The following is a 55,953-nucleotide window of genomic DNA, read 5'->3' as shown; positions in this document are numbered from 1 at the left end:
CTCGAGCAGGTCACCAAGCAGCTCAACAAGCTGGTCGAGGTCATCAAGATCGTCGAGCTCGACCCGGGCGCCTCGGTGACCCGCGAGCTCGTGCTGGTCAAGGTCGGCGCCACCGCGGACAACCGCGGCGAGGTGCTCGACGTCGTCCAGCTGTTCAAGGCGAAGGTCATCGACGTCGCCTCCGACGCCGTCACGATGCAGATCGTCGGCAATGACGGCAAGATCCAGGACTTCCTGCGCGTGCTCGAGCCCTTCGGCATCCGCGAGCTCGTCCAGTCCGGCATGGTGGCCATCGGCCGCGGGTCCCGCTCGATCTCCGAGCGGGGCAAGCCCGTCGCCGTCCCGGTGCCGCCGGCCGCCAACGCCTGAATTCCCATCACCCCAACCCAGCAAGGAGAAGCCACCAGTGGCTGAGATCTACTACGACGACGACGCCGACCTGTCCCTGATCCAGGGCAAGCACGTCGCGGTCATCGGTTACGGCAGCCAGGGCCACGCCCACGCGCTCAACCTCCGCGACTCGGGCGTCGACGTCCGCGTCGGCCTGCAGGAGGGCTCGAAGAGCCGGGCGAAGGCGGAGGAGGAGGGCCTGCGCGTCCTCACGCCGCGCGAGGCCGCGGAGGAGGCCGACGTCGTCGTCATCCTCGCTCCCGACCAGGTGCAGCGTCACCTCTACGCCGACGAGATCGCCCCGGCGCTCACCGAGGGCGACACCCTCGTCTTCGGCCACGGCTTCAACATCCGCTTCGGCTACATCCAGCCCCCGGCCGGCGTCGACGTCATCCTCGTCGCCCCGAAGGCCCCGGGCCACACCGTGCGTCGCGAGTACGTCGCCGGCCGCGGCATCCCGGACATCATCGCCGTCGAGCAGGACGCCTCGGGCCAGGCCTGGGACCTCGCGAAGTCCTACGCCAAGGGCATCGGCGGCACCCGCGCCGGCGTCATCAAGACCACCTTCACCGAGGAGACCGAGACCGACCTGTTCGGTGAGCAGGCCGTCCTCTGCGGTGGCGTCTCGCACCTGGTGCAGGCCGGCTTCGAGACCCTGACCGAGGCGGGCTACCAGCCCGAGATCGCCTACTTCGAGGTCCTCCACGAGCTCAAGCTCATCGTCGACCTGATGTGGGAGGGCGGCATCGCCAAGCAGCGCTGGTCGGTCTCCGACACCGCCGAGTACGGCGACTACGTCTCCGGCCCGCGCGTCATCACCCCGGCCGTCAAGGACTCGATGAAGACGATCCTGGCCGAGATCCAGGACGGCACCTTCGCCGAGCGCTTCATCGCCGACCAGGACAACGGCGGCGTCGAGTTCCTCAAGCTGCGCGAGGAGGAGGCCGGTCACTCGATCGAGGCCACCGGCAAGGCGCTGCGCTCGCACTTCTCGTGGAGCCAGGTCGACGACGACTACACCGAGGGCTCGGCCGCGCGCTGACCCCCGCTCGTCGTACCGACACCCCCGGACCCGCACGGGCCGGGGGTGTCGTGCATTCCGGGGGCTGCGGGGTGGTCGCCGCGCATGTAACTCGGTGTTCGTGAAATCACCACAGGGTCATGACCGGTAACGACACCGCGGTGGATGACGAAGTGCCGTGGTGGATGAACGAACACCGAGTTACAAGGGTTCAGCCGCTCAGCGCGAGCACCACCGCGCCGCCGCCCACCAGCGCGATGCCCACCCACTGCATGCCCGACAGCCGCTCGCCGAGCAGGGTCACCCCGAAGATCGCCACCAGGACGACGCTCAGCTTGTCGACCGGCGCGACGAGCGACGCGTCGCCGATCTTGAGCGCCCGGAAGTAGCAGATCCACGACGCGCCCGTGGCCAGGCCGGAGAGCACCAGGAAGATCCACGACCGGACGCCGATCGCGCTCAGGCCGCCGGTGTCGAGCTTGCCGAGGGCGAGCAGGATCAGGCCGAGCGTCACCAGGATGACGATGGTGCGGATGAAGGTCGCGACGTCGGAGTCGATGTCCTTGACGCCGACCTTGGCGAAGATCGCGGTGAGCGCCGCGAACATGGCCGACAGCAGCGCCCAGAACCACCACGACGAGGTCAGGTCCATGGGCCGACGCTACTCCCGCCCCTGAGCGCGGGGCGGGAGCAGCGGATCGACGGCGGTTCAGCGCAGCGCGAGGGTGACGCTGGTGCCCTTCGAGGCGACGTCGGTCGTGGCGACCTGGTCACCGAACTGGCCGGCGGAGACCGGGCCTCCGGTGTCGACCACCAGCTGGTCGGCGTGGCCGCCGCCGGTGCCGATCAGGCGCTGGCGCACGGTCGATCCGGCCGGCTCGGTGAAGGTCGTCGTCGTCCCGGACCGGTCGGCCCAGACGGTGACCACCCAGTCACCGGGGGTGGTGACCAGCGGACTGTGGTGGCCGGTGGTCGTGGCCGTCTCGGCGCTGCCGGCGATCGCGGTCACCGGGCCGCTCGCCGAGGTCCCGGAGTAGGCGAGCACGGTCAGGGTCGCCTTCACCGCGGTCGCGCCGAGGCTGACGGTGACATTGCGTCCGGCGTCGTCCGCGGCGGCCACCTTCTGCCAGACGACCGTGGTCATCGCGTCGGTGGCGGCCGGCGCGCCGACCTGGGTCCACCCCGCCGGCGCCGGCGGTACGGCGGTCGTGGCCGCCGACACCACCGCGATCAGACCGTCGCCGGCCTGAGTGGTCGCCGGGATCGGCGACACGATCGTGGTCGCGTTGGTGACCTTGCCGGTCGAGTCGCGGTAGCCGATCTGGCTCTGCGGAGCCGCGATGGTCACCGGCTGGGTGACCGTCCCGGTCGCGCCGTCGTCGTCGGTCACGGTGAGCTTGACCTGGTAGGTGCCGGGCGTCGCGTAGACGTGGTTCGGCGTGATGCCCGAGCCGGTGGTGTTGTCACCGAAGTCCCAGGCCCAGGTCACGACCGTGCCGTCGGCGTCGGCCGAGCCGCTGCCGTCGAAGCTGCAGGCCTGGCCCGAGCAGGAGTTGGTGAACGAGGCGTTCGGCGCCAGGTTGGCCAGCGGGCCGAGGAACATGGTGCCGCTCGACCAGCCCTGGCTGGTGTCGATGCCGGTGCCGGTGACCTTGGTCCAGCCGCCGCTCGCGATGCCGTTCGAGACGGGCATGCTCCACAGGTCGTTGGTGGTCATGCCGGCCCACAGCTTGCCGTCGGCGTAGAAGAGGTTCCGTACGTCGTGCAGCAGCGGGAAGCTCGACGACGGCACGGAGAACTCGGCCGCCCCCACGACCAGGCTGTCGGGCGAGAACCACCGCCAGTTGACCTTGTTCTGGCCTGAGCGCGTGTAGTAGAGCCGGTGGTTGGCGTAGGCCATGCCGGTCACCGACGACAGCTGGCCGTAGAGCGTCGGGAAGCTGCCGCGGTAGGTCGCGGTCCCGCCGCCGCTGGTCACCGTGCTCCAGGTCGGGTCGTTGTAGGGGTCGATCACGTTGTCGGGCCCGAAGTTCGCGCCGTCGAAGTTGCGGTAGTGCATCCGGCCGTCGGTCGAGCCGTAGACCATCTTGTTGCCGATCATGAACGCGCCGCGGACGTTGTTCCAGTTGGTCCCGCCGGTCGTGGTGACGGTGGTCGACGCGGTGGCCGACGTGCCGGTGAAGGTGCGAGCCGTGGTCGCCGTACCGGACAGCCGGAACAGGGTGCGCGGCAGGGTCGGGTCGGGCTGCGAGACGGGTGCGTAGCCGCCGTCGATCGGGAAGAAGGCGAGCTTGGGCCGGTAGTAGAGGTGGTCGCCGATGTAGTCGGTGTCGCTGCCGACGTACAGGCCGTTGTCGGTGGCGAGCAGCTCCTCGGCGCCGTCACCGCGCGGGTTGCGGCCGGGGTTCCAGGTCAGCGGCATTCCGTTGTCGGGGTCGAGCGCGGCGAGGCCGGGGCGCGGCACCTGGCCGGGCTGCTGGTTGGCGCCGCTCTGCTGCGCGTTCATCCACTTCTGGTGCCCGCCGACGTAGACCGCGTTGTCGGCGATCGCCACGGAGAGCAGGGAGTCCTGGCCGGTCGCGGCCTGCCAGGTCGGCTGGATGTCCTGCCCGGTCGCGTTGACCTCGAAGCGTGCGGCCGAGTCGCACAGCGTGCCGTTGTAGCCGGCGCCGCTGGCTGCGACCACGAAGTACGAGCTGTCGGGTGAGGTGTCGACGTCGCGGACGTAGGAGTCGAAGGCGTTCTTCTGGCAGGCGGGCGTGTAGCGCGTGGTCGCCCAGTTGGGGTCGACGACGGCGCTGTCGGCGTTCAGGTCGATCATCGCCAGCTGGTCGCGGTTGAGCCCGTCGGCGTGCTTGAAGTTGCCGATCGCGACCAGCCGGGTGCCGTCGGGCGTGGCCGCGAGCTTGGCGACGCCGACCGGGGCCTGTGCCGTGCCGGAGGGCCAGTTGTGGTTGGTGTCGACGTTGACCTTCAGGTAGTCGTCGACCGCGCCGGTGGTCGCGTTCAGGGAGGCGAGGCCGCCGCGGGGGAGGGTCGCGACGGTGGTGAAGCTGCCGGCCAGCATCAGCCGGTTGCCGACGAGCGCGAGGTCGAGGATGCTGCCGTTGGGGCTGGGGTTCTGGAAGCCCGGCACCAGCGCACCGGTGGTGGTGTCGATCTTGATGATGTTGCGGACCTTCGTCGTCCCCGCGTTCTTGAACGTGCCCGCGACGTAGAGCGCGCTGCCGTCGGGCGAGGCCTGCAGGGCGACGACATAGCCGTCGAGCCGGGGCTGGAAGGTCTGGTCGATGACGCCGGTGACCCGGTCGTACTCGAAGAGGTACGGCATCGCCAGCTGCGCGCTGGTGCCGGCGTTCTGGATGGTCGTGAACTGGCCGCCCACGAACACCTTGCGCCCGACCTCCGCGATCGCCAGGGTCTTGCCGTCGAGGATGTTGGGTGTCACCGCCGGCACCGCCGACGGGATCAGGCGATGGTGCGCCTGGTCGGCGTTCGCGGGTGGGCCCGCGGCGGCGGTGACGAACAGCGCGGCGAGCATCGCCGAGACGAGTAGGACGATGCGGAATTGACGACTACGCACGGTTGGCCCCCAGGGTAAGTCGGTCGAGACCTCCCCGACGTTCGCACCAAACGAGGGCGCGCGACTCACCCATTTCGGGCAAGTACGACGACCGGCCCGCCCTGCTGCGCAGGGCGGGCCGATTGTTGGGGAGGTCCGCTCGAGCTACTTGACCTCGGAGCGGAGCACCAGCCGCAGGCCGATGAGGAGCGGGAGCCCGATCCACAGCAGCGAGGTGACGCCGAGCTGCGCCCACTCCTGGCCGGTGAGGCCGGAGTCGAACAGCAGGAAGCGGGTCTGGCTGAGGTCGAACCAGCCGGCGTTGTCAGCCCACCACTGCTGGGCGGAGGCGAGCGCGCCGGACAGGGTCGGGACCACCATGTTGACCACGAAGTAGCCGACGATCGCGGCGGGGGAGTTGCGGAACAGCAGGCCCAGCGCGAAGCCGAGCAGCATGCCGAGCTCGTTGGCCAGCACGATCTTGGCGAAGGCGCCGACCGAGATGTTCCAGACCGCGTCGTTGCCGGTGATGAGCGAGGTCACCAGGTTGCCGAGGGCACCGACGCTCAGCGCGACGAACATCGACACCGCGCCGATCACCACGATGTTGATGAGCTTGGCGCCGAGCACGCGGGGCCGGCTCGAGACCAGGGTGAACGTCGTCAGCGCGGTCCGCTGGCTCCACTCGCTGGTCACCGCGAGCACGCCGATGATCGGCAGCACGATCGACATCGGGCTGCCGATGGCGGCCGCGAAGGAGTCGAAGGTCAGCGTGTCCCGGTTGCCGAGGACGACGGTGAGGACGGTGGCGATCACCGAGGCGATCACGATGCTGGCCATCAGCCAGAAGCCGGAGCGGGTGTCGAACATCTTGCGCAGCTCGACCCGCAGCACCCGGCGGAACGGGGTGGGCGCCGGCGCCGGACGCGTCCGGACGGCGGTCGGTACGACGTCGGTGACGGCGTCGAGGGTGGTGGCGGTCATGCCGCTGCTCCTTCGGTCTTCGCGGTGGTGGCGTGGTTGACGGACTCGCGCTGGCTCTCGGCGGTGAGCGCGAGGAACATCTCCTCGAGGCCGGCGCCGTCGGCGGCACGCAGCTCGGTGACGGCGATGCCCGCGGCGAAGGCCGCCTGGCCGACGCGGGAGAGCTCGGCCTCGGCGAGGACGGCGCCGCCCGACGTGGGACGCGCGGCGATGCCGGCCGCCTGGAGCGCGCCGGCGAGCGCCGTACCGTCGGCGGACCGGACCAGCGTGCCGGCGCCGGCGAGCAGCTCGTCCTTGGTGCCCTCGGCGACGATCCGGCCGTTGCCGATGACCACGATGTCGTCGGCGATGACCTCGATCTCGTGCAGCAGGTGGCTGGAGAGAAGCACGGTGCCGCCCTGGTCGGCGAAGTCGCGGAGCAGGTCGCGCATCCAGCGGATGCCCGCCGGGTCGAGGCCGTTGGCCGGCTCGTCGAGGATGAGGACCTCCGGGTCGCCCATCAGCGCGGTGCCGATGCCGAGGCGCTGGCGCATGCCGAGGGAGTAGTTGCGGACCCGGCGGCTGGCCTCGTCGGGGGTGAGGCTGACCCGGTCGAGCATCTCGTCGACCCGGGTGCGGGGCAGGCCCATGGTCAGTGCGGCGATGGTCAGGATCTCCCGGCCGGTGCGGCCCGCGTGCTGCGCGGACGCGTCGAGCAGGACGCCGACCTCGCGGCCCGGGTCGGGCAGCTCGGCGAAGCGGCGGCCCAGGACGCGGACCTGGCCGCTGCCCGCGGGCGTGAGGCCGACCATGACCCGCATGGTGGTGGACTTGCCGGCGCCGTTGGGGCCGAGGAACCCGGTGACCCGGCCCGGCCGCGCGGTGAACGACACGTCGTCGACGGCCGTGAAGCTGCCGTAGGACTTGGAGAGGGACTCGACTGTGATCATGGCGAGAAGCCTGTCCCGGGGCGGCCTGCCGTCGCTTCGGGCAGATCCCCGGACCCGCCCCTGAGCCGGACCCCCGGCCCCCTAGGGGGTGCCTCCGGGAAGGTTTCGGGGGCGCGCCGCGTTGGAGCCCCCGTGCGTATCGAGATCTGGGCCGACGTCGTGTGTCCGTGGTGCTACATCGGCAAGCGCCGACTGGAGAACGCCCTCAAGGGCTTCGACCACCGTGACGAGGTGGAGCTGGTCTACCGCTCCTACGAGCTCGACCCCTTCGCCCCGGAGGTCGGCACCGAGTCGACGGTGACCGTGCTGGGCCGCAAGTTCGGCGCCGACGAGGCCGGCACCCGCGAGATGATGGGCCACGCCGACGCCGTCGCGGCCGAGGAGGGTCTCGTCTTCGCGCACGCCGACGCGCTGCACGCCCGCACCCTCACCGCCCACCGGCTGCTGCACCTGGCCAAGTCCGAGGGGCGTCAGGAGGCGCTGCTCGAGGAGATCCTCGCGGCGTACTTCACCCGCGGCGAGTCGCTCGGCGACCACGACGTGCTTCGCCGCGCGGCCGCCGGCGCCGGGCTCGACCCGGCCCGCGTCGACGACGTCCTGGCGAGCGACGAGTTCCGCGACGACGTCCTGGCCGACGTGGCGCAGGCGCGCGCCTACGGCTCGAGCGGCGTGCCCTTCTTCGTGCTCGACGGGCGCTACGGCATCTCCGGCGCGCAGCCGACCGAGCTGTTCGAGCAGGCGCTGGCGCAGGCGTGGGAGACGCGCGAGAGCGCTTGATCTGGGGGTGTGGGAATCCCCTCTTCAGCGGGGATTCCTGCGCTTCCTGACCGTTGCAACGGTCAGGAAGCGCAAGAAGCCGTCAGGAAGTGCCCCTCACGGGAGCAGCAGGACGACGGTCTCGGCGACGCAGGCGGGCTTGTCCTCGCCCTCGATCTCGATGGTGTGCTGCACGGTGAGCTGCTTGCCGCTGGGGATGTCGACGACCTCGCCCATCTTCACGTGCAGCCGGATCCGCTTGCCGACGAGCACCGGGTGCGGGAACCGGACCTTGTTGACGCCGTAGTTGAGCTTGGCGCCGGGGGTGCGCAGGGTGAACACCTGGCTGCCGAGCCACGGCACGAGCGAGAGCGTCAGGTAGCCGTGGGCGATGGTGCCGCCGAAGGGGCCCTCCTTGGCGCGCTCCATGTCGACGTGGATCCACTGGTGGTCGCCGGTGGCGTCGGCGAACTGGTTGACGCGGCGCTGGTCGATGGTGACCCACTCGCTGCTCCCGAGCTCGGTCCCGGCCGCCTCGGCCACCTCGTCGAACGTGGTGAAAACGCGCATCGCCATCGGCTCCTTCGTGGTCGGTGAGAATGCCTGAACAGTCGGCTCCGACCCTAGCCGTCAGGGGAGGTCCGTCTCGACGTGGTCCGCGGAGCAATGTCTCGTTAGGTGAGCCTCTATTAGGTGAGCCTAAGCATAGAGGCGTACATTGACGGACGTGCTCGCGAACTTCCTGATCGGCTTGCGTGAGGGCCTCGAGGCGGCCCTGGTGGTCAGCATCCTCGTGGCCTACCTGGTCAAGTCCGACCGCCGTGAGCTGCTGCCCCGGATCTGGGCGGGCGTCGGCCTCGCCGTCGCGGTCGCCCTCGCGTTCGGCGCAGTGCTCACCTTCGGCCCGAGCGGGCTGACCTTCGAGGCGCAGGAGGCGATCGGCGGCAGCCTGTCCGTCCTGGCCGTGGTGTTCGTGACCTGGATGATCTTCTGGATGGCCACCGCCGCGCGCGGCCTGGGCGCCGAGCTGCGCGGCCAGATCGACCGGGCCGCGGACGCCGGGCGCTGGTCGCTGGCGTTCGTGGCGATGCTCGCCGTCGGTCGTGAGGGCCTCGAGACGGCGCTCTTCCTGTGGGCCGCTACCAAGGCCGGCACCCGCGAGAGCGTGGGCTCGGTGACGCCGACCTGGGAGCCGCTCCTCGGCGCCCTGCTCGGCCTGCTCGTCGCCGTCGCGCTCGGCTACCTCATCTACCGGGGCGCGATCCGCCTCAACCTCAGCGTCTTCTTCACCTGGACCGGCGCCTTCCTCATCATCGTGGCCGGCGGCGTCCTCGCCTACGGCGTGCACGACCTGCAGGAGGCGGGCATCCTGCCGGGCCTGCACGACCTCGCCTTCGACGTCTCGGCCGCGATCCCGCCGTCGTCCTGGTACGGGACGCTCCTCAAGGGCGTCTTCAACTTCTCGCCGGCCACGACCCGGCTCGAGGCCCTCGTCTGGACGCTGTACGTCGTCCCGGTCGGCGCCCTCTTCCTCTTCCGCACCCGCGCCCGCACGCGTCCCTCGACGCCGGTCGCGTCCTGACCCCCTCAGCTACGGAGACCGACGAAACATGCGCAAGACCCTGCTCGCCTCGGTGGCGGCGATGGCCGCCGTGCCGGTGCTGGCCGCGTGCACCCAGAACGCGACCGACGGTGCGACGTCGAAGAGCGGCGACGCCCGGGCCCTGACCGTCACCTCCGACGCGAAGGCCTGCACGCTGTCGGCGGTCAAGGCGCCGGCCGGCACGCTCACCTTCGACGTGACCAACACCGGATCCGACGTCACGGAGTTCTACCTGCTGGGCGAGGACGGCCTGCGGATCGTCGGCGAGGTCGAGAACATCGGCCCCAACCTGACCAAGAAGCTCACCGTCAACGCGCCCGCCGGGAAGTACGTCACCGCCTGCAAGCCGGGCATGGTGGGCGCGGGCATCCGCGCCGTGTTCACGGTCGAGCCGTCCGGCGAGAAGGTGAAGGTCGACGCGTCCGAGCAGGAGCTCGTCGACCAGGCGGTGAAGAACTACCGTGCCTACGTCCAGGACCAGTCCGCGCAGCTGCTGGAGAAGACGAAGCAGTTCGTCGACCTCTACCAGGCCGGCAAGGACGCCGACGCCCGCGCGCTCTATCCGGTCGCCCGCGAGCACTGGGAGCGGATCGAGACCGTCGCCGAGTCGTTCGGCGACCTCGACCCCAAGACCGACGCCCGCGAGGCCGACGTCGACTTCGCCGCCGGCGAGAAGTGGACCGGCTGGCACGCGATCGAGAAGGACCTGTGGCCGGCCCGCGCGAAGGGCTACACGGCGTTCACGCCCGCCCAGCGCACGACGTACGGCGACGACCTGGTCGCCAACGTGACGGAGCTGAACAAGCGGATCCAGGCCACCGGCGAGGGCGCGCTGAGCTATCCGATCGACGCGATCGCCAACGGCTCCCGCGGCCTGCTCGAGGAGGTCGCGAAGGGCAAGGTCACCGGCGAGGAGGAGTTCTGGTCGCGCACCGACCTCTGGGACTTCCAGGCCAATGTCGACGGCGCCCGGGTCGCGTTCGAGGGCGTCAAGCCGATCCTCGACACCAAGGACCCGGCCCTCGCGAAGCAGCTCGCCGCCCGCTTCGCCGACCTGCAGAAGCTGCTCGACAGCCACCGCAAGGGTGACGGCTTCGTCACCTACGACCAGCTCGGCAAGGACGACGTCGACGCGCTCGCCGCGGCCGTCAACGCGCTCGCCGAGCCGCTGTCGCACCTCACCGCCGCGGTCGTCTCCTAGGCATGGCGACGCTCAGCAGGCGCGGGCTCCTCGGCGGCGGCGTGGCCGCCGCCGGGGTCGCCGGCGCGTTCGCGGTGGGGCATGCGACGGCCGCGGAGCCCGAGGCGACGCCGGCCGTGTCGTCGTACCCCTTCCGGGGGGAGCGGCAGGCCGGCATCGTCACGCCGGCCCAGGACCGGCTCCACTTCGTGGCGCTCGACGTCACCACCGAGGACCGCGCCGAGCTCGTCGACCTGTTGAAGCGCTGGACCGACGCCGCCGAGCGGATGACGCAGGGCGCCCCGGCCGGCCCGATCGGTCCCGTCGAGGGCGCCTCCGACGCGCCGCCGGACGACACCGGCGAGGCGATCGGCCTGCCCGCGAGCCGGCTCACCATCACCTTCGGCTTCGGGCCGACCCTGTTCCGCGACGCCGAGGGCCGCGACCGTTTCGGGATCGCCGACCGCCGGCCGGAGGCGCTCGAGCCGCTGCCGCACTTCCGCGGCGACATCGACGACCCGCGCCGTAGCGGGGGAGACCTCTGCATCCAGGCGTGCGCCGACGACCCGCAGGTCGCCGTCCACGCGATCCGCAACCTGGTCCGGATGGGCTTCGGTACGACGCGCGTGCGCTGGTCGCAGCTCGGCTTCGGCCGCACGTCGACGACGTCGACCAGCCAGGACACGCCGCGCAACCTGTTCGGCTTCAAGGACGGCACCGCGAACGTCAAGGCCGAGGAGACGGCTGCGCTCGACCAGCACATCTGGGTGGGCCCCGGCGACGACGCGGCCGCGGGCTGGCTGACCGGCGGCTCCTACCTGGTGACCCGCCGGATCAACATGACCATCGAGGTCTGGGACCGCCAGTCGCTGGGCGACCAGGAGGCCTTCGTCGGCCGCACCAAGGACACCGGTGCGCCCCTGTCGGGCGGCAAGGAGTCCAGCAGGCCGGACTTCAAGATGCACGGCAGCCAGGGGCCGATCATCCCGGTCGACGCGCATGTGCGGGTCGTCCACCCGGACTTCAACGACGGCGTGCGGATGCTGCGTCGCGGCTACAACTTCGTCGACGGCACCGACGACTTCGGCGGCCTCAACGCGGGCCTGTTCTTCATGGCCTACGTGCGCGACCCGCGGACCCACTTCATCCCCGTGCAGCGGGCGATGGCGGCGAGCGACGCGATGATGGAGTACCTCAAGTTCACGGGGTCGGCGCTGTTCGCCGTACCGCCGGGTGTGCGGGCGGGCGAGCACGTGGGCCAGGCCCTGTTCTCATAGTGCGACCCGCCCCCTGGCGGGGGAGTAAGGTGACGGGGACGCACAGCGCCGTGCTCGCCTCATCCGCACGATCCTGCAAGGACATCGCTGTGACCGACCGTCCCGTCGTACTCATCGCCGAAGAGCTCAGCCCCGCGACCGTCGAGGCGCTGGGCCCGGACTTCGAGATCCGGTACTGCAACGGCGCCGACCGCGCCGAGCTGCTGCCGGCGATCGCCGAGGCCGACGCGATCCTGGTCCGCTCGGCGACCAAGGTCGACGCCGAGGCGCTGGCGGCGGCGAAGCGGCTCAAGGTCGTCGCGCGCGCGGGCGTGGGCCTCGACAACGTCGACGTCCGGGCGGCGACCCAGTCGGGCGTGATGGTGGTCAACGCGCCGACGTCCAACATCATCTCGGCGGCCGAGCTTGCGGTCGCGCTGATGCTCGCCGCGGCCCGGCACGTCTCGCCGGCCCACGCGGCGCTGCGCAACGGCGAGTGGAAGCGGTCGAAGTACACCGGCATCGAGCTCTACGAGAAGACCCTCGGCATCGTCGGCCTCGGCCGGATCGGCGTCCTGGTGGCGCAGCGGCTGACGGCGTTCGGGATGAACGTCATCGCCTACGACCCCTACGTCCAGGCGGGCCGCGCGGCCCAGGTCGGCGTCCGGCTGGTCGACCTCGACACCCTGATGGCGGAGGCCGACTTCATGTCGGTCCACCTGCCCAAGACGGCCGAGACGATCGGCCTCATCGACGCGGCCGCGCTGGCCAAGGCCAAGCCCTCGCTGGTGCTCGTCAACGCCGCGCGCGGCGGCATCGTCGACGAGGAGGCGCTCTACGACGCCCTCAAGACCGGCCGGATCGCGGCCGCCGGCCTCGACGTCTTCGCCCAGGAGCCGTGCACCGACAGCCCGCTCTTCGAGCTCGACAACGTCGTCGCCACGCCCCACCTGGGCGCCTCCACCGACGAGGCCCAGGAGAAGGCCGGCCTCGCGGTCGCCCGGTCGGTCCGCCTCGCACTGTCCGGCGAGCTGGTGCCCGACGCGGTCAACGTCCAGGGCGGCGTGATCGCCGAGGACGTGCGCCCCGGCATCCCGCTCACCGAGAAGCTCGGCCAGATCTTCACCGCCGTCGCCGGCGAGGTCGCCCAGCAGCTCGACGTCGAGGTCCGCGGCGAGATCGCCGACCATGAGGTCAAGGTGCTCGAGCTGGCCGCCCTCAAGGGCGTGTTCAGCAGCGTCGTCGAGGACCAGGTGTCCTACGTCAACGCCCCGCTGCTCGCGGCCGAGCGCGGCATCGCCGTCCGCCTGGTCACCGACCACGAGGCCGGTGACCACCGCAACCTGATCACGCTGCGCGGCACCCTCGCCGACGGCACGCAGGTGTCGGTCAGTGGCACCCTCGTCGGCATCGCGCAGAAGGAGCGGCTGGTCGAGGTCAACGGCTACTTCGTCGACATCGAGCCGACCGACCACCTCGCGTTCTTCACCTACGTCGACCGCCCCGGCATGGTCGGCACCGTCGGCGGCATCCTCGGCGAGGCCGAGGTCAACATCGCCGGCATGCAGGTCTCCCGCGACGCCAAGGGTGGCCAGGCGCTCGTCGCGCTGTCGGTCGACTCGGCGATCCCGGCCGACGCGCTCGACCAGATCGAGGTCGCGATCGAGGCGACGTCGATCCGGGCGGTCGACCTGGTCTGAGGCCGCTCAGGCCACCAGCACCGGCTCACTGCCCGACGCCGGCGCGGTCGCCCCGCCACGCCCGGAGGTGACGACCGCCCACGCCGCCGCGATCCGCTCGACCGCCTCGAGCAGCAGCGGCGTCGCGACGGCGTACGGGATGCGGACGTAGCGGTCGAGGCCGCCCTCCGGCGCGAACGACGGCCCCGGCGCGAGCAGGACGCCGTGCCGCTCGGCCTCCACCGACAGCGTGGTCGCCCCGGCCGCGGGCAGTCGGCACCACAGCGCCATGCCGCCGCTGGGCACGCGGAAGGACCAGTCGGGCAGGGCTTCGGCGAGGGCCGTGACGAGGGCGTCGCGCTGCTCGCGCAGTCGTTCCTTCTGCGCCCGGACGACGCCGTCCAGGTCGCCGGTCAGCAGCCGGGTCAGCACCAGCTGCTCGAGGACGGGGACGCCGAGGTCGAGTCCGACGCGGGCGCGGGTGAGCTGGTCGACGAGGCCGTGCGGAGCGCGGATCCACCCCAACCGGAGGCCGCCCCACACCGACTTGCTGGCGCTGCCGACGCAGACCGCGTCCTTGGCGTAGGCGGCGAAGGGGGTGTGCGTCGGGCCGGGGTCGAGCCCGAGCAGGTGGTGGGCCTCGTCGACGACGGGGGTGGCGCCGTGCGTCGCGAGCAGCCGTGCGTACGACGCCCGGTCGCGGTCGCTCATCACCAGCCCGGTCGGGTTGTGGAAGTCCGGCATCAGGTGCACCAGCCGCGGCCGGTGCCGCGCGAGCGCGCCCGCGACGGCGTCGAGGTCCCAGCCGGACGGGTCGAGCGCGAGGGTGGCGAGCCGGCCGCCGCCGGTGCGCAGCGCCCGCACCGCGTTGGGGTACGTCGGCGACTCGACCAGCACCTTGTCGCGCGGACCCGCGAGGGCGCTGCCGATGACCGCCGTCGCGGCCAGCGCGCCGGGGGTGACGATGATCTGCTCGGGGGCGGTGGGGAGTCCGCGGGCGTCGTACGTGGCGGCGACGGCGGCCTGCAGGTCGGGCATCCCGGCCGGGAAGTAGCCGTGGCCGCCCAGGTGGGCGGGCAGGTCGGCGGCCGCCTCGGCGTACACGGCGGCGATGCCGGGCGGTGCGGTCGCGGCCGCGCAGACCAGGTCGATGACGCCGTTGCCGACGTCGCTGGGCCACAGCGCGCGGTCGAGGGCGCGGGTCCGGCCGCCGGGCAGGCGGGTGAAGGTGCCCGAGCCCTGGCGCGCCTCGGCGTAGGAGGAGTCGCGCAGCACGGCGTACGCGCGGGTGACGGTCGTACGGGAGACGCCGAGGGCCTCGGTGAGGTCGCGTTCGCTCGGCAGCCGGGTGCCGTAGCCGATCCGGCCGTCGCCGATCAGCTCGCGCAGGGCGTCGGCCAGGCCGACATAGGCGGGGGAGCGGTCGAAGCCCTCGACGAGGGTGGCGAGGCGAGCGGCCGAGAGAGTGGACTGGCTCATGCAGGCCATTGCATCACGATTGGCTATTTGATGACAGTCCAATCGACACCACGATGGAGGACATGACCACGGTCCAGCTCGCCGATCTCGGCCCGATCACCCAGCTCCGCGCGGGACAGCTGCCCCGCCGACTCCTCCAGCTGTACGTCGGCCTGTGGCTCTACGGCGTCAGCCTGGCCCTCATGGTGCGCGGTCACATCGGCCTGGCACCGTGGGACGTCCTGCACTCCGGCGCGATCCGGCACATCCCGATCACGCTCGGGCAGGCGGTCGTGCTGTTCAGCTTCGTGGTGCTGGTCCTGTGGATCCCGCTGAAGGAGAAGCCCGGCCTCGGCACCATCTCCAACGCGCTCGTCATCGGCGTCGCGGCCGACGTGACGCTCGGGATGTTCGCGGCGCCCGACAACATGGTGGCGCGCGTCGCCCTGATGGCGAGCGGGATCCTGCTCTGCGCGCTGGCCACCGCGCTCTACATCGGCGCCCAGCTCGGACGCGGGCCGCGCGACGGACTGATGACCGGGCTCGCCCGTCGTACCGGCCTCTCGATCCGGCTGGTCCGCACCGCGCTCGAGGTCACCGTCGTCCTCCTCGGCCTGCTGCTCGGCGGGACGCTCGGCCTCGGCACCGTCGTCTTCGCGCTGACCATCGGGCCGATCACCCAGTGGCTGCTGCCGATCTTCCTCATCGACCTCGGCGAGGCCACCCCGCAGGCCGAGGTCGGTGACAACCCTGAACCCCACCCTGATTTGCTCCGCTGACCCTGCATGAAGCCGTGGTCGGCTGGATAGGCTCGGCTCCATGACCACCGACGGTTCCCAGGCTGCCGCCCCCGAGCCCACCCCGCTCGCACCCCCCGAGCCCGTCATCACGCTGACCGCGCCGGAGGCCCCGGCGCCCGTCGTGGAGACCCAGGCGCCCAAGATGGCCCCGCAGGTCGAGGCCACGATGGTGCCCGAGCTCGACGCGAAGGTCGACAGCTTCCTGACCTCGCTGACCGCCGCGAAGGCGGGCAGCCCGGAGTTCTCCGCGCAGGCCGAGAACGTCCGCACGATGGGCGACGCCGACATCCGCAAGGCCGCCGAGACGTCCAACCGGATGCTCGACAAGCCGGTCAACGCGCTCAAGACCGGCGGCATCGCGCAGGGCTCCAACGTCGGAAAGACGCTGCTCGAGCTGCGTCGTACGGTCGAGGACCTCGACCCCGCGCAGGCCACCGGCGTCAAGAAGTGGTGGGACAAGCTGCCCTTCAACGACAAGATGGAGGACTACTTCCGCAAGTACCAGTCCTCGCAGAGCGCCCTCAACGGCATCCTGCACGCGCTGCGCAGCGGCCAGGACGAGCTGACCCGTGACAACGTCGCGCTCAACCTCGAGAAGACCAACCTGTGGGCGGTCATGGGCCGGCTCAACCAGTACATCTACGTCGCCGAGAAGCTCGACGCCAAGCTCTCGGCCAAGATCGCCGAGCTCGAGCTGAGCGACCCCGAGACCGCGAAGACGCTGTCGCAGGACGTGCTCTTCTACGTACGCCAGAAGCACCAGGACCTGCTCACCCAGCTGGCCGTGTCGATCCAGGCCTACCTGGCGATCGACATCATCATCAAGAACAACATCGAGCTCATCAAGGGCGTCGACCGGGCCACCACGACGACCATCTCGGCCCTGCGTACGGCGGTCATCGTCGCCCAGGCGCTGAGCAACCAGAAGCTGGTGCTCGACCAGATCACGGCGCTCAACACCACGACGTCGGCGATGATCCAGCGCACCTCCGAGATGCTCAAGGAGAACTCCGCCGCGATCCAGGAGCAGGCGGCGTCGTCCACCATCGGGATGGAGCAGCTGCAGGCCGCGTTCGCCAACATCTACGCGACGATGGACTCGATCGACGAGTTCAAGCTCAAGGCCCTCGACAACATGTCGACGACGATCGGCGTCCTCGAGACCGAGGTGCAGAAGTCGAAGGCCTACCTCGACCGGGTCCAGCAGCACGACGCGCGCAACGCCGCCGGCACGCTCGACATCGGCTGACCAGGGATCGGGTTCGAGTAGAGGTTTCGGGTGGGGCTGAAGTCGTGGTGGCGTCGCAGCCGGGGAGGCGCCGCGCAGGAGGCGGAGTACGTCGTACCCCCGCCGCCGACCGAGAAGGACATCCGGGTCGCGCTCAACCAGGTCTACGCACTGCTCACGACGAGCAACGCGCCCCCGGTGGTGGTGTCGCGGGTCGAGCGGATCGCCCGCACCATCAACCAGACGCTGCCGCGGCTGAGCCAGCTCGGCCTCGGCAGCGAGGAGGCGTACTCGGTCGTCGCGACGGCGACCGACTATCTCCCCGAGGCCCTGCAGTCCTACCTCCGGCTGCCGCGCGACTGGGCCGACACCCGACCCATCGACGGACCGAAGACCGCGCTGATGGTGCTCATCGAGGCGCTCGAGCTGCTCGGCGTGACGATGGACCAGATCCTCGACGCCGCCAACCGGGCTGACGCGCAGGCCCTGATCGCGCACAGCCGCTTCCTCGACGCCAAGTTCGGCCACTCCTCCTCGGGCGGCCCCGACCTCACCCTAGGAACGCCATGACCCTCGCCGAAGCCCTCGACGAGCTCGTCGCGACGGCCCGCGCCGCCGGCCTCGACGAGGCCGCCGCGCGTGCGGAGGGGGAGGCGGTCGCGGCCACCGTCTCGGAGCGCTCGCGCGGCGCCTTCATCTCCTGGTGCGAGCAGACCGGGCGTGCCCGCTCGGCCGAGGAGCACATGCTCGCCGCCAAGCGGGGCAACCGCTTCCGCGCCGGCCCGACGCCGCTCATGTCCGCGCTGCTGCTGGCGAAGTCGCCCGCCTCCGCCGACTACGCCGGCGCGCTCACCGACGTCGCGCTCGCCGGATCACAGCTCGGCGAGCCCGGTCCCGACGCGGTCGGCGCCGCCACCACCGTCACCACCGCGCAGCTCGGCGGCACCTCGCTGACCCCGTCGGCCGAGGCGCCCGGGGCGTTCGACCTGCCGGCGCGCCAGCCGGTGCCGGGGCTGGGCGACCAGATGCTCGACCAGGTACGACGCGTCGGCGAGCAGGTACGACGCCAGCTCGGCGCGCTCAACACCGCCGCGCCCGCGCCGGACGTCCCGGCGACGCCGGCTGCGGACGACGTCCAGACCCAGGCGGCGGAGCCGCCCACTCCGGTCGCCGAGGAGCCGAAGCCCGAGGAGCCGGTCAAGACGGTCGAAGAGCTGCTCGCCGAGCTCGACGCGCTGACCGGCCTGGAGAACGTGAAGGGCGAGATCCACCGCCAGGCCGCCGTCCTGCGGGTCGAGGGGCTGCGCAAGAAGGCCGGCCTGGAGTCGCCGACGATCACCCGCCACCTGGTCTTCAACGGCAACCCGGGCACCGGCAAGACCACGGTCGCGCGACTGGTCGCCGGCATCTACCGAGCGCTCGGGCTGCTCACCAAGGGCCAGCTGGTCGAGGTCGACCGCTCCGAGCTGGTGGCCGGCTACCTCGGCCAGACCGCCGCGAAGACCGCCGAGGTCGTCGCATCGGCGGAGGGCGGCGTGCTGTTCATCGACGAGGCGTACTCACTCTCCGGCGACCAGTACGGCAAGGAGGCCATCGACACCCTGGTCAAGGAGATGGAGGACAAGCGCGACGACCTCGTCGTCATCGTCGCCGGCTACCCGCTGCCGATGGCGGTCTTCATCTCCGAGAACCCGGGCCTCGAGAGCCGCTTCCGCACCACGATCGACTTCGCCGACTACACCGACGACGAGCTCGCCGAGATCTTCGCCTCGATGGTCGGCGCGGCCGACTACGACGCCGGCGAGCCGGTCCTGGCGCGGCTGCGCGAGATCCTCGCCGCCACCCAGCGCGGCCCGTCGTTCGGCAACGCCCGGTTCGTGCGCAACCTGATGGAGGCCGCCATCGGCCGCCACGCCTGGCGGCTGCGCGACATCGCCGAGCCGACCCTCGAACAGCTCCGCACCCTGCTCCCCGAGGACCTCGCCACCGCCCCGCCCGCCGAGGTCGTCGACCCCTTCCCCGAGCCCGCCGACCTCCCCGAGGAGGAGTCGTGAGCCAGACCGCCGCCGCCCCCCAGGCCGCATCCCCGCCCCCCACACCCGCCGCGGCGCTCGCGCCCGCGCCCGCGCCCGCGCCGTCGTACGTCGACACGCCGGCGCTGCTCAACCGCTGGCAGCTGATCGGCATGAGCGTGGCGATCGTCTTCGGGATCCTGAGCGCGCTGGTGCAGTTCTCGAGCTGGAATGCGGACGGGCGGGCGGCCGACGACACCGACCAGCTGGTGCGGATCCAGAACATCCAGTCGTCGCTGTTCCGCGCGGACGCCCTCGCGACCAACGCCTTCCTGGTCGGTGGTTTGGAGAACACCGAGCAGCGCGGGGAGTACAACCGCGAGATCAAGAGCGTGCTGAGCAATATCGCCGCCGCCGCCAACGCGCAGCCGGCCGACAGCCACGTGCTGGCCGACCTCAACAAGCTCGTCGACGACTACACCACCTCGATCGCGCAGGCCCGGGCCATCAACCGCCAGGGCTTCCCGGTCGGCGCGGCCTACCAGACCCTCGCGAGCAACAAGCTGCGCACCGAAGGCGTGCCGATGCTGACGGCGCTCGTCAAGGCCAACACCGACCGCGCCGACAGCGCGATGGGCGGCCAGCACCCGTTCTGGCTGCTCTTCATCGGGATCGCCGCGCTGGTGGGACTGTTCTGGCTCAACCGCGAGCTCGGCCGCGCCTTCCGCCGCCGGATCAACAAGGGCCTGGCGTTCGCGGCGATCGTCGTCCTCGTGGTCACGCTGGTCTCCGTCGCCGGTGCCTGGATCCGCGCCAGCGCCAACGACTCGCTGCGCAGCGGCAAGTTCCACGACGCCGTCGCCAGCGCGACCGCCCGCACCGCCGCCAACGACGCCAAGGCCAACGAGAGCCTGCGGCTGATCAAGCGCGGCTCCGGCGCGCAGAACGAGGCCGACTGGGGCAAGGACGCGGCCCTCGTCGAGAAGAACGCGCCGAGCAGATACCTGTCCGACTGGCACGTCTACACCGCCCAGCACGCGCAGATCGTCAAGCTCGACGACGGCAACAACTGGGACGGTGCCGTCGCGCTCGCGACCAAGGTCGACAAGAACGACGCCTTCGCGAAGTTCGACGCTCACCTTGCCGCTGAGGTCGACCAGGCCAGGACCAGCGCGATCGACGACCTGGAGAGCGGCCGGTGGCTCGCGGTGACGCTGAGCGCACTCACCCTGCTGCTCGGCGTGGCCGCCGCGATCGGCGTGGCCCGAGGTATCGGCGAGCGACGGAGGGAGTTCTCATGAGCCGGATGCGATCCCGCGGGCTCCTCATGTCCGCCGCGGCGGGCCTGCTCGCCCTGTCTGCCTGCTCGTACGCCGAGACGGTGGTCCCCAAGCCGAAGGAGACCACGTCGACGGCGCCCGCCGCGGCGACCTGCAAGACCACCGCGGCCGACCTGCGCTCCTACGACCCGAACCGGTCGGGAGGCCCGGCCGTCTCTCGGATCCGCAAGGCCGGCGTCCTCAAGATCGGCGTCTCCGCCGACACCCTGCTGCTCGGCGCGCGAAATCCGTCGACCAACAAGATCGAGGGCTTCGACATCGACATCGCCCTGCGCATCGCCAGCGAGCTCGGGGTCAAGCCGCAGCTTCGCGTCATCAACGCGGCCGATCGGATCCCGCTGCTGCAGAGCCACGCGATCGACATCGTCGTCCGCAACATGACCATCAACTGCGCCCGGTGGGAGCAGATCGCCTTCTCGGCGGAGTACTACCACGCCGGCCAGAAGGTGATGCTGCGCTCCGACCTCGCCGCGACCTACCAGGGCCCGCAGAGCCTGGCCCACGTCAAGGTCTGCGCCCCGGCTGGCACCACGAGCATCGACAACATCCGCAAGATCGAGAAGGACGCGGAGGCCGAGACCGCCGACACCCACACCGGGTGCCTGGTGAAGTTCCAGCAGGGCCAGGTCGACGCCATCACGGGCGACGACACGGTGCTGGCGGGCCTGGTCGCACAGGACCACATCTACGCCGCCGTGCCCGAGCAGAAGGCGCTCACCGACGAGCCCTACGGCGTCGGCGTCAACGCGGGCGACAAGGACCTGGTCGCGTTCGTCAACGCGGTCCTGCAGCAGATGCGCTCCGACGGGAGCTGGCAGAAGTCCTACGACAAGTGGTTGCGCCCCAGCCTCAAGGTCGATCCCGCGACCTTCCAGCCCCAGTACGGCCGCCCGTGACCGTGGACCTCACCATGACCACCACCGCACCCACCGCCCCCGGCAAGCTCGGTGACGCGCTCGACCCCGCTGCCATCCAGCAGTACCTCGGCGAGCTCGACACCTGGCTGCGCGTACGGCGGTCCGAGCTCGACGAGCTCGACCAGGCCGCCCTCGGGGCGGGCCGTGGGGGAGAGCTGGCGGGGGACATGTCGCTCGCGCTGGCGCTGTGGAAGGCGATCTCCGACCGCTACCAGCTGGTCGTCGCGACGTGGGACGGCGGCCGCGTGCTCCAGCAGGAGCGTGAGCGGATCTCCGCGCTGATCTGGGGGCGGCTCGACGGCGCGACCGAGCTGCCGGGCGGGCTGGCGGTGTCGCTGCCGGAGGCGGGGCGGCTGTGCGACGCGCTGACCGGCCAGCTGCGCAGCCGGCTGTCGCTCGTGCCCGGCGCCGACGAGTCGGCGGCGCGGATCCGGGAGCTGCGGGCGCAGCTGGAGCGGATCCGCGACCAGGTCGGGCTCGAGCCGGCGATCTCCCGCGATCCGGCGGTCAACCGGCTCGCCGAGCTGATGGCGCGCCTGGAGGGCATCACCGCGAAGGCCGAGCGCGGCGGTGACGTCGGCGGCATGCTCGGACCGATCGAGACCGAGGCGGCGACCTTCGAGCGCGACCTCATCGTCGGCAACGCGCGGCGCCGCGACGCGCGCGACCAGGTCATCTCCGCGCGCGAGCGGCGCGCCGACCTGGCGGCGCGCGAGGCGGACCTGCAGAAGCTCGCCGAGACCTGCGTCGCGACCGTCGATCCGGCGCCCCGCTATGCCATCCCGGACGTCGACCTGCTCGGCCCGGTCCCTGTCACCCCCGATGCGATCGGCCCCTACCTCGAGCGGCTGGGCCGGGTCTCGCAGGCGCTCGAGGTGGCCCAGCACGCCTACGCCGCCGCGCTCGAGGAGCACACCCAGCTGGTCGGTCTCCTCGACGCGTACGTCGCCAAGGCGCGCGCCGCGGGCATCGCCGACCACCCCGACCTGGTCGCGAGCGAGCGCTCGGCGCGCGCCGTCCTCGAGCGGCAGCCGGCGCCGATGAGCGTCGCCCGGCAGCTCGTCACGACCTACCAGACCTGGCTAGCCAAGGAGACCACCCCATGAGCGCAGGTGCCTGCACCCAGCCCGGCTGCACGGGCAGCATCGTCGACGGCTACTGCGACGTCTGCGGCATGCCCGGCGACGGCGGTACGACGACCCCCGCGGCCGCGACCGCCACGGTCAAGTCGCCCATCGCGGCCGCCGCGGGAAGCAACGGCGTCAGCGTCCCCTCCGCCCGCGCCGCCGCTCCCAACGGCTCGCCCTGCCAGCAGCCCGGCTGCACCGGCAAGATCCTCGACGGCTACTGCGACGTGTGCGGCACGCCCGCCGTCCCTGGCGCGAAGGTCGCCGAGGTCGCGGCGCTCGCCGAGTCGCAGCCGCTGTCCGGTCGCGAGGGGACGTCGGCGACGGCGGCCAGCCGGGTCCAGTCCGCGGCGATCGGCTCGAAGCGGGCCGGGTCGACGGGCAGCCTGGCCACCCGCCGTACCCGCACCGGCTCGCAGCGGATGCGCTCGGCCCGCCTCGGCGCCGGCCTCACCGTCGTCCCGCCGGCGCCGCCGATCGACGCGGCCAAGGCGATCATGGCCAACCCGCAGGTCCCCGAGGACAAGCGCAGCTGCGCCAAGTGCGGCAACGCCGTCGGTCGCGGCATCGACGGGCAGCCGGGGCGCAGCGAGGGCTTCTGCCCCAACTGCGGCCAGCCGTTCTCGTTCACGCCCAAGCTCAAGCCGGGCGACCTGGTCGCCGGCCAGTACGAGGTCGCGGGCGCGCTCGCCCACGGCGGACTCGGCTGGATCTACCTGGCCCGCGACCGCAACGTCTCCAACCGCTGGGTCGTGCTCAAGGGCCTGCTCAACTCCGGCGACCCCGACGCGCTCGCCGCGGCGATCGCCGAGCAGCAGTTCCTCGCGCAGGTCGAGCACCCGCTCATCGTCGAGATCTACAACTTCGTCACCCACGACGGCGCCGGCTACATCGTCATGGAGTACGTCGGCGGCAAGTCCGTCAAGCAGATCCTCAAGGAGCGGATGGCCGCCCACGGGGGCGCCTACGACCCGCTCCCCGTCGACCAGGCGCTCGCCTACATCCTCGAGCTGCTGCCGGCCTTCCAGTACCTCCACGACCTCGGCCTGGTCTACTGCGACTTCAAGCCCGACAACATGATCCAGGTCGGCGACGCGATGAAGCTCATCGACCTGGGCGGCGTACGACGCATCGACGACGAGGAGTCGGCGATCTACGGCACCGTCGGCTACCAGGCGCCCGAGGTGGCCGAGGTCGGCCCGTCGGTCGCGTCCGACATCTACACGATCGGCCGCACGCTGGTCGTGCTCTGCATGGAGTTCCGCGGCTACCAGGGCACCTATCTGCACAGCCTGCCGCCGGTCGACTCCACGCCGCTGTTCCAGGACAACGACTCGCTCTACCAGCTGCTCGCCAAGTGCTGCGCGCCCGACCCGGCCGACCGGTTCGCGTCGGTCGACGAGATGCGCACCCAGGTGCTGGGTGTGCTGCGCGAGGTCGTGGCCCGCAAGCGCCCGGGCACGGCCAGCACCTCGGCGGCGTCGGTGCTCTTCGAGTCGCCGGCCACCGCCCGCCCGATCACCGAGTGGAGCCAGTTGCCGCGCCTGCGCGAGGACACCACCGACGCGCAGTACAGCTGGCTGAGCACGCTCGGCGACGACCCGAAGCAGCGGCTCAAGGACCTCGAGCAGGCGCCCGAGGACTCCGCCGAGATCTGGCTCGCCCGTTGCCGCGCGGCCCTCGACCTCGGCGACCCGGTGCTCGCCAAGAACCACGCGCAGCGCCTGCTCACCGACGACCCCTGGGAGTGGCGCGCGCTCTGGATCGAGGGCCTCGCCGCCGTCCAGGCCGAGGACTGGGAGACCGCGAAGGCGTCTTTCAACGCCGTCTACCAGCAGGTCCCCGGCGAGCTCGCGCCCAAGCTGGCGCTGGCGTTCGCGTGCGAGCGCGGTGGCCTGCCGGAGGTCGCCGAGGGGCTCTACCTGGTGTGCGCGTCGACTGATGCGGCCTACGTCCCGCCGGCCGCGTTCGGCATGGCCCGGGTGCGGGCCGCGCGCCAGGACGTCGTCGGCGCGGTCGCCGCGCTCGACCTGGTGCCGACCACGAGCCGCGGCTACACCGAGAGCCGCCAGCAGCGCGCGGAGGTGCTGCTGTCCGGCGGCGCGCACGACCTGGCCGTTCTCGACCAGGCGATGCGGACCATCGACGCCTCCAGTGTCGACACCGCCACCCGCCAGCGGTTCACCGTCCGGATCCTCACCGAGGCGCTGCCCGTGGTGAGCCAGAACGGCGTCAAGGTCCCCGCCGGCACCAGGATCGGCGCCGTCGAGGCGACCGAGGCCGGCATCCGCGACGGACTGGAGAACGCGCTGCGCCTGCTCGCCCGCGACGCCGACGACCTCGAGGAGCGGGTGAGCCTGGTCAACCAGGCCAACGCGGTCCGGAACTGGAGCCTCACGTGACCTGCCCGACCTGCGGGGCGACGCTCGCGCCCGGCGCCAGGTTCTGCGAGAACTGCGGCGCCCAGCTCGGTACGGCGGCCGTCCCTGCCGCCGCGACCGCCCCGGCGACGGCGACGAGCGACCCGCTCGGTGACGCGCCGATCAGCGCCCCCACCCGCAAGCCCGCCGGCGCCCTGCCCGACCCGCCGGTGCCGGCCGGCCGGCGACCCTGCGCGGAGTGCGGGGGAGAGGTCGGCCCCGACCTCTACTGCCTCTCCTGCGGCACCAAGGCGCCCAGCGAGCGCGACCACTTCCAGGAGCAGCCCGCGTCGTGGGTGGCCGGGGTGTGCGACAAGGCGCTGATGAAGAACCGCAACGAGGACGCGATGGCGCTGCTCGCCGGCGTCGAGCCGGGCTCGCGCGCGGTCCTCATCGTCATGGACGGCGTCTCCAACTCCATCGACTCCGACGTCGCCTCGCTCGCCGGCGCCCGCGCGGCGCGCGAGGTGCTGCGGGTGCCGCTGCCGTCGGGCATGGGGACGCCGCAGGGCCGGGAGGCCGCCGTACGCAAGGTGTTGGCGGATGCCGCCGCGGCCGCCAACACCGCCATCGTCGCGGTCACCGACCCCGACTCGCCCAACCCGGCGTCGGCGACGTTCACGGTCGCCGTCCTCGAGGGGCAGCGGATCAGCTGGGCCAATATCGGCGACTCCCGCTCCTACTGGCTGCCCGACGCCGGCACGCCCGTCCAGCTCACCACCGACGACTCCGTCGCCCAGGCCCAGATCGCCGAGGGCATCGCGCGCGAGGTCGCCGAGACCGGGCCCCAGGCGCACGCGATCACCAAGTGGCTGGGCCGCGACTCCGAGGACTTCACGCCCACCGTCGGCAGCATCGAGGTCACCGAGCCCGGGTGGCTGCTGGCCTGCTCCGACGGACTGTGGAACTACGCGTCCGAGCCGGAGGCGATGCGCGAGCAGGTCCGCGCCGCCGGCACCGACGACCCGGCCGCCCTGGCGCTCGCGCTCGTCGCGTTCGCGAACGCCTCGGGCGGGCACGACAACATCACTGCCGCCGTGGCCCGGGTGGGTCTCGGGCACAATGACCAGACGCCGACCCCAGGAGGAGAGCCGAGCGATGGCTGAGTTCAGCGCCGCCGTCTACCAGAACGAGTTCCTGCCCGACGGCGGGACCGACGTCAACGCGATCGTCACGATCACCTGCAAGGGCGCCGGCACGGCCGGTCAGTCCGGCGCGGGCGACGCGGGCGAGATCATCATCGTCGACACCTCCGGCTCGATGGGGCCGGCGACGATGGCGGCCGCGAAGGACGCCGCCCAGGCCGCGCTCGCCGAGATCGTCGACGGCACGTGGTTCTCCGTGATCGCCGGCGCCGACCGCGCGATGCTCGCCTACCCGCAGGTCTCCAGCGGTCCGGGCATGGTGCGGATGGACGTCCGCACCCGCCAGGAGGCAGCCGGCGCGATCGACCGCTTCGTCGGCAGCGGCGGTACGGCGATCAGCACCTGGCTCGACCTCGCCGGCCAGCTCTTCAACTCGGTCCCCGAGGTCAGCCAGCGCCACGTGCTGCTGCTCACCGACGGCGAGAACCGCGAGCGCCCGGGCCGCCTCGACGAGGCGATCAACCGCGCCACCGGCTACTTCCAGGCCGACTGCCGCGGCGCCGGCACCGACTGGCAGGTCGCCGAGATCCGCCGGATCGCCCAGGCCCTGCTGGGCACCGTCGACATCATCCCGAGCCCGGCCGAGATGCGCGCGCAGTTCCAGGAGATCATGCGCAACGCCATGTCCCGCGGCGTCGCCGACGCCTCGCTGCGGGTCTGGACGCCGCAGGGCGCCGAGGTGCTCTTCGTGCGCCAGGTCTCGCCGACGGTCGACGACCTCACCCACCGCCGGACGCCGGTCAACCCGCTCACCGGCGACTACCCGACGGGCGCCTGGGCTGACGAGTCGCGCGACTATCACGTCGCCGTCCGGGTGCCGGCCAAGGCGATCGGCCAGGAGCAGCTCGCCGCCCGCGTCCAGCTCGCACTCGGCTCCGACGTCGTCGCGCAGGGCCTGGTGAAGGCGACCTGGTCCAACAACTCCGAGCTCACCACCCGGATCGACCAGCAGGTCGCCCACTACACCGGGCAGGCCGAGCTGGCCCAGATGATCCAGGAGGGCCTGGCGGCCAAGGCCGCCGGCGACGAGGCGACCGCGACGACCAAGCTCGGCCGCGCCGTCCAGCTCGCAGCCGAGACCGGCAACGACGAGGCGACGTCCAAGCTGCGCAAGGTGGTCGACGTCGAGAGTGAGGAGACCGGCACCGTCCGGCTCAAGCGGGCGGTCGACAAGGCCGACGAGATGGCCCTCGACACCGCCTCGACCAAGACCACGAGGATCCGCAAGGAGCCCACGGCATGAGCATCTGCCCGTCCGGGCACGAGTCGGCGGCCGACGACTACTGCGACGTCTGCGGCCTGCCCATCCCTGCGGGCTCGTCGGACCCGGCGCCCGCTCCGGCCGAAGCCGCTCCCGCGGCTCCGGCCGCGCCCGCGGCCCCGGACACCGCCGAGTGTCCCAACTGCCAGGCCGCGAACCCGCCCAACGCGCTCTTCTGCGAGGCCTGCGGCTACGACTTCACCACCGGCTCGCTGCCGCGTCCGCTGACCCCGCCGCCGGCGTCGCCGCTCGACCTCGACGCGCCCTCCGCCCCGCCCGCGGACAAGCCGGAGCCCGTCGCGCCGCCGCTCGCGGCCGGCTGGGTCGCCGAGGTCTGGATCGACCCCGACTGGTACGCCGACCAGGAGTCCACCGACCCGCTCCCGTCGGCGGGCGTGCCGGCCGTCGTACCGCTGCGGGCCACGTCGATCCTCGTCGGCCGCACCTCGCGCAGCCGCGGCATCCACCCCGACATCGACCTCGGCGCCGACAACGGGATCAGCCGCCGCCACTGCCAGCTCACCACCGACGGCACCCGCTGGTGGGTGGAGGACCTCGGCTCGTCCAACGGCACCTACCTCGGCAACGCCGTCGGCCCGCTGCCCAAGGACCCGATCCCGGCGGGGGAGAAGCGCGAGATCGCGCCCGACGCGCGGGTCTACCTGGGCGCGTGGACGCGGATCGTGGTGCGCAAGGCCCAGCCCGGAGAGGTGTAGCGAGCGCGATCAGCGACGGGTGGCGATGAGCGCCGACGCGTCCGGCGCGACCATCACCTCGACGGTCGTGAACCGCTCGTCGGTGAGCCACTCCTCGCGCAGCGTGTCGACCCGGCCGCCGGTGATCGGCGGCCACATCTCGCACGGCACGAAATCGTCGAGGACGACGATGCCGCCCGGCTCGACCAGGTCGGCGATCTTGTCGACGCCGACCGCCGACGGATCGCCGGAGTCGAGGAAGAGCAGCGAGAACGGGCCCTTGTCCATCAGCGTCGACCAGTCGGCCTCGAGGACGTCGACGAGCGGGTCGTCGACGAAGATCTCGGTGGCGGCGGCGGCGAGGCGGGGCTCGAGCTCGGCGGTGAGGATGCGGGCCTTCTCGTTGCGCACACCCGAGCGCAGCCAGGCGGTGCCGACGCCGCAGCCGGTGCCGAACTCCGCCATCGTCCCCTCGCGGGTGGCGGCGAGGGCGGCGAGCAGCCGGCCGGTCTCGTTGCGGCAGAAGGAGACGTAGCCCGCGCGGCGGGACACGTCGAAAGCGCGAGTGACGACGTCGGGAAGCTCCGGGGGCGCGCTCATGCGTCGAGTCTTACATTCGCCGTCTCAAATCCCGTGCACCCGGTCCCACCATCCGGTCACGATCCGATCACGCCCGCGGCGGCGACGTGCCCCAGGAACACGCCGAATGCCGAGACGGTGCGCGCGCGGCCCGGCCGGACGCCGTACAGTACTTCCACCATGCGGAGCGCTCTTCTCGTAATCGTGCGCCGCGGCGAGGCCTGAGAGAGGCCACCTCGCCGCGGTGATCGCGGCGCACCCATCCCGCGTCGGGCCACTCGACCAACATCGACAAGCCCGGCGCACCCCCTCGACTCCGTCGACATCGTGAGACCCACGAGCTGACAGCCATCGCGGAGGGAACCGACGCAGGGCACCCGTCCCGCCTCACCCGACCGCCAGCTTCTCCTCCGGCTCCTCCTCACGAAAGAACACCGAGATGTTCACTGCCACCGACCGACGGACCAACCCCACCGGCTACGCCTCGCACAGCGACAGCGGCACCACCGAGTGGGGCCCGGCCAAGCACAACCCCGAGCACCCGCTCCACCGCGAGGTGGGCGTCCTCGACGCGGTTGACCTGCGAGACGGTGACGCCGGCCGTCCCGACGACAACTAACCTCGCGGTCATGACCGACACGTCCTCCGCTACCCCCTTCACGCCCGCGACCGGCCAGGTCGACCTCGCCGTCATCCCCGGTGACGGCATCGGTCCCGAGGTCACCGCCGAAGCGCTCAAGGTGCTCGAGGTGGCTGCGCCGGACGAGCTGAAGTTCGCGCGCACCCAGTACGACCTCGGCGCCGAGAACTACCTTCGGACCGGCGAGGTGCTGCCGCCGTCCGTGCTCGCCGAGATCAAGGGCCAGGACGCGATCCTGCTCGGTGCCGTCGGCGGCAAGCCGAACGACCCCAACCTGCCCCCGGGCATCCTGGAGCGCGGCCTGCTGCTCAAGCTGCGCTTCGAGCTCGACCACTACGTCAACCTGCGTCCCTCGCGCCTCTACCCGGGCTCGACCTCGCCGCTCTCCGACGCGGTGCTGGGCAAGGGCGAGGTCGACTTCGTCGTCGTCCGCGAGGGCACCGAGGGCCCCTACACCGGCAACGGCGGCGCGCTGCGCGTCGGCACGCCGGCCGAGGTCGCGACCGAGGTCTCGGTCAACACCGCCTACGGCGTCGAGCGGGTCATCCGCGACGCGTTCGAGCGGGCCAGCAAGCGGCCCCGCAAGAAGCTCACCCTCGTCCACAAGACCAACGTGTTGGTCCACGCCGGCCAGGTCTGGTGGCGGCTGTTCGAGAAGGTCGCGGCGGAGTACCCCGACGTCACCACCGACTACAGCCACATCGACGCGGTGATGATCTACCTGACCACCGACCCGCAGCGCTTCGACGTGATCGTCACCGACAACCTGTTCGGCGACATCGTCACCGACCTCGCCGCGGCGATCACCGGCGGCATCGGCCTCGCGGCCTCGGGCAACGTCAACCCCGACCGCACCTACCCGTCGATGTTCGAGCCGGTCCACGGCTCCGCCCCCGACATCGCGGGCCAGCTCATCGCCGACCCGACCGCCGCGATCCTCTCCGGCGCGCTCCTCCTCGACCACCTCGGGCACCCCGAGGCGGCCGCCCGGATCGAGGCCGCCGTCCTCGCCGACCTCGAGGCGCGCACCCCGGGTCAGCAGCGTCGTACGCCGGAGGTCGGCGACGCCATCGCCGCGCGAGTAGCCGGCTGAGCCGGCGTACAGGGCACAGCGCCCTGGACGCGGGCAGACGGCCCACTCCCGACCCGCGTTAACGAGGACTAACCTGATGACCATGCAGATCACCACCACGCTCTCTGCGAACCCGACCGACGACGCCCGGCTGGCGGAGATCCTGGCCAACCCGGGTTTCGGGACGCACTTCTCCGACCACATGCTCACGATCGAGTGGACGCCGGAGAAGGGCTGGTACGACGCGCGCATCACGCCCTACGGCCCGATCACGCTCGACCCCGCCGCCGCCGTCCTGCACTACGCGCAGGAGACCTTCGAGGGCATGAAGGCCTACCGCCACGACGACGAGTCGCTGTGGCTGTTCCGGCCCGAGGCCAACGCCGAGCGGATGATCCGCTCCAGCCACCGGCTCGCGCTGCCGGTGCTCGAGCGCGACGACTTCATCCAGGCCGTCGAGGCGCTGGTCGAGGTCGACGCCCGCTGGGTGCCGGGCAACCCCGACGGCGGCGAGAAGAGCCTCTACCTGCGTCCGTTCATGTTCGCCTCGGAGAAGTTCCTCGGCGTCCGCCCGGCCCAGCACGTCACCTTCATGGTCATCGCCAGCCCCGCCGGCGCCTACTTCAAGGGCGGCGTCAAGCCGGTCACCCTGTGGCTCACCGAGGAGTACACCCGGGCCGGCCGCGGCGGCATGGGCGCGGCCAAGACCGGCGGCAACTACGCCTCGTCCCTGGTCGCCCAGCAGGAGGCGTACGCCCAGGGCTGCGACCAGGTCGTCTTCCTCGACGCCCAGGAGGGCACGTACGTCGAGGAGCTCGGCGGCATGAACATGTACTTCGTGTTCGACGACGGCTCGATCGTCACCCCCGAGACCGGCACCATCCTCGAGGGCATCACCCGCTCCTCGATCATCGAGCTCGCCGGCAAGATGGGCCACCACGTCACCGAGCGCAAGATCGGCATCGACGAGTGGCGCGAGGGCGTCGCCAGCGGCAAGATCACCGAGATCTTCGCCTGCGGCACCGCCGCCGTCGTCACCCCGGTCGGCGCGCTCAAGTGGGACGGCGGCGAGACCGCCGCCCCCGCCAGCCAGGACCTCACCATGCGGATCCGGCAGGCGCTGGTCGACGTCCAGCTCGGCCGGGCCGAGGACACCTTCGGCTGGATGCACCGCGTCGGCGGCTAACCACCGCCCTCCCAGAACGGCCCCAGCGCCGCCGGCGACGATCGTGTCGCCGGCGGCCGGGAACCATCCCCGCACCCGACGCCGTACGGCGGCCCACCAGGGCGGCGCGAGGGCCGCCGTCGTGAGCGCGACCGCGGCGGTGCTGGACGATCCGCCGCATCCCCGCGAGCGGCGCCTGCTGGGCGAGGGGGAGCAGCTCGTCGGCGGTCAGGCCGGTCTGCACGAGCAGCACCGGGTCGCCGCTGCCGAGGTCGCGCACCTCCAGTACGGCGTCACCGACCGCAACCAGGCGCGCCCGCATGCCCCATGGTGGCATCTAGGATCGGCGACATGGACGATCTCTGGGGGACGATCGCACAGGAGCGGGGCGCCCTCGCGGCCGACCTCGCCGGCCTGGACGACGCACAGTGGACCACGCCGTCGCTCTGCGCCGGCTGGAGCGTGCGCGACGTGCTCGCGCACATGACCAACACCGCGCGCACCGGGCCGATGGGCTTCCTCGGCGGGATGGCGAAGGCGGGCTTCAAGTTCGACAAGTTCGCCGAAGCCGGCATCGCCCGGCAGAGCGGCACGTCGCCGGCCGACACGCTGTCGCGGTTCGAGTCGGTCCGGACGTCCACGACCGCACCTCCGGGACCCAAGACCACCTGGCTGGGCGAGGCGATCGTCCACGCCGAGGACATCCGCCGCCCGCTCGGCATCGCGCACGACTACCCGACCGACGCCGTGGTCGAGGTGATGGACTTCTACAAGGGCTCGAACGTCCTGATCGGCGGAAAGAACCGGGTCGACGGGCTCACCCTGCGCGCCACCGACACGGACTGGTCCCACGGCTCCGGGCCGGCCGTCGAGGGGCGGGCCATCGACCTGCTCGTCGCGATGACCGGCCGGGCGACCGCGTGCGACCGGCTGTCCGGCGACGGTGTGGAGACGCTGCGCTCGCGCGGCACCGCCTGACGTTCCACCGCCCGTTCGCTGGGTAGCCTCTGCGTCATGACCGCCCAGCAGCAGCCGCACGCACCCACGCAGGTGGGCGCCTACACGCTGCTGACCCGGCTCGGCGAGGGCGGCATGGGCATCGTCCACCTCGCCCAGGGGCCGGACGGACGGCGGGTCGCGCTCAAGGTGCTGCGCCCGCAGATCGTCGGCGACCAGGAGGCCCGCGGCCGGCTGGCCCGCGAGGTCAGCTCGCTGACCCGGGTCCGGAGCCCCTGGATCGCGGAGATGCTGGCCGCCGACCCGTGGGCCGAGGTGCCCTATGTCGTCACCCGCTACGTCCCGGGCCTCTCGCTGCACGACCACGTCGGCACCGAGGGGCCGGTCTCCGGCAGCGACCTGTACTGGCTCGCGGGCTGCCTCGCCGAGGGCCTCGCCGCCGTCCACGCCGTCGGCGTCCTGCACCGCGACATCAAGCCCGGCAACGTGCTGATGGAGGGCCGGACACCGATCCTCATCGACTTCGGCCTGGCCCGGGTCGCCGACGACGTCCGGCTCACCCAGACCGGCTGGCTGCTCGGGACGCCGGGCTATCTCGCGCCCGAGATCCTGTACGGCGACGAGGCCACCCCGGCCGCCGACGTCCACGCGTGGGCCGCGACGGTCGCGTACGCCGCGAGCGGGCGGGCGCCGTACGGGCGGGGGCCGGCGATGGCCGTCATGGACCGCACCCGCCGCGGCCAGCACGACCTGGCCGGCATCGAGCAGCCGGTCGCCGACGTTCTGGCGGCAGCGCTGCATCCCGACCCGCTCGAGCGTCCGCTGCTCGAGGAGCTGCTCGCCTGGCTGCGTCCGCTGAGCACCCGGCCCGAGCTTCCCCGGGTGGCGCCGCCGGGGCAGCTGTTCGCCGCCCGGCCCGACGAGCCCGACGAGCCCGACGAGCCCGACGAGTTCACGCTGCCGCTCGCGCTGGCACCGGCACCGCCGATGGCCGCGCCGCCCACGATGCCCGGGACGCCCGCGGTCAGTCCCGACGCGGTGACCCGGATGGAGCGGGAGTTCGACGACGCGTGGGGCCTGGCCCCCGAGCCGCCTCCCGAGCCCAAGCCTCCCCTGGCCGAGCGGCTGCGCCGCTCGACCGCGATCGGCTCCGGCGCGCTCGCGCTCGGCGCCGGCGTGGCCACCGCGCCGTGGGTGGCGCTGGTGACCGTGGTGGTCGCGGTGTGGCTGCTGCGTGCGGGATCGCTCGCGGCGTCGGCGGTCGCGCAGCGTCGTACCGTCCGCGGCGTCAAGTGGTACGACGGCCCGCGCTGGTTGATCTCCAGCCCGTGGCACGGCGTCCGCGCGGTCACCGGCACCGTCGTCCTCGTCACCTGGAGCGCCGCGCTCGGGATCGCCGTCGGGCTGCTCGGCTACGCCCTGGCGCTCGACGTACCCACGACGCTCGGCGCGGCCGGCGCGACGATGGGCCTGGCGCTGTGGTCGGGGCCGGGCGGCAGCCGGTTCCGCTCGCCGATCTCGCGCGCGCTGTTCCCGCTGTGCCGCACCCCGCTGCCGTGGGCGCTCACGTGTGCCGCGCTCCTGGCGCTCGCCGCGCTGCTGTCGGCGCTGGTCGTGAGCAACGGCGTCGACTGGATGCCGTGGGTCGGCGGCCCATTCGGACTCTGAGCCGGGCCCTGCGCGATCCGTGGCAGACTAGGGCCCGTGACCAGCCTCACCACGATCATTACCTAGCGCGTCTGACCTCCTCAGACGCGCAGCCTCTCGTTGTCGGGAGGCTTTTGTTTTGCCCCGGTGAACCCCACGCGAGAGACCTCCGATGACTCAGCAGCTCGACCTCCACGGCTCCTTCCACGTCTACGACACGACCCTGCGTGACGGCGCGCAGCAGGAGGGGCTCAACCTCACGGTCGCCGACAAGCTGACGATCGCGCGGCAGCTGGACGGGCTCGGCGTGGGCTACATCGAGGGCGGCTGGCCGGGCGCGAACCCGAAGGACACCGAGTTCTTCCGGCGTGCCGCCGTCGATCTCGACCTCAAGCACGCGCGCCTGGCCGCCTTCGGCGCCACCCGCCGGGCCGGGATGAAGGCCGCCGACGACCCGTTGACCGCCGCCCTGCGCGACAGCGGCGCGGGCGTCGTCACGCTGGTCGCGAAGTCGCACGTCGGGCACGTCGAGAAGGCGCTGCGGACCACGCTCGAGGAGAACCTCGCGATGATCCGCGACACCGTCTCCCACCTGCGCGCCGAGGGCCAGCAGGTGTTCCTCGACGCCGAGCACTTCTTCGACGGCTACCGCCTCGACCGGTCCTACGCGCTCGAGGTGCTCCGGACGGCGTACGACGCCGGGGCCGACGTGATCGCGCTCTGCGACACCAACGGCGGGATGCTCCCGACCTGGGTCTCCGACGTCGTCCACGACGTCATCGAGTCGGCGCAGGTGCGCGTCGGCATCCACTGCCACAACGACACCGGCTGCGCGGTCGCCAACACGCTCGCCGCCGTCGACGCGGGCGCGACGCACGTGCAGGGCTGCATCAACGGCTACGGCGAGCGGACCGGCAACGCCGACCTGGTCAACGTCGTCGCCAACCTCGAGCTCAAGCTCGACCGTCAGGTGCTGCCGCCGGGCCTGCTCAGCGAGGCGACCCGGATCGCCCACGCGGTCGCTGAGGTCACCAACGTCCCGCCCGCCTCGCGCCAGCCGTACGTCGGCACGTCGGCCTTCGCCCACAAGGCCGGCCTCCACGCCAGCGCGATCAAGGTCGACCCCGACCTCTACCAGCACATGGACCCGGCCGGCGTCGGCAACGACATGCGCCTGCTGGTCTCCGACATGGCCGGGCGCGCCACCATCGAGCTCAAGGGCCGCGAGCTCGGCTTCGACCTCTCCGACTCGCCGGAGCTCGTCACCCGGGTCACCAACCGGGTCAAGGAGCTGGAGTCGCAGGGCTACACCTTCGAGGCGGCCGACGCGTCCTTCGAGCTGCTGCTCGTCGAGGAGGCCGAGGGCCGGCGGCCGTCGTACTTCGACGTCGAGAGCTGGCGGGTCATCACCGAGACGCTCACCCACGCCCAGCCGGGGGAGGAGGCAGTGTCCGAGGCGACGGTGAAGCTGCAGGCGGCCGGCGTCCGCTATGTCGTCACCGGCGAGGGCAACGGCCCGGTCAACGCGCTCGACCAGGCGCTGCGGTCGGCGATCGTGCAGGCCTACCCGGAGATCGCGAAGTTCGAGCTGATCGACTTCAAGGTCCGGATCCTCGACCAGGGCCACGGCACCGACGCCATCACCCGGGTGCTCATCGAGACCACCGACGGGACGACGCAGTGGGTCACCGTCGGCGTCGGCGCCAACGTCATCGAGGCGTCGTGGGAGGCGCTGGTCGACGGGCTCACCTACGGGCTGCTGCGGCACCACCGCGACTGAGCTCGGCGGAGGCCATCAGCCGATGAGTCCGGGCCGATCGGGAGGTCTGTCCGGGCATGGACATCCTGCTGACCGGCCTCGGGCTGGTGGAGTCGCCGCGGTGGCATGAGGGCCGGCTCTGGTTCAGCGACTGGACCCACGGCCGGATCATCGCCGTCGACCACGCCGGTGACGCCGAGACCGTGGTCGAGCACGCGTCGCTGCCGCTGTGCTTCGACTTCCTCGGCGACGGCCGGCTGGTGCTCGCCTCCAACCCGTCGCGTGCGCTGCTGGTCGCGGCGGCCGACGGCTCACTCAGCCCGTACGCCGACCTGTCCGGCCTCGCCCCGACGTCCGCGACGCTCGCGCTGAACGAGGTGGTCGCCGCCCCCCGCGGCCGGCTCTACGTCAACGGCTCTCACGCGTCGGGCTTCGTCGCCCTGGTGACGCCCGACGGCGCGCGCGTCGTGGCCGAGGATCTCGCCTTCCCCAACGGGATGGCGATCACGGCCGACGGCGACACCCTCCTCGTCGCCGACTCCCACCGCAACGAGATCGTCGCCTTCACCATCGAGCCCGACGGGACCCTCTCCGGTCGCCGGACCTGGGCCGCTCTCGGCTCCGACAACCCCGACGGCATCAGCGTCGACCCGTCCGGAGCGGTCTGGTACGCCGACGTACCCCACCAGCACTGTGTCCTGGTCGCCGAGGGCGGCGACGTCCTGCGCACCGTGCCGCTCGACCGCGGCGGCTTCTCCTGCGCGGTCGGCGACGGCGCGCTCTACGTCGTGACCGCCCGGTGGCCGGGCATGGAGCAGCTCGCGACCTTCCGCGACTGGGACGGTCAGGTGCTGCGCTTCGACCTCGGCTGAGGCCTCTCCTCTGCGCGGACCACACGCCACAGGAGGCCCGACAGGACGCCGATCTCGTCGTCGGTGAGGTGCTGGGCGAAGTGCTCCTCGATCGCGCCGAGGTAGGTCGGCGCGGCCTTCCGCAGCCGCGCCCGGCCGGCGCTGGTGATCGCGGCGTACGACGACCGCTTGTCCTCGGGGTTCGGCTGGCGCTCGACGTAGCCCGCGCGCTCGAGCTCGGTCACGACACGGCTGATCTGCTCGCGGCTGAGCACGGCCTGAGCGCCGAGGTCGATCATGCGCAGCCGGCGGTCGGGGGCGCTGTTGAGGACGAGCAGGACGTCGTACCAGGAGAGGGGGAGGTCGACCTCCGTCAGCGCGTGCGCGAGCTTGGGCACGACAGCGGCGTGGGTGCGGAGCAGGGCGGCCCAGGCGGCGACGCCGTCGTCCTCGGTGAGCAGGCGTTCCGGCATGCCCCCACCTTAGCCGCATTTGCGTGTGTGTACACACACCTTGTCTTGGCGGCCCCTCTGTGGTTAATGTGTGTGTGCACACACATAAATTGTGTGTGCTCCAACGAACCGAAGGAAGAGCCATGCAGGACCTGATCACCCGCCCGGAGCTCGCCGAGCTCATCGCCACCGGCGACGTCACCGTCGTCGACGCGCTCCCGGCGTCGTACTACGAGAAGGCGCACCTCCCGGGCGCGCTCAACCTCGTCGCCGACGAGGTGGGGGAGCGCGCCGCCGCGCTGCTGCCCGACCAGGACGCCGCGATCGTGACCTACTGCTCGAACGCGGCCTGCGGCAACAGCCAGGCCGTGGCGAACGCGCTGCGGGCCCTGGGCTACACGAACGTCCGCAAGTACCGCGACGGCATCCAGGACTGGGTCGAGGCGGGCCTCGCCACCGAGTCCGGTCCGGCCGCCGGTGGGGAGCGTGTGGCATGAGCGTCGACCAGCAGCCGGGGGCGCCGACGCGCGTCGTGGACGGCGTCGTCCTGCCGGCGCCGGGGACCTGGGAGATCGACCCCGGTCACGCCGATGTCGCGTTCACGGGGCGGCACTTCATGATCACCAAGGTGCGCGGGCGGTTCACCGACGTCCGTGGCGCGGTGGTCGTCGCCGAGGAGATGAACGACTCGACCGTGGAGGTCGTCATCGGCATGGCGAGCGTCGACTCGGGCAGTGCTCAGCGTGACGAGCACCTGCGCTCGCCGGAGCTGTTCGACGTCGAGCAGTTCCCGGAGGCGACCTTCCGCAGCACCCGCGTCGACTGGCGGGGAAGTCGGGGCGCCGTCCACGGAGACCTGACCATCCACGGCGTGACCCGCGAGGTGACGCTGGACGTCGACTTCGAGGGCCAGGTCCGCGATCCGTGGGGCGGCGAGCGCTCTGTGTTCGCGGCGCGGGCGACGGTCAACCGGGAGGACTTCGGCGTCAGCTGGAACGTCCCGCTGGAGGCCGGCGGCCTCCTGGTCAGCAAGGAGATCGCGATCAGCATCGACGTGGAGACCGTCCGCGCCGACTGACGGCCTGCTCGCGGCCTGCTCGCCGCCGATCGTCAGGCCGGAGCTGGTCCGACCACGCGTCGGACCAGCTCGGCCCATCCCGCGTGCATCTGCTCCTGCGTCATGCCGGAGTGCAGCTGCTGGCGCAGGACGGGGACGGCGAGCGGCGCGAGCAGTGCCGTCGCCAGGTAGGTGAGGTCGCCCTCGACGCCGAGCTCGGCGAGCAGCACGCGGACGTGGAGGTTGAGGAAGCCGCGGACCGCCTCGTTGTCGCCCCACGTGCGGCCGGCGGCCTCGATGAGCGCGGCCTGCTCGAGGTGGAGCAGCATCCGCGACTCGCCGAACGAGAGCAGCCGGTCGAGCGGCGGCGCGCCCGGCCCGAGCGGCGGTGGGCCGCTGATCACCGCGGCCTGCCAGACGGTCTCCCGGTGGTCGAGCAGTGACGCCATCAGGCCCTCGCGGCTCCCGAACCGGCGGAACACCGTGCCCTTGCCCACGCCCGCGCGCGCCGCGACGGCGTCCATCGTGACGCCCTCGACGCTGCAGCCCTCGATCAGCTCGTTGGCGGCATGGAGCAGTGCCTCGCGGTTGCGCGCCGCGTCGGCGCGCTCGACCGGCGTGGTCGAGGTGAGCAGGGGCAGGGGTTTCGACATGCTGTCGCCAACCCTAGAGGGTGACCTACGCCACGGGGCGATTCGCCGTCAGCGGAATAGAAGCGGACTACGGTCCGTTTGGCTCGTCATGACTGACACCACGAACACCCGCGTCGCCGTTCTCGTCGGAAGCCTCCGGGCCGACTCGCTCAACCGCAAGCTCGCCGAGATCCTGCGCGACGAGGCGCCCGCCGGCGTGACCCTCGACATCGTGGAGGGCCTCGACCAGATCCCGTTCTACAACGAGGACATCGACGGCGCCAACGCCCCCGCCACCGCCGTCGCGCTGCGCGAGCGCGTCCAGGGCGCCGACCGCGTCCTCGCGGTCACCCCCGAGTACAACGGCACCATGCCCGCCGTCCTCAACAACGCCATCGACTGGCTGTCGCGCCCGTACGGCGCCGGCGCCGTCGTGGGCAAGCCGTTCGGCGTCATCGGCGCCACCCCGACGCCGTACGGCGGCAAGTGGGCCCACGGCGACACCGCCCGCTCGGCCGGCATCGCCGGTGCGGTCGTGGTCGAGGACGTCACCGTCTCGCAGTCCGCGCTCGAGGTCGACGTGACCACCGACGCCGACGTCCGGGCCAAGCTGCTCGACGCGCTCGCCCGCCTCGTCGACTTCACCCCCGAGGTCTCTGCCGCCTGAGCCTCGGCGTCCGGCACGCCGGGCCGAGAGGCTACGGTCGGGTCGTGGCCGAACTGCACGACCTGACCGCCCTCGAGCAGGGAGCCCTGATCCGCTCCGGCGAGATCAGCCCCGTCGAGCTCACCGAGCACTACCTCGAACGCGCCGCGCGTCTCCCGCAGGAGTACGTCGACGGCGCGTTCGCGTTCCGCGACCCCGACGCCGCGCGCCATCGCGCCCGGGAGATCGCGGCCGTCGGGCCGGTGGGCGACGGGGCGTCGCCGCTCGCCGGCGTCCCGACCGCCATCAAGGACCTCAACCTCACCCGCGGTGTGCCGACGGCGTTCGGCTCGGCGGTGTTCGAGGGCTATCTGCCGGAGATGTCCGACGGCGTGACGCTGGCGATCGAGGACGCCGGCATGGTCAGCCTCGGCAAGACCAGCACGCCCGAGTTCGGCTCGCCCTGCTACACCGAGCCCGAGGGCCGGCCGCCCGCCGTGACGCCGTGGGACACCACGCGGATGGCGGGCGGGTCCTCCGGCGGCGCGGCGTCCGCGGTCGCGGCGGGCCTGGTCCCCGTCGCGCAGGGCTCCGACGGCGGCGGCTCGATCCGGATCCCGGCCGCCTGCTGCGGCCTGGTCGGGCTCAAGCCGACCCGCGGCCGGATCAGCGGCTTCCCGATGTACGGCGACCCGGTCGGCCTCGCGGTCGCCGGGCCCATCGCCCGGACCGTCGCCGACGCCGCCGCCTTCCTCGACGTCCTCGCCGGCCGCCGCGCCGGCGACCCGTTCTGGGCGCCCGCGCCCGCCGACAGCTTCCTGGCGGCGGCGGGCCGCGAGCCCGGCCGGCTGCGGATCGCGTGCTTCGACGAGCCGGTCATCGCCGACGCCGAGCTCGACCCCGAGGTCCGCCGCGCCTACGACGACACCGCGGCCCTGCTGTCGTCGCTCGGCCACACGGTCGAGGGCGTCCCGGTCCCGCTGCCGCGCGAGGCGGTCGCCGTCTTCGAGACCTGCTGGGCGGTGCTGACCGGCCTGTCGACCGCACCGCTGAGCGCCGAGCAGCGGGCGATGATCCGTCCGCTCACCCGCTGGCTGGGCGAGCGGGGAGAGGCGGTGTCGGGGCCCGAGTTCGGGCTGGCGGTCGGCGCCCTGCGCCGGTACGCCGCCGAGGCGCTGGTCGCGCTGGCGCCCTACGACATCGTGCTGACGCCGACCGTCGCGACCCCGCCGCCGCTGGTCGGCGCGCTGCGTGACGACGCCGACCCGGCCGCCGACTTCGAGGCGCAGAAGCGCTACACGCCGTGGACGTCGGCCTGGAATGTCACCGGCATGCCGGCCGTCTCGCTGCCCCTGCACCAGACGGCCGCGGGGCTGCCGATCGGCGTCATGCTCGCCGCGCGCCCGGCCGAGGAGGAGCTGCTCATCTCGCTGGCCGCCCAGGTCGAGGCGGCGCGGCCGTGGAAGGACCGCCGTCCGCCGCTCTGGTAGCCGCTGGGTAGTCGTTGGGGCAGCCGCTCAGGCGAACCAGCTCGGCGCCGCCTCGACGAAGGCGTCGGGCAGCAGCGAGCCCGCGCCCTCGGGGATCACCGCGAGGAGCGGGACGCCGGTGTGGCGCGGGAGGTCGTCGCGGTTGCAGCTCGCGGCGACGCCGGGGGAGCAGGGCCAGGCGCCGATGACCACGCCGGCCGGCTCGATGCCGCGCGCCCGCAGGGCCGCGACGGTCAGCTCGGTGTGGTTGAGCGTGCCGAGGCCGGCGCGGGCCACGATGACGACCTCGGCGCCGATCAGCTCGGCGAGGTCGAGGAGGGTGCCGCCGTCGAGGTCGAGCCGGACGAGCAGTCCGCCGGCGCCCTCGACGATCACGGCGTCGTGCGACCCGGCGTCCGCCAGCGCGCGCACCCGCGCGGCGTGGTCGGCGACCGTGGGCAGCGTCGCGCCGGCCCGGCGCGCGGCCGTGTCGGGGGCGAGCGGCTCGTCGAGGGCGGCGAGCTCGAGCGTGTCGACGCCGGTGAGGGCGGCGACGGTGTCGATGTCGTGCGGGTCGGGGTCGGCGCCGCCGATCCCGGTCTGGACCGGCTTCACCACGAGCACCCGCTCGCCCTGCCCGGCGGCGCGGGCGGCGAGGGCCGCGGTGGCGATGGTCTTGCCGACGCCGGTGTCGGTGCCGGTCACCACGACCAGACGCGTCACTGGTGCTCCTTCACGAGGGCGACGAGGGTGGCCACGGCGCGCTGCCAGTCGGCCTCGGGGACGCCGGCGCTCGCCGTGATGCGGAGTCGTGAGATGCCGTCGGGCACCGACGGCGGACGGAAGCAGCCGACCCGCAGCCCCGCCTCCAGGGCCGCGGCCTGAGCGGCGACGGCCGCCCGCGGCGACGACATCGGCACCGACAGCACCGCGCCGGCGGGCGCGACCACGCCCAGCGCGTCGGCCAGGCCGTCGACGCGCTCCCGCACCAGCGCGCCCAGCTCGGGCCGGGACCGCATGATCCGCAGCGCGGCGAGCGCACCCGCCGTCGGCGCCGGCGCGAGGCCCGTGTCGAAGATGAACGGCCGCGCGCGGTTGACCAGGTGCTCGCGCAGCGCCACCGAGCCCAGGACGGCGCCGCCCTGCGCGCCGAGCGACTTCGACAGTGTCGCGGTCACCACGACGTGCGGGAGCCCGGCGAGGCCGAGCGTCGCCACGAGCCCGGGGCCGTGGACGCCGACGCCGTGGGCCTCGTCGACGACGAGGAGGGCGTCGTACCGCTCGCAGAGGGCGGCCAGCTCGACCAGCGGCGCGGCGTCGCCGAGCACGGAGTAGACCGACTCGGCCAGCACCATGGCGCGCTCGCCGGCCTCGGCGGCCGCGACCAGGCCCGCGTGGACGGCCTCGACGTCGCTGTGCGGGACGACGGTCAGCTGCGCCCGCGAGAGGCGGACCGCGTCGACCAGTGAGGCGTGGATGTGGGCGTCGGAGAGGACGCGGGTGGTGCGGTCGGCGAGCGCGGTGACCACGGAGAGGTTGGCGTGGTAGCCGGTCGAGAAGACCAGCGCCGCCGGCTGCCGGAGGTAGGCGGCGAGCTCGTCCTCGAGCTCGGCGTGGACGGCGAGCGTCCCCGTCACCAGGCGCGATGCCGCCGCGCCGGCGCCCCACGCCAACGCCGCCGCCCCGGCCGCCTCGCGGACGGCCGGGTCGACGGCGAGCCCGAGATAGTCGTTGCCGGCGAGGTCGATCGTCGGGTCGCCCACCGCGCGCGGGCGCAGCCGGCGGGTCAGGCCGGCGTCCTCGCGGGCGGTCGCCTGGTCGGCGAGCCAGCGCTCCCAGGCGGTCATCCGGCGCTCACCGCCGCGCCGATGCCGGCCACGAGACGGTCGATCGCGGCCGCGTCGGCCACGTAGGGCGGCATCGCGTAGACCAGGTCGCGGAACGGCCGCAGCCACACGCCCGCCGCCAGCGCCGCCTCGGTGGCCGGGACGACGTCGACCTCGTGGTCGAGCTGGACGACGCCGACCGCGCCGATGGTGCGGACGTCGACGACGCCCGGCGCCTCGCGCAGTGGAGCCAGACCCGCCGTCAGCCGAGCGCCGATCGTGTCGACGCGCGCCTTCCAGTCCCCGTCGAGGAGCAGGTCGATCGACGCGCTGGCCACCGCGCACGCGAGCGGGTTGCCCATGAACGTCGGCCCGTGCATGAGGACGCCGGACTCGCTCGCCGAGATGCCGCGCCCCACCTCGTCGGTGGTGACGACTGCGGCCAGCGTGAGGTAGCCGCCGGTCAGTGCCTTACCGACGCACACGATGTCGGGCGTCACGAGCTCGCTGACGAACAGGTGGCCGGTGCGGCCGAAGCCGGTCGCGATCTCGTCGAACACCAGCAGCAGTCCGTGCTCGTCGGCGATCTCGCGGAACACCCGCAGACAGGCCTCGGGGTAGGGATGCATGCCGCCGGCGCCCTGCAGCAGCGGCTCGACGATGATGCCCGCGAGCGTGGCCGCGTGGCGCGCGGCGAGCGCGCGCAGCTCGCCCGCCCAGGCGTCGATCTCGGCCGCGCTCGCGTCGTACGACGGGGGCTGCGGGCCGAAGACCTGGTCGGGCAGCAGGCCCTGCCACATCGTGTGCATCCCGCCGACCGGGTCGGTGACGCTCATGCAGTCGAAGGTGTCGCCGTGGTAGCCGCCGAGGACGGTGAGCATCCGGCTGCGCTCGGCGCGGCCGCGGCCGCGCTGGTACTGCAGGACCATCTTCATCGCGACCTCGACCGCCACCGAGCCGGAGTCGGCGAGGAAGACCCGCTCGAGCGGCGCGGGGGTGATCGCGACCAGCCGCCGTCCGAGCTCGACGGCCGGCTCGTGGGTGAGCCCGCCGAACATGACGTGGCTGAACCGGCCGGCCTGCTCGGCGAGCGCCGCGTCGAGGACCGGGTGGCGGTAGCCGTGGATCGCCGACCACCACGACGACATCCCGTCGACGACCCACCGGCCGTCGACCTCGAGCTCGCAGCCCTGTGCGCCGGTCACGACGCGGACCGGCGTGGGCGAGGTCATCGAGGTGTAGGGGTGCCACAGGTGCTCGCGGTCGAACGCGAGCAGCTCGTCGGTCAGCGTGAGGGTCATGGCCGGATCAGGCGTTCGCGGCGACCTCGGTGCCGGCGCCGCGGCGCCGGATCGCCGGGTCGTGCTCGGCGGCCTCGTCGGCGAACTCGTCCTCGGCGCCGAGGATCACGAAGCCGTTGTCGCGGATCATCTCGATGTCGGCCTTCGCCTCCTGGCCCTCGGAGGTGAGGTAGTCGCCGAGGAAGATCGAGTTGGCGACCTGCAGCGCCAGCGCCTGCAGCGAGCGCAGGTGCATCTCGCGGCCGCCGGCGATGCGCAGCTCCTTGTCGGGGCAGACGAAGCGCGCCATCGCGAGGATCTTCACGCAGCGGGTGGGGGAGAGCTCCCACGTGTTCTCGAACGGCGTGCCGTCGAAGGGCATCAGGAAGTTGACCGGGATCGAGTCGGAGTCGAGCGCCTTGAGCGCGAAGAGCGCCTCGACCAGCTGCTCGTCGGTCTCGCCGAGGCCCGCGATCAGGCCCGAGCAGGGCGAGAGGCCCGCGGACTTGGCCTTGCCGATGGTCTCGACCCGGTCGTCGTAGGTGTGGGTCTGGACGATCGTGTCGTGGTGCGACTCGGCGGTGTTGATGTTGTGGTTGTAGGCGTCGACGCCGGCTTCCTTGAGCCGCTCGGCCTGGCCGTCCTTGAGCAGCCCGAGGCAGGCGCAGACCTCGACGTCGGGGTACTCGTCCTTGAGCGCCTCGGTCATCTCGGCGACCTTCTCGATGTCGCGGTTGGACGGACCGCGGCCCGACGAGACCATGCACACCCGCGTCGCGCCGCCGCGCAGGCCGGCGCCGGCCTGCTTGAGCGTCTCGTCCTTCGAGAGCCAGGAGTACTTGAGGATCGGCGCGTCCGAGCCGAGCGCCTGCGAGCAGTAGTTGCAGTTCTCGGGGCACAGGCCCGACTTGAGGTTGACCAGGTAGTTGACCTTGACCGTGTTGCCGAAGTGCGCGCGGCGCAGCCGGCCGGCCGCGGCGACGACGCCCATCAGCTCGGCGTCGGAGGCCTGCAGGACGGCGAGCGCCTCGGCCTCGGTCGCCGTACCTCCGTCGAGGATGCGGGTGGCCAGCTGGTCGAACTGCACGCTCATGGGAGCTCCCTGGGGCAAGTGAGTGGTCTTCCTGAACAGTGTTCAGGTGCACGAGGATAGCGTGCGATCCCGGCTCTGGGAACCGGCGTCTCCTCGTCAGTCGTCGCCGAGGCCGCGTGCGTGCAGCGCGTCGCCGGTGGCGCGGGCGTGCGCGACCACGCGGATGACGAGCGGCACCAGGTAGGCGCGCGGGTTGCGCTCGAGACCGCGGGCGCGGGCGGCGTCGCGGGTCTCGGCGGCGAGCTCGAGGGTGAGCGGGATGCCGCGGATGGTGAGCGAGAAGGCGAGGGCGACCAGGTCGGGCCGGACGCCGAACCGACGCAGCGGCCCGAGCCAGCGGGTGATGGCGTCGATCATCCGCTCGACGGAGGTGGTGGTCGTGAAGACGGTGGCCAGCAGCACCAGCGCCAGGAGCGCGCCGACGACGACGAAGGCGTGGGCGGCGCCCTGCTGCCAGCTCTGGTACGCCGCGAGCAGGGCGAGGCCGAACGCCACCGCGCGCAGCGATCTCAGCGCCGCGCGGAGGCGCACCCGCGCGACCAGCGACAGCAGGACGCCGAGGACGAGCAGCGCGCCGGTCGTGGTGACGCCGCGGAAGGCGACCGCGACCACGCTCAGCACGACCAGGCCGAGCAGCTTGGCTCCGACCGGGAGCCGGTGCAGCACGGTGGTGCCGGGCTGGTAGTCGCCGAGCGGGCTGACGGCCACGGTCATCCGCTTGCGGTCGCGCGGTAGTGGGCGACGACCTCGGCCGGCGCGCCGTCGGCGACCACCGCGCCGTCGTCGACGAGCAGGGCGCGGTCGCAGCGCAGGGCCAGGTCGAGGTCGTGGGTGGCGAGGACGAGCTGCTGGCGCAGGCCGAGCAGCAGGTCGCCGATCATCCGGGCGTTGCGCAGGTCGAGCAGGGTGGTCGGCTCGTCGGCGACGAGCACGTCCGGGTCGGTGGCGAGGACGCCGGCCAGTGCGAGCAGCTGGCGCTGGCCGCCGGAGAGGGTATGGACGCTGCGGTCGGCCAGCTCCGCCAACCCGTACGACGCGAGCACCTCCCGCGCCGCCTCGGCACGCCGTTCGCGGTCGCGCTCGAGGTGGCGCAGCGAGAGCCCGACGTCCTCGATGACGGTCGGCATGACCAGCTGCGACGTCGGGTCGGTGAACACGAAGCCGACGCGGCGTCGTACCTGGCGACCCTTCTTGGCGACGTCGAGCCCGTCGACGACGACCCGCCCGGACGTCGGCTCGACGAGGCCGTTGACGAGCCGGGCGAGGGTCGACTTGCCGGAGCCGTTGGGCCCGATCAGTGCGACCCGCTGCTCGGTGAGGTCGAGCGTCGTCTCCTCGAGGATGGTCACCTCGGGGACGGGGCCGCCCGGCGTCGCCGCCCGGACGACGACCCGGTCGAGCTCGATCCGGCTCACGCGGCCGCGAGCTCGTCCTGCCGGGTGCGCGAGGCCCGCCGCGCGGCGAGGTCGGGGAACGCGCGGTGGACGGCGGAGGCGACGAGCGCCATCAGCACGTTCTTGGCGATGTCACCCGGGAAGTAGGCGGCGTCGAAGGAGAACGCCTCCTTGATGCCGAGGTCGGCGCGCCAGGCCAGGTTGAGCGGGCCGAGGGTGTGGATGAGCAGGAAGCTGCTGAGCAGGCCGCAGGTGAACACGAATGCGAACTGCGTGGCGTTCGTGCGGCCGCGGTAGACGAGGAAGCCGCACAGCGCCGCCGCCAGCGGGAAGGCGACCAGGTAGCCGGCGGTCACGCCGGTGTAGACGGCCGCGCCGGACGCGCCGCCGGAGTAGATCGGCAGGACCAGGCCGAGCACCAGGTAGAGCACGACGGCGAGGAAGCCGCGCACCGGGCCGAGCGCGGCGCCGGCGAGCAGGACGCCGAAGGTCTGCAGCGAGTAGGGCACGCCGATGCCGGTCTTGATCTCGGGGAGGATGGCGCACACCGCGATGAGGGCGGCGAAGCCCGCGATCAGGGCGGCGTCGGTGGCAGGGGAGCGGCGCGTCATGGGGATCACTCTCGGTTCGCACGATTACTGAACGGCGTTCAGGTTAAGGTGGGGTCTCGACAACGGTCAACGTGAGGAGGACGACGTGCGCTATCGGCGGTCCGACGTGGTCGAGCGGGCGATCGGCGTCCTCGACGCCCACGGGCTGGAGGCGCTCTCGATGCGCCGGCTCGCGGCCGACCTCGGCGTCCAGCCCGGCGCGCTCTACCACCACTTCACCAACAAGGACGCGCTGCTCGCCGCGATCGCCGACGAGATCCTGCGCCGCGGACGCCGTGGCACCGAGATCGTCACCTGGGAGGCCGAGCTGCGCCTGCTCTGCGTCGGCCTGCGTGACGCGATGCGCCAGCACCGCGACGGCGCCGTCCTCATCGCCCAGGTGCACCGCTTCGACGCCGACGCCCTCGAGCTGCCGCTGCGCGCCGCGCTCGAGCGGGCCGGCGCCGACGAGCAGCTGGCGCGCGTGGGCGCGCGCGGCCTGGTCCGCTTCGTGCTCTCCCACCAGGACGAGGACGCCGACGACTTCGGCCTCGGCCTCACCCTGCTCCTCGACGGGTTGCGCGCGCGCCTGTCCTGAGGGATCCGGTGACCGTTCCACGAACCGGTCTCGATGTGTCTTCTCTCGTTATCGTGGTGGTGACATCGAGGAGGCAGTGTGGACGACATGGCACCGAAGACCCAGAAGCCGGTGACCGTCGTGCTGTTCGGCGCGACCGGCGACCTGGCCCGGCGCAAGCTCCTGCCCGGGATGCTGCACCTGTTCGAGACCGGCTTGATCCCGCACCTGCAGATCATCGGCACCTCGCTCGACGATCACACCACCGAGTCGTTCGTGGAGTTCGTCCACGAGGCCGTCAAGGAGTTCTCCGGTGACGACAACGACATGGACGCCTGGCCGGAGTTCGCGAAGCTGCTGACCTGGGCGCCCGGTGCCGAGGGCCCGGCCGGGCTGCGGGCCGCGGTCGAGAAGGCCGAGGCCGAGTGGGACGGCGACCGCGTGCGTCTGCACTACCTCAGCGTCCCGCCCAAGGCGGCGCTGTCGGTGGTCAAGACGCTCGACGACGCCGGCCTCGCCGCCGGCGCGCGGATCATCATGGAGAAGCCGTTCGGCGTCGACCTGGCCTCCGCCAAGAAGCTCAACGCCGAGCTGCACAAGACCTTCGACGAGTCGCAGATCTACCGGATCGACCACTTCCTCGGGAAGGAGGCCGCGCAGAACATCCTCGCGTTCCGGTTCGCCAACGGCCTCTTCGAGCCGATCTGGCACCGCAACCACATCGACCACGTCCAGATCGACGTCCCCGAGGAGCTCGGGCTCGAGCAGCGCGCCAACTTCTACGAGTCGACCGGCGCCTACAAGGACATGGTGGTGACCCACCTGTTCCAGGTCCTCGCGTTCACCGCGATGGAGCCGCCCACCTCGCTGCACGCCGACGCGATCAACGACGAGAAGAACAAGGTCTTCCGGTCGATGCTGCCGATCGACCCGGCCAATGTCGTCCGCGGCCAGTACCAGGGCTACCGCGACATCCCGGGCGTCGCGCCCGAGTCGGAGACCGAGACCTTCATCGCGCTCAAGTGCTTCATCGACAACTGGCGATGGGCGGGCGTGCCGTTCTACCTGCGCACCGGCAAGCGGCTCGCCGAGGGCGCGCGGATCATCTCGATCGCCTTCAAGGAGCCGCCGCGGTCGATGTTCCCGACCAACTCCGGTGTCGGCGACCACGGCCCCGACCACCTCACCTTCGACCTGGCCGACAAGGCGAAGATGTCGCTGTCCTTCTACGGCAAGCGGCCCGGCCCGGGCATGAAGCTCGACAAGCTGTCGATGCAGTTCGCGATGACCGACACCACGTGGGCGGGATCGGTCCTGGAGGCCTACGAGCGGCTCATCTACGACGCTGCCCGCGGTGACCAGACGCTGTTCACCTCCGCCGAGGGCATCGAGCGGCTGTGGGAGGTCTCCGAGCCGCTGCTCGAGGCGCCGCCGATCGTGCGGCCCTACCGGCAGGGCAGCTGGGGGCCCAACCAGATCCACCAGCTGATCGCGCCGTACGCCTGGCGGCTGCCGTTCGAGCGCCAGTGGCGCGAGCCCGACGCGTTGGGCAGCTGAGCGCGTGGTGCGCTCGTGAGCCGACCCAGGGCCGCCGCACGCTGGGTCGTCGCCCTGGTGGTGTGCCTGCCGCTGTTCGCCCTCCTCGGATCGGGACAGTTCGGCAGCAGCGTCGGGACGGTGAGCGCCTTCGCCGGCGTCCGGCCGCTCCACGGACCCCAGCCGACCCACGACGTCCTCGCGCTCGGCGACTCGGTGCCCTCCGGCAGGTCATGTGACTGCGACCCGTTCCCGGTGACCTACGGCGCCGAGCTGAGCCAGCGCACCGGCGCCCGGGTGACCGTCGACAACCGCGCGGTCAGCGGGCTCGACACCGAGGGCCTGATGCAGCAGCTGCAGGGCCCCGGCATGCAGGACGCCGTACGACGCGCCGACATCGTGCTGCTCACGATCGGCGCCAACGACTTCGGCGACCACCACGACGACGTCGTCACCGGCGCCTGCACGCAGGGCAACAGCGACTGCGTCAGCGACGAGCTGAGCTCGCTGCGCTCTCATCTGGCCTCGGTGATCGACACCATCAGGGCGCTGCGCGGCGGGCAGCAGACCGAGATCCTGGTCACCGGCTACTGGAACGTCTTCGAGGACGGCGCCGTCGCGCGCGAGGAGTTCGGCGAGGCCGGGCTGCAGCAGTCGCTCGACCTGACCGTGCGCGCGAATGCGGTGATCAGCGCGGTCTCGGCCGACACCGGCGCCCGCTACGTCGACCTGTTCGCGCCTTTCGAGGAGTCCGGGCGCGACGTCACCTCGCTCGTCGCCGCCGACGGCGACCACCCCGACGCGGCCGGTCACCAGCTGATCGCGAACGCGCTACTCGACGCCTGGACGCCGAGGCCGGGCTAGGCGGGCTAGGCGTGCTAGGTGTGGAAGCCCTTCACGTTCTGCCCCAGCCAGGTCAGCGCCTGCGGGATCAGTGCGATCCAGACCGAGTCGCGGTGCCCGGCGTTCTGCAGGATCACCGCATGGACGGCGGTCGGCGCCCGGGTCGCGCGCAGGAACTCCGCGCTCGAGCGATAGCTGAAGTGGTCGGCGTGTGACGTCTCCAGCCACAGGGCCACCGGCGGCGGCTGGGCGGCGACCGTCTTGATCAGGTCGTAGCGCCGGCCCAGTGCACTGGTGGTCGTGAACGGGTCGTAGAAGGGCCCGAACTCCGGCCGGAAGTAGCCGCCGAGGATGATCGCGGCGCCGTACTGGGCCGGGTGCAGGATGGTGGCCATCGCCGCGTCGAATCCGCCGGCCGAGTAGCCGATGGTCGCCCACGCCTTGCGGTTGGCGATCACCCGGAAGTGCTGGCCCAGCCAGGTCGGTACGTCGTGGGTCAGCCAGGTCTCGACCTGCGGGTCGCCCGGCGTCCCGTTGACGCCCTCGGTGTCGACGCCGCGGGGGATCTCGACGGCCGGCATCACCAGGATCGGCGCGGTCATCTTGTGCGCGCTCACCTCGTGGTCGACCAGGCTCGGGAAATGGAAGATGTCGATCCAGTTCTGCGGCTCGCTCGGATAGCCGTGGAAGGCCTCGAGCACCGGGTAGCGCTGGGTCGGGGGAGACGAGGAGTAGCCCGCGGGCAGCTGGACGAGCACCTGCCCGGTGAGCCCGCTCTCGGCCCCGGTCACGGCGTACTCGGTGAGGCCGCCGGGTCCGATCGGCCGACCCAGCGGCACCGGGTGCGCCGACACCGCGGCCGCCCCGCCGCCGACGACCGGCGTGTTCAGCGCCTTGGCCTCCTGGCCGCCGCGGTGCAGCGACGTCTGGGCGATATTGCCGGTAAGGGCGCCGCGGAGGTCGGCCCAGCCGGCGAAGAAGAGGTACGCCGCATTGAGCTGCGTCGCCGCCGTCAGCAGGACCAGCAGGTTGACCGCGACGAGGGAACCGACCCGGCCGGCGATGTGCAGCGGCGTCCGGGCGGTCAGTCGCGGCCAGAGCACGACGACCGCGACGAAGGCCGCGACGGTGAGCACGATGATCCCGTTGAGGAAGATCGGACCGGTGAGCGACATGGTGTCCCCCTGGGCGCGGGCGTGCCCGAGGGCACAGGACGTGAGCGAATGCTGCTCACATCAAAGCGCGGCTGCCTTAAGTCAACCTGAAGACGTCTGGACCGGCTCCTCGACCTCGCCGAACCGCGACAGCAGCAGCGTCGCTCCGACAGCCAGGACGAAGCCGAGCACCGCCACCGCGCCCCACCCCGTCCGGGCGTGGTCGCCGAGCAGGCTGAGTCCGACCGCGGCGGGCAGCACGGTCTCGGTCACCACGAGCGGCGCGGTCGCCTCGACCACGCTGCCCCGCTGCAGGGCCGTCGCATAGGCCACGAGCCCGAGCGGTGCGGCCACGAGCAGCGCGTACGTCGCCGGCGACTGGACCAGCGCCACCAGGTCGGCCCGCAGGTCCCCGCCCAGGGGCGGCGACAGCACCCGGGCCGCCACCGCGACCACGCCGAACCCGAGTCCGCCGACCGCGCCGAGCTGCCACGCCCGGCTCAGCGGGACCGCGACGGCCACCAGTGCCACCGCCGTGGCGAGCAGCACCCACTGGCCGCGCGTGCTCATCGCCCGCGCGGACTCCGGTGCCGCCGACAGTCCGACCAGCGTCAGCCCGACCACGACGACGACCAGCGCCGCCACCTCGGCCCCGCGCATCCGCAGCCCCAGCAGGACGACGCCGACGACCGCCGTCACCGCCAGGAAGCCCGCGGCGACCGACTGCACGACGTACAGCGGCAGGGTGCGCAGCGCGACCAGCGACAGCACGAAGCCCAGGGTGTCGAGGCCCAGCCCGACCGGATAGCGCCATCCGCGCGCCAGTTCGAGCAGCAGCCGGGGATCGAGCCGGAGCACCGGCGGCGCGGCCCGGGCCGCGGCGGCCTGCAGGACCGAGCCGATGCCGTAGCAGAGCGCGGTGCCGACGGCGCACGCGAGACCTACGGGCATGCGACGACGATAGGGCGTGGCCGGTGGGCCGGCCGGTCCTAGGCGATGACGCCCGCCTCCCGCGCCAGCCGTACGGCGTGCACCCGGTTGGTCGCGTGCAGCTTGCGCATCGCGTTCTTCAGGTAGGACTTCACGGTGCTCTCGACCAGCCCGAGCGACGCGGCGACCTCGCGGTTGCTCTGGCCGAGCGCCACCTGGGCGAGGACGTCGATCTCGCGCGCGGCGAGCCCGGTCGGCACCTTCGGCGCGGTGATCGTCGTGGCCCGGGGAGCGCGACCGAGGTCGACGCGGTGGCGGACCTCCTCGAGGCGGGCACGGAGCGCGTCGTCGTCGATCAGGGCGGCGAGGCTGGCGAGCTCGTCGGAGATGTCGGTGAGGTCGGCCCGGCTGAGCGCGACCTCGGGCGCGGGGCGTTCGATCCGGTCGGCGGTAAGGCTGTTGAGCCGGCGGCGGACCTCGTCCTCGACGGCGAGCTCGCGCTCGATGCGGCGCACCAGCGGCAGGAAGGCGTCGTACCAGACGTCGCCGAGGCTGACCTGGGTGCGGTGGCCGAGGTAGACGACCATCCGCGGCGTGCGGTCGACCATGATCGGCAGCGCGGTGACGGTCTCGAGCTGCTCGGCGCGGACCGGGCCGTCGTACTGGTGGGTGATGCCGCGGGCGTCGTAGTAGCTGGTCACCGACGCGGGGCGGCCCATGAGCAGCGCCTTGCCGCCGAGGCCGAATCCGGAGCGGACCCGCAGGCCGTGCAGGGCGCGGGTGTTGGCGCTGTGGAGGGCGAGGATGTCGATGGCGGTGCCGCCGTCGACCACCGGCCCACCGAAGGCCATGTCGCCGCGCCCGACCGCGCGGAACTCGGGGAGCGAGCGCGCCAGGTCGAACGACATGGTCCCACGGTAGGTGAGGGCGGTCACACGGACAACGTCGCTACCTCCTTTGGGAGGTAGGTGTAGTCGTCGAGCGGGAAGCGGGTGGCCTCGCGCGACGCGCTGAGCGTCGACGTCGGACGCAGCAGGACCGCCTCGCCGTGCTGGTTGAAGTAGTAGCTGCGGGCCGTGGCGCAGCTGCCGGCGTTGAAGACCGAGTTGCCGAGCAGGCCGGTCATCCGTACGAGGAACTCCTCGTTGGCGTCCTCGGTCACCTCGACCACGGCGGCGTCCCGCTTCCGCATCGTGCGCAGCACCCGCCCCAGGTGGGCCATCTGGGTCTCGATGGTCGTGAAGTAGGACAGGCCGGAGTAGGAGTAGGGCGAGTTGAGCGAGAAGAAGTTGGGGAACTTCGGCACCGAGATCCCCTCGTAGGCGCAGAACCGGTTGTCGCGCCACCACCGGCCGAGGTCGCGGCCCTCGCGACCGACGATCCGGATCGCCGGGAAGTTCACGTCCCACAGGTTGAAGCCGGTGGCGAGCACGAGGACGTCGAGGTCGACCCGGTTGCCGTCAGCGGTGACGATGCCGCCGGGGTCGACGTGGTCGATCGACGTGGTCTCGAGGTCGACATGGGGCCGGGTGAAGGTCGGGTAGTAGGTGTTGCTGAACGTCGGCCGCTTGCAGCCGAAGTCGTAGTCGGGGGTGAGCTGGGCGCGCAGCTCCGAGTCCTTGACCTGGCGCTTGAGGTGGGCCTCGCAGACCCGCTTGCCGAGCGCGTTGGCCCACGGCAGGTCGCGGAAGTGCAGCACGCCGGCGACCATCAGCACCTCGAGGATCGACGTGCCGACCAGGCGGGTCGCCTTCTGCGTCAGCGGGACCTTGGCGAACGCGCCGCGCACGACGCCCGGCACCGGGCCGTCCAGCTTGGGGGAGACGTAGATCGGGGTGCGCTGGTAGACGGTCAGGTGGTCGGCGACCTCGGCCAGCTCGGGGATCAGCTGGACGGCGGTCGCGCCGGTGCCGATGACGCCGATCCGCTTGCCCGTCAGCTCGACGTCGTCGTCCCAGCGGGTCGTGTGCATGACGACGCCCGCGAAGTCCTCGACGCCCGGGATGTCGGGCAGCTTGGGCTGCGACAAGAAGCCGGTCGCGGTGAGCAGGAAGCGCCCGCGGACCACCTCGCCGCCCGCGATCGTGACGTCCCAGGCGGACTCCTCCTCGTTCCACTCCGCACCCTCGACGACCGTGTCGAACCGCATGTGGCGGCGCAGGTCGTACTTGTCGGCGACGTGCACGGCGTACCGCTTGAGCTCGGGGCCGGGCGCGAACAGGCGCGACCAGTGGGGGTTGGGCTCGAAGGTGTAGGAGTACGTCGAGCTCGGGATGTCGACGGCGAGGCCGGGGTAGCGGTTGACGTGCCACGTGCCGCCGAGGTCGTCCTCGCGCTCGAGGATCACCAGGTCGTCGTAGCCCTGGCGGCGCAGCTCGATCGCGGCGCCCATGCCGCCGAAGCCGGCGCCGACGATGACGGCGTCGTGACAGTGCGCGGTGCGGGGGGAGGTCATGAGCTGGTCCTCTCGGTGGCGGCGCCGAGGCGCTCGGTGTACGCCGTCCGGGCGGCGGCGTCGGGATGGAGCGCGCGGTCGTCGCGCACCAGCCGGCGCACGCGGTCGAGGACCGGCACGGGCACCAGGTGGGTGCCGGCCGCGAGCGCGCCGACGTACGACGGGACGGCGATCTCGGCCGCGCGGCTGCGGACCGAGGAGACGATCGCGTCGGCGATCCGCGCGGGCGTGACCTTCGGAATCGGCCGCATGTCGAGACCCGAGGCGAGCTCGGTGTCGACGGCGGACGGCAGCACCGCGGTAAGAGTGACGCCGTGGGGCGCCATCTCGAGACGGGTCGCGGCGGTGAGCCCGACGACGGCGTACTTGCTGGCGTTGTAGACCGCGAGCCCCGGGATCGGGAACTTGCCCGCGAGCGAGGCGACGTTGACGACGTGGCCGCGGCGGCGCTCGACCATGCCCGGCAGCACCCGGCGCAGACCGTGCAGGACGCCGTGGACGTTGACCTCCATCATCAGCCGGTCGAGCGCCGGATCCAGCTCCAGGAACGGGCCGTTGGGCATCACGCCGGCGTTGTTGACGAGGACGTCGACCGGTCCGTGCTCGGCCTCGGCGGCCGTGACGAAGGCGTCGTACGAGGAGGGGTCGGCGACGTCGAGCAGGTGCGCCGAGCCGCCGGTCTCGCGGGCGGTCGCGCGGGCGGTCGGCAGGTCGAGGTCGCCGAAGGAGACGCGGGCGCCGCGGGCGAGGAAGGCCACCACGGTGGCGCGACCGATGCCGCGGGCGCCGCCGGTGATCGCGACGTGCGCGCCGGTGAGGTCGATGGGCGTCGGGCGGGTCATCGGACGGCCTCCGGGCGGTCGAGTCGCCGGGCGACGAGGGTGGGTGCGGTGCGGGCGGCGGTCGTGCGGACCGCGTCGAGTCGGGCCGCGTCCATGAAGCTGGCGCCCATCGCGGCGAGGTCGTCGGCGGTCGGCTCGATCCGGTGGACGCGGGCGCCGGCGGCCTGCAGCGCGGCGATCTCGTCGTCGACGCGGCGGGTCATCGGCCGGCGCAGCAGCCGCTCGACGTGGGCGAGTCCGCGGGCGGGAGCGCCGCCGCTGCTGGACATCGGCGCCACGACGAGGACCTCGTCGATCCGGCCGTCGGAGACGTGGGGGAGCAGCAGGTCGGCGGAGGTGGGGGAGACGGCGCCGCCGTCGAGATAGCCGCGGCCGCCGATCCGGACGGGCGGGAACCAGCCGGGGATCGCCCAGGAGGCCGCGATCGCCCGTCCCAGTGGGGCCTTCGGCGCGTCCGCGCGTCCGAACGGGATGCGGACGCCGGTGCGCGCGTCGGCGGCGACCAGCCAGGTGTCCGGGTGCGTGACCCAGCCGGTGGCCGGGTCGGCGAGTCCGTCGCCGAGGTCGACCAGCCACTGCGGGTCGCCGGTGCCGCGCGGCAGCAGGCCGGCGAGTCCGGCGAGCGGGTCGACCCGGCCGGTCAGGGCGGCGCGGGTCAGGCCGAGGCCGGGCAGCCCCGGCCGGGGGAGCGGCGGCAGCGCGCCGGGTGCGCCCGGCGCTGCGGCGGCGAGCTCGAGGTCGTGG

54 protein-coding genes (1 of these 54 only partly in view) are annotated in these 55,953 nt (G+C 72.3%); 32 read left to right on the top strand and 22 right to left on the bottom strand.

What is annotated here, in order from left to right:
• Both ilvN and ilvC read left to right on the top strand, forming a co-directional pair.
• A protein-coding gene (ilvN, locus tag AB4880_RS19395) for an acetolactate synthase small subunit (protein ID WP_367920864.1) crosses the window boundary here: on the top strand, positions 1-369 show its 3' portion. Its footprint begins 171 nt before the window's first position; the window shows 369 of its 540 coding nt (coding positions 172-540); its start codon lies off the left edge, out of view; its stop codon occupies positions 367-369.
• A gap of 37 nt (positions 370-406) precedes the next feature.
• On the top strand, positions 407-1,432 hold the full coding sequence (ilvC, locus tag AB4880_RS19390; RefSeq protein ID WP_367920863.1) for a ketol-acid reductoisomerase: 1,026 nt from the start codon (positions 407-409) through the stop codon (positions 1,430-1,432).
• A 190-nt stretch (positions 1,433-1,622) separates the two neighbouring features.
• On the opposite strand, the gene AB4880_RS19385 is transcribed toward ilvC, so the two are convergent.
• From AB4880_RS19385 to AB4880_RS19370, 4 genes are all read right to left on the bottom strand, one after another.
• Entirely contained in the window at positions 1,623-2,063 is a 441-nt protein-coding gene (locus AB4880_RS19385) for an EamA family transporter (protein WP_367920862.1), read from the bottom strand.
• A 57-nt stretch (positions 2,064-2,120) separates the two neighbouring features.
• Positions 2,121-4,994 carry a PKD domain-containing protein gene (locus AB4880_RS19380; protein ID WP_367920861.1) on the bottom strand — a complete coding sequence of 958 codons (2,874 nt, stop codon included), beginning with the start codon at positions 4,992-4,994 and terminating at the stop codon, positions 2,121-2,123.
• 144 nt (positions 4,995-5,138) lie between these two features.
• Positions 5,139-5,957, bottom strand: coding sequence for an ABC transporter permease (locus tag AB4880_RS19375; protein ID WP_367920860.1), 819 nt, complete (start codon positions 5,955-5,957; stop codon positions 5,139-5,141).
• Positions 5,954-6,886, bottom strand: coding sequence for an ABC transporter ATP-binding protein (locus AB4880_RS19370; RefSeq protein ID WP_367920859.1), 933 nt, complete (start codon positions 6,884-6,886; stop codon positions 5,954-5,956). Before AB4880_RS19370 ends, AB4880_RS19375 begins: the two co-directional genes overlap by 4 nt.
• A 132-nt stretch (positions 6,887-7,018) precedes the next feature.
• Between AB4880_RS19370 and AB4880_RS19365 the strand changes: the two genes are divergently transcribed.
• Positions 7,019-7,663 carry a DsbA family oxidoreductase gene (locus AB4880_RS19365; RefSeq protein WP_367920858.1) on the top strand — a complete coding sequence of 215 codons (645 nt, stop codon included), beginning with the start codon at positions 7,019-7,021 and terminating at the stop codon, positions 7,661-7,663.
• Positions 7,664-7,759: 96 nt separating this feature from the next.
• Here AB4880_RS19365 and AB4880_RS19360 read toward each other — a convergent pair whose 3' ends face one another.
• Positions 7,760-8,212 carry a MaoC family dehydratase gene (locus AB4880_RS19360; RefSeq protein WP_367920976.1) on the bottom strand — a complete coding sequence of 151 codons (453 nt, stop codon included), beginning with the start codon at positions 8,210-8,212 and terminating at the stop codon, positions 7,760-7,762.
• 157 nt (positions 8,213-8,369) lie between these two features.
• Between AB4880_RS19360 and efeU the strand changes: the two genes are divergently transcribed.
• From efeU to serA, 4 genes are all read left to right on the top strand, one after another.
• A complete protein-coding gene (gene efeU / locus AB4880_RS19355; protein ID WP_367920857.1) occupies positions 8,370-9,224 on the top strand; it encodes an iron uptake transporter permease EfeU in 855 nt (284 codons plus the stop codon).
• Between the two features lie 28 nt (positions 9,225-9,252).
• On the top strand, positions 9,253-10,446 hold the full coding sequence (gene efeO / locus AB4880_RS19350; protein ID WP_367920856.1) for an iron uptake system protein EfeO: 1,194 nt from the start codon (positions 9,253-9,255) through the stop codon (positions 10,444-10,446).
• Between the two features lie 2 nt (positions 10,447-10,448).
• Positions 10,449-11,702: an iron uptake transporter deferrochelatase/peroxidase subunit gene (gene efeB, locus AB4880_RS19345; protein ID WP_367920855.1), complete on the top strand. Its 1,254-nt coding sequence runs from the start codon at positions 10,449-10,451 to the stop codon at positions 11,700-11,702.
• Between the two features lie 89 nt (positions 11,703-11,791).
• Positions 11,792-13,381, top strand: coding sequence for a phosphoglycerate dehydrogenase (gene serA / locus AB4880_RS19340; RefSeq protein WP_367920854.1), 1,590 nt, complete (start codon positions 11,792-11,794; stop codon positions 13,379-13,381).
• Positions 13,382-13,387: 6 nt separating this feature from the next.
• Here the strand turns inward: serA and yczR are convergent, their stop codons facing one another.
• Positions 13,388-14,839, bottom strand: coding sequence for a MocR-like transcription factor YczR (gene yczR / locus AB4880_RS19335; protein ID WP_367920853.1), 1,452 nt, complete (start codon positions 14,837-14,839; stop codon positions 13,388-13,390).
• A 62-nt stretch (positions 14,840-14,901) separates the two neighbouring features.
• On the opposite strand from yczR, the gene yczE reads away from it, so the two are divergent.
• The 11 genes from yczE to AB4880_RS19280 are packed head-to-tail and all read left to right on the top strand — an operon-like array spanning position 14,902 to position 27,784.
• Complete coding sequence (gene yczE / locus AB4880_RS19330) at positions 14,902-15,597, top strand: membrane protein YczE (RefSeq protein ID WP_367920852.1); 696 nt, start codon at positions 14,902-14,904, stop codon at positions 15,595-15,597.
• A 40-nt stretch (positions 15,598-15,637) separates the two neighbouring features.
• Complete coding sequence (locus AB4880_RS19325) at positions 15,638-16,867, top strand: toxic anion resistance protein (RefSeq protein ID WP_367920851.1); 1,230 nt, start codon at positions 15,638-15,640, stop codon at positions 16,865-16,867.
• 30 nt (positions 16,868-16,897) lie between these two features.
• Positions 16,898-17,416 (top strand): hypothetical protein, encoded by a 519-nt coding sequence (locus tag AB4880_RS19320; protein WP_367920850.1) that lies wholly within the window; start codon positions 16,898-16,900, stop codon positions 17,414-17,416.
• Positions 17,413-18,900: an AAA family ATPase gene (locus AB4880_RS19315; RefSeq protein WP_367920849.1), complete on the top strand. Its 1,488-nt coding sequence runs from the start codon at positions 17,413-17,415 to the stop codon at positions 18,898-18,900. The genes AB4880_RS19320 and AB4880_RS19315 overlap by 4 nt, the downstream gene beginning before the upstream one ends.
• Entirely contained in the window at positions 18,897-20,159 is a 1,263-nt protein-coding gene (locus AB4880_RS19310) for a GlnX family signal transduction membrane protein (protein WP_367920848.1), read from the top strand. The genes AB4880_RS19315 and AB4880_RS19310 overlap by 4 nt, the downstream gene beginning before the upstream one ends.
• Positions 20,156-21,094 (top strand): glutamate ABC transporter substrate-binding protein, encoded by a 939-nt coding sequence (locus AB4880_RS19305; RefSeq protein ID WP_367920847.1) that lies wholly within the window; start codon positions 20,156-20,158, stop codon positions 21,092-21,094. The genes AB4880_RS19310 and AB4880_RS19305 overlap by 4 nt, the downstream gene beginning before the upstream one ends.
• 14 nt (positions 21,095-21,108) lie before the next feature.
• A complete protein-coding gene (locus AB4880_RS19300; RefSeq protein WP_367920846.1) occupies positions 21,109-22,221 on the top strand; it encodes a hypothetical protein in 1,113 nt (370 codons plus the stop codon).
• Positions 22,218-24,644 (top strand): serine/threonine-protein kinase, encoded by a 2,427-nt coding sequence (locus AB4880_RS19295; RefSeq protein ID WP_367920845.1) that lies wholly within the window; start codon positions 22,218-22,220, stop codon positions 24,642-24,644. Before AB4880_RS19300 ends, AB4880_RS19295 begins: the two co-directional genes overlap by 4 nt.
• Positions 24,641-25,768: a PP2C family protein-serine/threonine phosphatase gene (locus AB4880_RS19290; protein ID WP_367920844.1), complete on the top strand. Its 1,128-nt coding sequence runs from the start codon at positions 24,641-24,643 to the stop codon at positions 25,766-25,768. The genes AB4880_RS19295 and AB4880_RS19290 overlap by 4 nt, the downstream gene beginning before the upstream one ends.
• Positions 25,761-27,050: a vWA domain-containing protein gene (locus tag AB4880_RS19285; RefSeq protein WP_367920843.1), complete on the top strand. Its 1,290-nt coding sequence runs from the start codon at positions 25,761-25,763 to the stop codon at positions 27,048-27,050. Before AB4880_RS19290 ends, AB4880_RS19285 begins: the two co-directional genes overlap by 8 nt.
• Positions 27,047-27,784, top strand: coding sequence for a double zinc ribbon and FHA domain-containing protein (locus AB4880_RS19280; RefSeq protein WP_367920842.1), 738 nt, complete (start codon positions 27,047-27,049; stop codon positions 27,782-27,784). Before AB4880_RS19285 ends, AB4880_RS19280 begins: the two co-directional genes overlap by 4 nt.
• A 9-nt stretch (positions 27,785-27,793) precedes the next feature.
• Here AB4880_RS19280 and AB4880_RS19275 read toward each other — a convergent pair whose 3' ends face one another.
• Complete coding sequence (locus tag AB4880_RS19275) at positions 27,794-28,363, bottom strand: O-methyltransferase (RefSeq protein ID WP_367920841.1); 570 nt, start codon at positions 28,361-28,363, stop codon at positions 27,794-27,796.
• 418 nt (positions 28,364-28,781) lie between these two features.
• Between AB4880_RS19275 and AB4880_RS19270 the strand changes: the two genes are divergently transcribed.
• The 7 genes from AB4880_RS19270 to AB4880_RS19240 all read left to right on the top strand — a co-directional run bounded on the left by AB4880_RS19270 (position 28,782) and on the right by AB4880_RS19240 (position 36,454).
• Complete coding sequence (locus AB4880_RS19270) at positions 28,782-28,961, top strand: hypothetical protein (RefSeq protein ID WP_367920840.1); 180 nt, start codon at positions 28,782-28,784, stop codon at positions 28,959-28,961.
• 10 nt (positions 28,962-28,971) lie between these two features.
• On the top strand, positions 28,972-30,075 hold the full coding sequence (locus AB4880_RS19265; protein ID WP_367920839.1) for a 3-isopropylmalate dehydrogenase: 1,104 nt from the start codon (positions 28,972-28,974) through the stop codon (positions 30,073-30,075).
• An 82-nt stretch (positions 30,076-30,157) separates the two neighbouring features.
• Positions 30,158-31,240 (top strand): branched-chain amino acid aminotransferase, encoded by a 1,083-nt coding sequence (locus AB4880_RS19260; RefSeq protein ID WP_367920975.1) that lies wholly within the window; start codon positions 30,158-30,160, stop codon positions 31,238-31,240.
• Positions 31,241-31,570: 330 nt separating this feature from the next.
• Positions 31,571-32,197: a maleylpyruvate isomerase family mycothiol-dependent enzyme gene (locus AB4880_RS19255; RefSeq protein ID WP_367920838.1), complete on the top strand. Its 627-nt coding sequence runs from the start codon at positions 31,571-31,573 to the stop codon at positions 32,195-32,197.
• A gap of 36 nt (positions 32,198-32,233) precedes the next feature.
• Positions 32,234-33,844, top strand: coding sequence for a serine/threonine-protein kinase (locus AB4880_RS19250; RefSeq protein WP_367920837.1), 1,611 nt, complete (start codon positions 32,234-32,236; stop codon positions 33,842-33,844).
• Positions 33,845-33,995: 151 nt separating this feature from the next.
• Positions 33,996-35,603, top strand: a complete 1,608-nt coding sequence (gene cimA, locus AB4880_RS19245; protein ID WP_367920836.1) for a citramalate synthase — start codon at positions 33,996-33,998, stop codon at positions 35,601-35,603.
• Positions 35,604-35,659: 56 nt separating this feature from the next.
• The gene (locus AB4880_RS19240; RefSeq protein WP_367920835.1) at positions 35,660-36,454 is read left to right on the top strand and encodes an SMP-30/gluconolactonase/LRE family protein; all 795 of its coding nucleotides are present in this window, start codon (positions 35,660-35,662) and stop codon (positions 36,452-36,454) included.
• Here AB4880_RS19240 and AB4880_RS19235 read toward each other — a convergent pair.
• Positions 36,427-36,906 carry a MarR family winged helix-turn-helix transcriptional regulator gene (locus tag AB4880_RS19235; RefSeq protein ID WP_367920834.1) on the bottom strand — a complete coding sequence of 160 codons (480 nt, stop codon included), beginning with the start codon at positions 36,904-36,906 and terminating at the stop codon, positions 36,427-36,429. The genes AB4880_RS19240 and AB4880_RS19235 overlap by 28 nt on opposite strands.
• Positions 36,907-37,028: 122 nt before the next feature.
• Here AB4880_RS19235 and AB4880_RS19230 point away from each other — a divergent pair, with 122 nt between their 5' ends.
• Both AB4880_RS19230 and AB4880_RS19225 read left to right on the top strand, forming a co-directional pair.
• On the top strand, positions 37,029-37,382 hold the full coding sequence (locus tag AB4880_RS19230; protein ID WP_367920833.1) for a rhodanese-like domain-containing protein: 354 nt from the start codon (positions 37,029-37,031) through the stop codon (positions 37,380-37,382).
• Positions 37,379-37,963, top strand: coding sequence for a YceI family protein (locus AB4880_RS19225; RefSeq protein ID WP_367920832.1), 585 nt, complete (start codon positions 37,379-37,381; stop codon positions 37,961-37,963). Before AB4880_RS19230 ends, AB4880_RS19225 begins: the two co-directional genes overlap by 4 nt.
• 32 nt (positions 37,964-37,995) lie before the next feature.
• Here AB4880_RS19225 and AB4880_RS19220 read toward each other — a convergent pair whose 3' ends face one another.
• On the bottom strand, positions 37,996-38,595 hold the full coding sequence (locus tag AB4880_RS19220; RefSeq protein ID WP_367920831.1) for a TetR/AcrR family transcriptional regulator: 600 nt from the start codon (positions 38,593-38,595) through the stop codon (positions 37,996-37,998).
• A gap of 88 nt (positions 38,596-38,683) precedes the next feature.
• Between AB4880_RS19220 and AB4880_RS19215 the strand changes: the two genes are divergently transcribed.
• The gene (locus AB4880_RS19215) at positions 38,684-39,241 is read left to right on the top strand and encodes an NAD(P)H-dependent oxidoreductase (protein ID WP_367920830.1); all 558 of its coding nucleotides are present in this window, start codon (positions 38,684-38,686) and stop codon (positions 39,239-39,241) included.
• A gap of 44 nt (positions 39,242-39,285) precedes the next feature.
• On the top strand, positions 39,286-40,710 hold the full coding sequence (locus AB4880_RS19210; RefSeq protein WP_367920829.1) for an amidase: 1,425 nt from the start codon (positions 39,286-39,288) through the stop codon (positions 40,708-40,710).
• A 27-nt stretch (positions 40,711-40,737) separates the two neighbouring features.
• Here AB4880_RS19210 and bioD read toward each other — a convergent pair whose 3' ends face one another.
• The 7 genes from bioD to AB4880_RS19175 all read right to left on the bottom strand — a co-directional run bounded on the left by bioD (position 40,738) and on the right by AB4880_RS19175 (position 46,893).
• Entirely contained in the window at positions 40,738-41,412 is a 675-nt protein-coding gene (bioD, locus tag AB4880_RS19205) for a dethiobiotin synthase (protein WP_367920828.1), read from the bottom strand.
• Positions 41,409-42,536, bottom strand: coding sequence for an 8-amino-7-oxononanoate synthase (locus tag AB4880_RS19200; protein ID WP_367920827.1), 1,128 nt, complete (start codon positions 42,534-42,536; stop codon positions 41,409-41,411). Before AB4880_RS19200 ends, bioD begins: the two co-directional genes overlap by 4 nt.
• Positions 42,533-43,816 carry an adenosylmethionine--8-amino-7-oxononanoate transaminase gene (locus AB4880_RS19195; protein ID WP_367920826.1) on the bottom strand — a complete coding sequence of 428 codons (1,284 nt, stop codon included), beginning with the start codon at positions 43,814-43,816 and terminating at the stop codon, positions 42,533-42,535. The genes AB4880_RS19200 and AB4880_RS19195 overlap by 4 nt, the downstream gene beginning before the upstream one ends.
• A 7-nt stretch (positions 43,817-43,823) precedes the next feature.
• A complete protein-coding gene (gene bioB, locus AB4880_RS19190; protein WP_367920825.1) occupies positions 43,824-44,888 on the bottom strand; it encodes a biotin synthase BioB in 1,065 nt (354 codons plus the stop codon).
• A 96-nt stretch (positions 44,889-44,984) separates the two neighbouring features.
• Positions 44,985-45,602, bottom strand: a complete 618-nt coding sequence (locus AB4880_RS19185) for an energy-coupling factor transporter transmembrane component T family protein (RefSeq protein WP_367920824.1) — start codon at positions 45,600-45,602, stop codon at positions 44,985-44,987.
• A complete protein-coding gene (locus AB4880_RS19180) occupies positions 45,599-46,303 on the bottom strand; it encodes an energy-coupling factor ABC transporter ATP-binding protein (protein ID WP_367920823.1) in 705 nt (234 codons plus the stop codon). Before AB4880_RS19180 ends, AB4880_RS19185 begins: the two co-directional genes overlap by 4 nt.
• A complete protein-coding gene (locus tag AB4880_RS19175; protein WP_367920822.1) occupies positions 46,300-46,893 on the bottom strand; it encodes a biotin transporter BioY in 594 nt (197 codons plus the stop codon). Before AB4880_RS19175 ends, AB4880_RS19180 begins: the two co-directional genes overlap by 4 nt.
• A gap of 85 nt (positions 46,894-46,978) precedes the next feature.
• Here AB4880_RS19175 and AB4880_RS19170 point away from each other — a divergent pair, with 85 nt between their 5' ends.
• From AB4880_RS19170 to AB4880_RS19160, 3 genes are all read left to right on the top strand, one after another.
• Positions 46,979-47,470, top strand: a complete 492-nt coding sequence (locus AB4880_RS19170) for a TetR family transcriptional regulator (RefSeq protein WP_367920821.1) — start codon at positions 46,979-46,981, stop codon at positions 47,468-47,470.
• A gap of 87 nt (positions 47,471-47,557) precedes the next feature.
• A complete protein-coding gene (gene zwf, locus AB4880_RS19165) occupies positions 47,558-49,006 on the top strand; it encodes a glucose-6-phosphate dehydrogenase (RefSeq protein ID WP_367920820.1) in 1,449 nt (482 codons plus the stop codon).
• 15 nt (positions 49,007-49,021) lie between these two features.
• Entirely contained in the window at positions 49,022-49,849 is an 828-nt protein-coding gene (locus AB4880_RS19160) for an SGNH/GDSL hydrolase family protein (protein ID WP_367920819.1), read from the top strand.
• A 14-nt stretch (positions 49,850-49,863) separates the two neighbouring features.
• Here AB4880_RS19160 and AB4880_RS19155 read toward each other — a convergent pair whose 3' ends face one another.
• The 6 genes from AB4880_RS19155 to AB4880_RS19130 all read right to left on the bottom strand — a co-directional run.
• Positions 49,864-51,003, bottom strand: coding sequence for an alpha/beta hydrolase (locus AB4880_RS19155; protein WP_367920818.1), 1,140 nt, complete (start codon positions 51,001-51,003; stop codon positions 49,864-49,866).
• 81 nt (positions 51,004-51,084) lie between these two features.
• Positions 51,085-51,933, bottom strand: a complete 849-nt coding sequence (locus tag AB4880_RS19150; RefSeq protein ID WP_367920817.1) for a hypothetical protein — start codon at positions 51,931-51,933, stop codon at positions 51,085-51,087.
• 38 nt (positions 51,934-51,971) lie between these two features.
• Entirely contained in the window at positions 51,972-52,820 is an 849-nt protein-coding gene (locus AB4880_RS19145) for a helix-turn-helix transcriptional regulator (protein WP_367920816.1), read from the bottom strand.
• Positions 52,821-52,843: 23 nt separating this feature from the next.
• Entirely contained in the window at positions 52,844-54,367 is a 1,524-nt protein-coding gene (locus tag AB4880_RS19140) for a flavin-containing monooxygenase (protein ID WP_367920815.1), read from the bottom strand.
• Positions 54,364-55,209 (bottom strand): SDR family oxidoreductase, encoded by an 846-nt coding sequence (locus tag AB4880_RS19135; RefSeq protein WP_367920814.1) that lies wholly within the window; start codon positions 55,207-55,209, stop codon positions 54,364-54,366. Before AB4880_RS19135 ends, AB4880_RS19140 begins: the two co-directional genes overlap by 4 nt.
• Positions 55,206-55,953, bottom strand: a 748-nt coding sequence (locus AB4880_RS19130; RefSeq protein ID WP_367920813.1) for a patatin-like phospholipase family protein, incomplete at its 5' end; no start/stop codon positions are given. The genes AB4880_RS19130 and AB4880_RS19135, both read right to left, overlap by 4 nt.

Origin of the sequence: Nocardioides ginsengisoli, assembly GCF_039537225.1 — a bacterium.
GTDB lineage: Bacteria > Actinomycetota > Actinomycetes > Propionibacteriales > Nocardioidaceae > Nocardioides > Nocardioides ginsengisoli.
Note: the sequence above shows the minus strand (reverse complement) of the source record. Positions and strands in the feature narration are given on the sequence as shown.

Coding starts and splice junctions, on each gene's coding strand:
- AB4880_RS19385 (WP_367920862.1), bottom strand. CDS start 2,063: ATGGACCTGACCTCGTCGTGGTGGTTCTGGGCGCTGCTGTCGGCCATG.
- AB4880_RS19375 (WP_367920860.1), bottom strand. CDS start 5,957: ATGACCGCCACCACCCTCGACGCCGTCACCGACGTCGTACCGACCGCC.
- AB4880_RS19370 (WP_367920859.1), bottom strand. CDS start 6,886: ATGATCACAGTCGAGTCCCTCTCCAAGTCCTACGGCAGCTTCACGGCC.
- AB4880_RS19360 (WP_367920976.1), bottom strand. CDS start 8,212: ATGCGCGTTTTCACCACGTTCGACGAGGTGGCCGAGGCGGCCGGGACC.
- efeO (WP_367920856.1), top strand. CDS start 9,253: ATGCGCAAGACCCTGCTCGCCTCGGTGGCGGCGATGGCCGCCGTGCCG.
- efeB (WP_367920855.1), top strand. CDS start 10,449: ATGGCGACGCTCAGCAGGCGCGGGCTCCTCGGCGGCGGCGTGGCCGCC.
- yczR (WP_367920853.1), bottom strand. CDS start 14,839: ATGAGCCAGTCCACTCTCTCGGCCGCTCGCCTCGCCACCCTCGTCGAG.
- yczE (WP_367920852.1), top strand. CDS start 14,902: ATGACCACGGTCCAGCTCGCCGATCTCGGCCCGATCACCCAGCTCCGC.
- AB4880_RS19325 (WP_367920851.1), top strand. CDS start 15,638: ATGACCACCGACGGTTCCCAGGCTGCCGCCCCCGAGCCCACCCCGCTC.
- AB4880_RS19315 (WP_367920849.1), top strand. CDS start 17,413: ATGACCCTCGCCGAAGCCCTCGACGAGCTCGTCGCGACGGCCCGCGCC.
- AB4880_RS19305 (WP_367920847.1), top strand. CDS start 20,156: ATGAGCCGGATGCGATCCCGCGGGCTCCTCATGTCCGCCGCGGCGGGC.
- AB4880_RS19300 (WP_367920846.1), top strand. CDS start 21,109: ATGACCACCACCGCACCCACCGCCCCCGGCAAGCTCGGTGACGCGCTC.
- AB4880_RS19295 (WP_367920845.1), top strand. CDS start 22,218: ATGAGCGCAGGTGCCTGCACCCAGCCCGGCTGCACGGGCAGCATCGTC.
- AB4880_RS19285 (WP_367920843.1), top strand. CDS start 25,761: ATGGCTGAGTTCAGCGCCGCCGTCTACCAGAACGAGTTCCTGCCCGAC.
- AB4880_RS19280 (WP_367920842.1), top strand. CDS start 27,047: ATGAGCATCTGCCCGTCCGGGCACGAGTCGGCGGCCGACGACTACTGC.
- AB4880_RS19275 (WP_367920841.1), bottom strand. CDS start 28,363: ATGAGCGCGCCCCCGGAGCTTCCCGACGTCGTCACTCGCGCTTTCGAC.
- AB4880_RS19270 (WP_367920840.1), top strand. CDS start 28,782: ATGTTCACTGCCACCGACCGACGGACCAACCCCACCGGCTACGCCTCG.
- AB4880_RS19265 (WP_367920839.1), top strand. CDS start 28,972: ATGACCGACACGTCCTCCGCTACCCCCTTCACGCCCGCGACCGGCCAG.
- AB4880_RS19260 (WP_367920975.1), top strand. CDS start 30,158: ATGCAGATCACCACCACGCTCTCTGCGAACCCGACCGACGACGCCCGG.
- AB4880_RS19255 (WP_367920838.1), top strand. CDS start 31,571: ATGGACGATCTCTGGGGGACGATCGCACAGGAGCGGGGCGCCCTCGCG.
- AB4880_RS19250 (WP_367920837.1), top strand. CDS start 32,234: ATGACCGCCCAGCAGCAGCCGCACGCACCCACGCAGGTGGGCGCCTAC.
- cimA (WP_367920836.1), top strand. CDS start 33,996: ATGACTCAGCAGCTCGACCTCCACGGCTCCTTCCACGTCTACGACACG.
- AB4880_RS19240 (WP_367920835.1), top strand. CDS start 35,660: ATGGACATCCTGCTGACCGGCCTCGGGCTGGTGGAGTCGCCGCGGTGG.
- AB4880_RS19235 (WP_367920834.1), bottom strand. CDS start 36,906: ATGCCGGAACGCCTGCTCACCGAGGACGACGGCGTCGCCGCCTGGGCC.
- AB4880_RS19230 (WP_367920833.1), top strand. CDS start 37,029: ATGCAGGACCTGATCACCCGCCCGGAGCTCGCCGAGCTCATCGCCACC.
- AB4880_RS19225 (WP_367920832.1), top strand. CDS start 37,379: ATGAGCGTCGACCAGCAGCCGGGGGCGCCGACGCGCGTCGTGGACGGC.
- AB4880_RS19220 (WP_367920831.1), bottom strand. CDS start 38,595: ATGTCGAAACCCCTGCCCCTGCTCACCTCGACCACGCCGGTCGAGCGC.
- AB4880_RS19215 (WP_367920830.1), top strand. CDS start 38,684: ATGACTGACACCACGAACACCCGCGTCGCCGTTCTCGTCGGAAGCCTC.
- AB4880_RS19200 (WP_367920827.1), bottom strand. CDS start 42,536: ATGACCGCCTGGGAGCGCTGGCTCGCCGACCAGGCGACCGCCCGCGAG.
- AB4880_RS19195 (WP_367920826.1), bottom strand. CDS start 43,816: ATGACCCTCACGCTGACCGACGAGCTGCTCGCGTTCGACCGCGAGCAC.
- bioB (WP_367920825.1), bottom strand. CDS start 44,888: ATGAGCGTGCAGTTCGACCAGCTGGCCACCCGCATCCTCGACGGAGGT.
- AB4880_RS19185 (WP_367920824.1), bottom strand. CDS start 45,602: ATGACCGTGGCCGTCAGCCCGCTCGGCGACTACCAGCCCGGCACCACC.
- AB4880_RS19175 (WP_367920822.1), bottom strand. CDS start 46,893: ATGACGCGCCGCTCCCCTGCCACCGACGCCGCCCTGATCGCGGGCTTC.
- zwf (WP_367920820.1), top strand. CDS start 47,558: ATGGCACCGAAGACCCAGAAGCCGGTGACCGTCGTGCTGTTCGGCGCG.
- AB4880_RS19155 (WP_367920818.1), bottom strand. CDS start 51,003: ATGTCGCTCACCGGTCCGATCTTCCTCAACGGGATCATCGTGCTCACC.
- AB4880_RS19150 (WP_367920817.1), bottom strand. CDS start 51,933: ATGCCCGTAGGTCTCGCGTGCGCCGTCGGCACCGCGCTCTGCTACGGC.
- AB4880_RS19145 (WP_367920816.1), bottom strand. CDS start 52,820: ATGTCGTTCGACCTGGCGCGCTCGCTCCCCGAGTTCCGCGCGGTCGGG.
- AB4880_RS19140 (WP_367920815.1), bottom strand. CDS start 54,367: ATGACCTCCCCCCGCACCGCGCACTGTCACGACGCCGTCATCGTCGGC.
- AB4880_RS19135 (WP_367920814.1), bottom strand. CDS start 55,209: ATGACCCGCCCGACGCCCATCGACCTCACCGGCGCGCACGTCGCGATC.